Genomic DNA, 57,671 nt, shown 5'->3' with positions numbered 1-57,671 from the left:
GCTGATCTGCACTATTGTAATTGCGTTCACCAATTACAGTGGCACCAACCAGCTGGCATTTGAAAGAGCGGTCAGCGTGCTGTCGCAGCAACGCTATTTCTCCGGTGAAAAATACGACTTCAAACTGTTTGCGCAAGCGGATAACCAGTGGCAAATAGAAGTGACGTCGGCACAGGGCGAGAGCTACCTTTCCGATGATTTTCGCTTTGGCAGTGAAACGATCGCGCTACAGCTCGAAAGTGCGGTCAGCGCACAGCCTGCGGTGCCGCTAAAAACCGTGATTGAAAATCGCAATCTGTTGCAGCAAAGCCGCTTGATTCTGCCAAACGGCGCTGAACTGAGTATGAGTTCATTGCGCCAATTTGCGCAGCAAAGCCCACGTTATCAATATCATAGTGAAAATGAAGAGCTGGTTAATTTGGAAAACGGCAAACGCTATAAGGCCAATAACCAAATCGGTTTTTTCCAATTGATCGATAATCAAGGCAATTGGCAAGCAGAAACATTGGAGCCGGGTTATACAGTGCTGACTGGTTGGAGCAACTTCATTAAAATCTTCAGCGATGAGGGTATTCAAAAACCGTTTATCCAGATTTTTATCTGGACGGTAATTTTTTCAGTGCTGACAGTATTGTTCACCGTGATGATCGGCATGATTTTAGCCTGTGTGGTGCAGTGGGAGCCGTTGCGAGGCAAAGGGGTTTACCGCTTGTTGCTGATTCTGCCTTATGCTGTACCGGCGTTTATCTCAATTCTGATTTTTAAAGGCTTGTTCAACCAAAGTTTCGGTGAAATCAACCTGATTTTAAACCAGGTGTTTGGCATTCGTCCGGAATGGTTCAATAGCCCGACGTTAGCCAAAGTGATGTTAGTGATTGTCAACACCTGGCTGGGGTATCCGTATATGATGATTTTATGCATGGGCTTACTGAAAGCGATTCCACAAGATTTGTACGAAGCTTCCGCAATGGATGGTGCCAGCACCTGGCAGAATTTCAGCAAAATCACAGTGCCGTTGCTGATCAAACCACTCACGCCACTAATGATTGCTTCGTTTGCGTTTAATTTCAATAATTTCGTGTTGATTCAATTGTTGACCAACGGACGTCCGGATATGATCGGCACCTCAACCCCGGCAGGTCACACCGACTTATTGGTCAGCTACACTTACCGAATTGCATTTGAAGGCAGTGGTGCGCAAGACTTCGGCTTGGCGGCGGCAATCGCGACGATTATCTTCCTGTTGGTCGGCGGCTTGGCGCTACTCAATCTGAAAGCCACCAAGTTAAAACTGGATTAGGAGAAACAATATGGCAATGGTACAACCTAAATCAATGCGTTACCGCTTATGGGCAACCCACTTATTATTAATCGGCTTTTTGGCGCTGATCCTGTTTCCGCTGCTGATGGTGATTGGGATTTCATTGCGGCCGGGCAATTTGGCGATCGGTGATCTGATTCCGCAACAAATTTCGTGGGAACATTGGCAGCTGGCGTTGGGCATCGAAGTGGTGAACGCCGACGGTTCAATCAGCAAGCCACCGTTTCCGGTGCTGCTGTGGCTATGGAATTCGGTCAAAATCGCCAGCATCAGTGCGGTCGGGATTGTCGCACTGTCCACCACCTGTGCTTATGCCTTTGCCCGCATGAAATTCAAAGGCAAAAAAACCATTTTGCAAGGCATGCTGATCTTTCAAATGTTCCCGGCAGTGCTGTCGCTGGTGGCGTTGTATGCCTTATTTGACCGCTTGGGCATCTATGTGCCGTTTTTGGGCTTGAACACCCACGGTGGGGTGATCTTCGCCTATCTGGGCGGCATTGCGTTGCATGTCTGGACGATTAAAGGTTATTTTGAAACCATTGACGGTTCACTGGAAGAAGCCGCCGCATTGGACGGTGCGACGCCGTGGCAGGCATTCCGGTTAGTATTATTGCCGTTGTCGGTGCCGATTTTGGCGGTGGTGTTTATCTTGTCATTTATCGCTGCGATCACCGAATTTCCGGTGGCCTCACTGCTGTTGCGCGATGTCAACAGCTACACGTTGGCGGTCGGCATGCAGCAATATCTCTATCCACAAAACTACCTTTGGGGCGATTTTGCCGCCGCCGCAGTACTATCCGCCATTCCCATCACGTTAGTTTTCTTGCTGGCGCAACGCTGGCTGGTCGGCGGTTTAACTGCCGGCGGGGTCAAAGGCTAGGTATAATCCATAACTTATTGTTAAACCGCACTTTTTATTGATAACTAAAGTGCGGTTTTTTTAGATAAAAATAATAAACTTGTGATCTCTATCCGTTTTTTCAACGGCTTTTTTGTTATAACTATTGGTCAATAAAAATAAAAAAGAGGCTTTAAATGAAAGCGGTAAAACACATTCCAGCACAAGATATTAATCCCAACAGTATCGATACCTTGATCGATTTACAGGACAATTTTTGTATTATCGATGTACAGCAGCCGGCTCAGTTGCACAATTTAATTGTGCGCAGCTTAAATAATAAAAAAATCAGCTATAAATTGACGACCGACAATGTTGATCCGCTAATCAATGAGCCATTTAACCTCGGACACACCCAAGGTAGCAGCGGCTTCTTTTCCGGACTGTTTTATTATGTTTGGCTGAAAATTCATAATCTCAGCGTCGGCAAAAAGCCACATATTGCCCTCAATTTTGAAACCGCTAAAAATCAAATTTCCCTGACGTTTGTGGTGTGATGGCTTAAATTTACGCTAAACCGCACTTTCACTTATTTTTTGCAAAGTGCGGTAGCAATCAGTTGGAATAGCCCATTAAGGTTAATAAATGCCGGGTGTATTCAATCGATTCGGTGCGGTTGTTGACGCCGATTTTTTGATACAGGTTGCGGATATGGGTTTTGATGGTAGTGGGTGCCACTTGCAGCTCGGTGGCGATTTGCTCGTTGCTGTAGCCGGAGTAGATTAAGCCTAGCACCTGCCATTCCCGTTGGGTCAGCGGACTGATACGCAACAATTCCGGCACTTGCGGATTTTGTAGCAGTTTTTCAACAAAGGTTTCATCGAAATGGGCGAATTTATGCCGATAGTACTGGTTGATGCTGCGCAAAATAAACTGTGCTTTATGGGTCAATAATTCGTCTAAAATATTCAATTGCAATAGTTGGCGTAACTGTTGTGCCATGATTTCGCCTTCAATCACAAAAATACTGATAAAATTAGTCTGCTTGCTGAGTTCCAGCGCTTCAAGCAGGCTTTTTTGTGCGGCGACTGCATTGCCTTGTAGGAAACAAATGCGGTTGTACAGCACCAAATCTTTATTCAACTCGCTGATAAAATTATAAGTTCTGGCGGTGCTGATCAATTTTTCGCTGAGTAGTAACGCATCTTCATATTGTTGCAGAATAATGTTGGCACGCATGATATTGCGCCATTGGCGGTGTGAAAAATGGTTGGTGTCTTGCGCCGGTCGGTCACTTTGCAACAGCCAAGAGCGGGTTTGCTGCTGGTCGTCTTTCATCTGCCAACACAGCAGTTCGGCTTCATTATGGTGCGACAGCCAATCATTGTGATAATGGTGGGTTTGCAGCAGGCTGCGTTGGTGGCGCAGGATTCGTTCGGCATTGTCCAGATTGCCACGGGTAATTGAAATTTTCGCCAATAATGATAGGCACTGTAATTTATCCGCTTCGTTCGCCAACACCTCTAATCCAGCTTCCGCCATTGCCTCGGCTTTGTCCAGTGAATACCACTCCCATAAGATATGCCCTTTCAGACGCAATAAAAACTCATACATCGGCAGTTTTTGCAGATGTTGTTTTTTCACCAGCAGTGTGGCTTTGTCGAGAATATCGTAGGCGGTTTGCAGAAACCCCTGCGCTAGCAGAATTTCTGCTTGTTGCAATAGCGACCATAAAATATGGTGATAGGCTTGGTTTTGTTGCGCCAGTTTTTCCGCCTCGCGCATCATCTTCAGCGCTTGGTTCAGCTGGCCGCGACAATGCTGTGCTTCGCCGATCACTGCGGTGGCGACAATATGAGCGTACTGTTTTTCTTGCGGCAGATATTGCAAGGCGGTGGTTGCCAGTTGCAGTGCGGTTTGATCATCACCAGCATTGATCGCCACTTGCGCCCGCAGCGCATCGAATTCTGCTTGTAGTTGCCGATCAATATCGATATTTTGTTGTTGGGTTGCTATGGTGAATTTTTGCAACAATCCGCCGACTTCATGGTGTTTGTGCTGGCTTTGCAGCAACCAGGCTTGCAACAGCACTAAACGGGGATAGGTTGCCAATTGCTGAAATTGCACCGCACTTAGGCTCTCTTCCAATAGTTTCAGCTCACCTTGGTGATACAGCTGCCAACCGATTTGTTGCAGCAGTGCCAACAGGATTTTCGGTTGTTGCAGTTGCATGGCGTGATACAGCGCTTCGGTAGCATAGCCGATTTCCAACCACGCATCGGCGGCTTGTTGATGTAAACGTTGCAGTTCCGGCTGTGTCAATTCACGCGAATGGGCTAAAAATGAGGCGAACAGCGGGTGAAAACGCCACCACTGCTCTTGTTGATCGATATTGATCGGATAGACAAACAAGCCCTGTTTCACCAGATTATCTAAGCGTAGTCGGCTGTCAGATAAACCGGTAATTTTTTCAACTAAAAACTCATTCATCGAACGCAACAGTGAACAACGCAGCAAAAACAGGCGGGTATCCGCATCGAGATTGTGAAACACTTCGTCGTTCAAATATTCGCTGATGTGATTGCTGTTGATTTTGGTGATCGACTTTGCCGCTTCGTGTAACGAGGTTTGATGTTGTCGGGCATACAAATTGACCAGTTGCAGTGCGGTCGGCCAGCCTTCGACCTGATCGCAAAGCCGGTGTATTTCAGGTTCCGACAGCATTTCTTGATTATGCTCCAGATCATTACGTCCCTGAAAAAACTGGCGACTTTCGTCATGCGTAAATGGCAATTGAGTGATGTCGAGTTCCAACAGCAGTTCTTGCACCCGCAGGGTGGCGAGATTCAACGGCGGCATACTGCGCGAGATCAAAATCAGGGTCATATTTTGCGGCTGGTTTTTAATCCAAAATTTAAGTCCTTCGTGGATTTCATTGTTATCAATCAAGTGATAATCGTCGATCACCACAAAAAAGTGCGGTTTGAAGCGATTGCTTTCCACTAACAATTGGCTCAACGCCGCCAGGAAATTGGTTTGTGCTGGATTGGCGGTTGTGCCGTTGTCCTGATGGGTGGCGCGTGCCAAAGCAGCACGAAAATAGGTGATAAAGCGCTCACTTTCATTGTCGCTTTCGTCAAGCGAATACCAGCCGAGATTTTGTTGATTCTCTGCCCACTGTGACAGCAGCGTGGTTTTACCGTAACCGGCAGGTGCATTGATCAATACTAACGGATACTGTGCTGTATTTTCCAATAATGCCAGCAAACGAGAACGGACAACAACATGCTGTAAACGTGACGAATGGCTGAGTTTGGATGGAATAAGCATTATTTTTCCTGAAGAGTATGATCAACGAGCGCTAATGATAAAAGCTATTTTCGGTACCGACAAGCGCTAATCCGCTTACGCCTCAATTATCCTCCTACAAAGATTGTAACAAGGAGGAGTAAAAATCATCAGGTTGTTGCATAATAGTGTTAAATCATTTATTGACGTTTTATTACTATTCAGGAGACAGGGGTTATGTCAGTGACACAAGCAATTGCATTCAATCATCAACAGTTTGATTTGGCAATTAAAAAACAGTGCCGTTATTTAGGTTTCGACAATCCGCAGCAATTAACATTAACCCAGTGGTATCACGCATTGTCGCAAGCAGTGTTGGATCTCTCCTATTGTGAAAGCAAACCGTTAGTGTCCGAACAGCGCCATGTTAATTATCTCTCGATGGAGTTTTTAATCGGGCGTTTGACCGGCAACAATTTGCTGAATTTGGGCTGGTATCAGCCAGTGCAGTCATACCTGCAACAATATCAAATCGAATTGACGGATTTACTGGAACAGGAGCGCGATCCGGCGCTCGGCAACGGCGGCTTGGGACGTTTGGCGGCGTGTTATTTGGATTCGATGGCAGCGATTGAACAGCCAGCGACCGGTTATGGCTTGCATTACCAGTACGGCTTGTTCAAACAGTCGTTTGCCGAGGGGCGCCAAGTGGAAACAGGCGACAGTTGGTCACGCAACCAATATCCGTGGCAGGCTTACAACAGCGGCAGAAGCCGCCAAATCGGTTTCGGCGGCAAAAGCAAACAACTGGACGGTGATAAATACCAATGGCAGCCGGCACTGTTGATCAAAGGTGAAGCCTATGACTTACCCGTGTTTGGTTATCAAAACGGCGTAGTTCAGCCGCTGCGTTTGTGGCAGGCGGATAACGAACAGTCGTTTGATTTGGCATTGTTCAACGACGGCAAATACCTGAAAGCGGAAAAACAGGTGGTCGATGCCGCTAGTTTAACCAAAGTGTTATACCCGAACGATAACCATCAAAACGGACAGAAATTGCGCTTGATGCAGCAATATTTCCATTGCGCCTGTTCGGTGGCGGATATTTTGGATCGCCATTTCAGTCAGGGCTACAGCTTGCAACAACTGCCGCAACAGCAAGTGATTCAGCTTAACGACACCCACCCGACCTTGGCGATTGTCGAGTTGCTGCGTTTGTTATTGGATAAATACAATTTGTCGTGGCACGAGGCGTGGGATATTTGCAACCGCACTTTTGCTTACACCAACCACACCTTGCTGCCGGAAGCTTTGGAACAGTGGGATCAACGCTTGTTCAAGCGCCTGTTGCCACGCCATTTCCAAATTGTGGATAAAATCAACAGTCTGTTTCAACAGCAAGTAGCGGAACGTTTCGGCGATGACAACGAAGTTTGGCAAAAAGTCGCCATTTTGTACGATTATCGTGTCAGAATGGCGAATTTGTGTGTGGTGGCATGCTATGCGGTCAACGGGGTGGCGCAAATTCATTCGGATTTAATCGTCAGTGATTTGTTCCCGGAATATCACCAACTGTTCCCGAACAAATTTTGCAATGTCACCAACGGCATCACACCACGCCGCTGGATTCGTTTGGCGAATCCGAGTTTGAGCAACTTGTTAGACCGCACTTTAGACGGCGATTGGACACGCGATCTGTCGTTGATTAGCGGCGTTGAAAAACACGTGAATGACAGCGGTTTTCGTGAAGAATACCGTCGGGTTAAGCAGGGCAACAAGCAGATTCTGGCGGAGGAGATCGAACGCAGTTTAGGTTTGCAGGTCAATTGTGAGGCGATTTTTGATATTCAAATCAAACGTTTCCACGAATACAAACGCCAGCATTTGAACCTGCTGAATATTATCCACAGCTATCAGCAGCTGAAAGATAACCCAAATATGGACTACACCCCACGCCTGTTTGTGTTTGCCGGCAAAGCGGCGCCGGGCTATTATTTGGCGAAAAACATTATTCACGCCATCAACAATGTGGCGCAGCTGATCAATAACGATAAAAGTGTGAAAGACAAACTACAAGTGGCATTTTTGCCGGATTATCGGGTCAGTTTGGCGGAGAAAATCATTCCGGCAGCGGATATTTCCGAGCAAATTTCGATGGCGGGCAAAGAGGCGTCCGGCACCGGCAATATGAAATTGTCGCTCAACGGCGCACTCACATTGGGCACGCTGGACGGCGCTAATGTTGAGATTGCGGAAATGGTCGGTGCCGACAACATCTTTATTTTCGGGCATACAGTGGAGAGCGTGCGTGCCTTGCTGCAAGCAGGCTATAATCCGAAAAGTTATTATAAACAGAATAAAGCCTTGAAAAGTGCGGTCGATTTCTTAACCAAAAGCAAAGTCTGTGGCGGCGACAAAAGCATGTTCCGTATGTTGTTGGACAGCCTGTTGCAACGCGATCCGTTCTTGGTGTTTGCCGATTTCGACAGCTATGTGGCGGCGCAGCAGCAAGTCGGCTTGCGCTATCGGGATCAGCAAAGCTGGTTGAGCAGTGCGATTTTGAACACTGCACGTTTGGGGGCGTTCAGCTCTGATCGCTCGATTCGTGATTATCAACAGCGGATTTGGCTGCCAAAATAGGATGGGTATCATGACAAAACTTCAAGCAAAACGGCAATTGGAACGACAGTTTGTTAACGCCGGGATTCATCGCTATTTTTTTGATGAACGTGGTTTACGCAACTATGCGCCAAGTGCGGTCAAACAGCAGATCTTAGCCAGTTTTGGCGGCAATATTCCGCAAAATTTTGCATCAGGCTTGCTACCGCCTGTGAAGGTGTTTTACCACAACAGCCCGGCGTATTTGCGCTTAAATCAGCATAACGGACAGCGTTATCACGGCGAATGGCAACTGCAATTGGAAAACGGTAACACATTGGTTGGCAAAGTGAAAAACAATGTGCTGAACTTTCCACGCGATTTACCGCTCGGCTACCATCAACTTAGTCTAAAGTGCGGTCAAACTCAGGCGAGCTGCTCGATTATTGTGGCGCCTCGTCAGTGTTATCAATTGCCACAAATTCAAAATAAGCAAAAACTGTGGGGTAGCTGTGTTCAGCTTTATACCCTAAAATCGGAAACGAACTGGGGCGTTGGCGACTTCGGGGATTTACAGCAATTTTTAGTCAAATTTCAGCAAAACGGCGGCGATTTTGTCGGTTTAAATCCAATTCATTCACTGTTTCCTGCCAATCCGGAAGGTGCCAGTCCGTATAGCCCTTCTTCACGCAAATGGTTGAATATCATCTATATCGACGTGGCGAGTCTGCCGGAATTTCAGCAAAGTGCGGTAGCGCAGCACTGGTTTCAATCGGCGGAAGTGCAACAGCAGTTGGCTGATTTACGCCAGCGGGATTGGATTGATTATAGTGCTGTGATGGCGTTGAAATTACAGGGGTTGCAACTGGCGTTTGCAGAATTTGAAGAGGATAGTGCAAGCGAACGGCAGCAGCAGTTCCAGCGGTTTGTGCAGCGGGGCGGCGAAAGCTTGCAAGTGCAGGCGACTTTTGATGCGCTGCATGCGGATCTCAGTTGCCGCTTGAAGAATCAATGGGGTTGGGATTGTTGGGCGCCAGAATATCAGGATTATCATTCAACAGCAGTCAGCGAATTTCAACACAGCCATGCGGAGCAAGTGCGGTTTTATGCTTGGCTGCAATGGTGTGCCGCAGAGCAGATCGAGGCGTGTTACCAATTTTGCCGTCAGCAACAGATGCCGATTGGTTTGTATCGTGATTTGGCGGTGGGCGTGACCCCGAACGGCGCAGAAACCTGGTGGGATAAATCACTGTTTTGTTTGACTGCTTCGGTTGGCGCACCACCGGATATTTTGGGACCACAGGGGCAGAACTGGGGCTTGGCGCCGATGAATCCCCATGTGTTGCAGCAGCAAGCTTACCGCCCGTTTATTGAGATGATCCGTGCCAATATGCAAAGTTGTGGGGCGTTGCGTATCGACCATATTATGTGTTTGTTGCGGCTGTGGTGGGTGAAGTGCGGTGACAGTGCGAAAAACGGCGCTTATGTCGGCTATCCGGTCGACGATTTGATTGCGATTCTGGCGCTGGAAAGCCAACGTCAGCAGTGCATGATTATCGGTGAGGATTTGGGTACCGTGCCGAAGGCGATTGTCAGCAAACTGAAAAATGCCGGTATTTTTTCGTATAAAATTTTCTATTTTGAGTTTGATCAGCAAGGGCAAAGCCGAGCCTTGGCGGAGTATCCGTATCAGGCGATGACGACGTTAAGTACCCACGATCTACCGACGGTCAACGGCTACTGGCGTGGACACGATTTTGAGTTGGGGCAGCAATATCAGGTTTATCCCGACCCGAAAATTTTGGCAAGGCTGCAACAAGATCGGGTCAACGCCAAGCAGAAAATTTTGCAACGCTTGCAACAGGCGCAGCTTGAGATTCCGCCCGGGGTTGATGCCAGTCTGAGTTCGGATTGTCCGCTGGAATTCAACCACGCTCTGCAACGCTATGTGGCGGCGGTCAACAGCGCATTATTTGGTTTGCAGCCGGAAGATTGGCTCGGCATGACCGAACCGGTCAACATTCCCGGCACCAGCACCCAATACCCAAACTGGCGCCGTCGTTTAAGCCGCACGATTAATCAGATTTTTGCCGATCCAACGATAGTGGCGTTGTTACAAACCGTTAGTCAAGCCCGTAAAACGGCTTAAAAATGGCTTGGTAGTGGGTATCTTAATCACGATTGTTCCCTCGATGGCGCAAGTTTGCAACTTGTGCCTTTTTTACATTTGATTTATAAACAAAGATCAACAGACCCTAAAATCTAAGCAGCAATTTCCGTACACGGTTAGGCATAGTTGAAGGGTTTTGCCTGTGTGATTAATCTTGCAATTGGTTGTTGAATCGAACGTTTGTTATCAGCCTAACAAGTTACAAACTTGCGCTATCAGTAGTATTATATTACTGAACAGACGATTGGACATTGAGCCAACACGTAATTTACTCTCAACTTCACAAAGGAGATAGCATGTTATTACACCCACTACAGCAATTCGCACGTCTGTGCGCTACATTCATGACCGCACTTACCCTGTTCTTTTCTGCCCTGCCTGCAGCCGCCGCAACGCCAGAGGAAATCACAGAGCAAGGTCTTTCTGCCCAAAGAAATGGCGACTACGACCTCGCCAAATTCTATTATGAGCAAGCCGCTGAACAAGGATATGACGAGGCACAAAACAAACTCGGGTACATGTACCAACAAGGACTAGGGGTCAAAACAGACTATGCGCGCGCCAAATTCTATTACGAGCAGGCTGCTGCACAAGGAAATGCCGACGCACACAACTATCTCGGGTTCATCTATGAAAATGGACTAGGAATCAAAAAAGACTACGCCCGTGCCAAATCTTATTATGAACAGGCCGCTGCACAAGGAGATCCCAATGCGATACACAATCTCGGGGTCCTGTATGTCCAAGGACTCGGTGTCAAACTAGACTACGCCCGCGCTAAATCCTATTTCGAGCAAGCCGCCGCGCAAGGAGTTGCAGAGGCACAATACAGTCTCGGGGCTATATATTACCAAGGACTCGGTGTCAAACCAGATTACGCCCGTACCAAATCCTATTTAGAGCAGGCCGCTGCGCAAGGATTTGCCAAAGCACAATACAGTCTTGGAGCTATGTATTACAAGGGAGAAGGGGTCAAAAAAGACTACGCCCGCGCCAAATCTTATTATGAACAGGCTGCCGCCCAGGGCGATAAGGACGCTGCCGAAGCATTACGCGAGTATTTCTAAGAGCTTTAACCCGATGGATAATTGGGGTATCGGTGGCAAAACTGTCACCGAGTTGTGGAAAATAACTTAAACCAAGGAAATCAGGATGAGCAATATCACAAAACAACAGGTGTTAGATGGCTTTTATTTTCGGGCGGCAACTCGCCGTTATGATCCGCTGAAGAGAGTCAGCCGTGAGGACTTTGAGTATATTTTAGAGCTGGCACGCTTGTCGCCCAGTTCGGTCGGCTCAGAACCCTGGAAGTTTCTGGTGCTGCAAAATCCCGAACTGCGACAACAATTGAAGCCGGTCAGCTGGGGCATGGCAACACAGTTGGAGGATGCCAGTTATCTGGTGGTGATTTTGGCGAAGAAAAATGCCCGTTACGATTCGGACTTTTTCCGCCAAGGGCTGCTGAGACGTGGTTTAAATGCAGAGCAGATCAGCAAAACCTTAGCAAGATATCAACAATTTCAGGCTACGGATATTGACGTGCTCGACAGCGAACGTGCGTTGTTCGATTGGACCAGCAAGCAAACTTATATTGCGTTGGCCAATATGATGAGCGGTGCGGCATTAATCGGGATTGACAGTTGCCCGATTGAGGGCTTCAACTACGCCGAAGTCAACCGCATTTTAGCAGAGAATGGTGCTTTTGATGCCCAAGAGTGGGGTGTTTCGGTGATGGTAACCTTTGGTTATCGTGCCAAAGCACCGAACGCCAAATATCGCAAACCGATTGAGGATGTGGTGACTTGGATTGAGTGAGTCAGTATATTTATTTTAATTCAATATAGTACGATGGACAGCTGATTTTGCATTCGCCGCAGCCGTTGCAGCGCTCTGAATCCAAAATGGTTTTTTGGCTGGTGCGATCAAACGAAATGGCATTTGTTGCACAGCTGGTTTCACACAGCGTGCAGCTGCGTCCTTTTTGGCGTAAGCACAGATAACTAAAGTGCGGTCGCAGCTCGGTGTCTGACCGCACTTCGTGATGTAATGCACCGGTTTGGCAGGTTTCAGTACATTTCCCGCACAAATCACAACTACAAAAATCAATTTCAAGTACTGCTTTTTGATTTTGCAAACGGATTAAACCATACGGACAAGCTGACACACAGTCACCGCAGCCGTTGCAGAATTTTAAAAACAGCGGCTCGGCAACCGCTTGTGGCGGACGAGTGGCTTGTCGCTGATAGATCTCACTACTGATTTGCTGCTGTGCTTTTTGACCAGCATTAAACACCCCACGCAGCAAGCCACGACGCGAGATATGGTTGTGCTGTAGAAAGGCTTGGTAGTAGCGCTCGTTTTTACCGCTCATATGTTACCTGTTTAGCGATACAACCGCACTTTCGGTACTTCAAGTTGCAACTGTTGCTGCCAGTTGTCTAACAATGCTTGGCTCAACAGTCCTAAACCGCGGTAGAAAGTGTGGTGCTGTTCGGCGATCAGCAGTTCGAGAAAGCGCCCTGACCATGTCAGCAAATGTTGCTGTAAAAATTCATTGAGTTGCTCTGGTTGGTTTTCCGCCAGCCATGCTGCCATCATCAACATCAAGCCAAAATGGTCTTCCGGCTCATTTTGTGCCAGCTCCAACTTGATGTTGTAGGTCTGCATAAAATCACGCAGTTCCAGCAATGAACTACCAAAAATGACCGCTTCTTTGTCCAGATAAACCGATCCCCAAGGTGGCGCCGGTAGCGAATTCGGACCAATAAACAACGCTTGAAAATCCTCATTCAACTGCGCCTGCCCTTGAGCAATCCCCTGGGTCAAGCAGTGCTGAATCTGCTCCCGTTTTGCTTGGCTTAAAAAATCGCAACTTACCTGCCATTCGCCATGCTGAAATAGCGCCAATAGTGACTGGTTTTGCGCCTGCTCCGGCGCATGATAAAACAGCGAACCTAAAATTCGCCCAAATTGAGAAATGGAGGTTAAAACTGTGTTCATACTATTTTATTTAATGATGTTAATAATGGAATCAGATTAGCATAAATCGATAAAAAACGGTTGTGTTGCGTCAAATTCAAGCAATAATGAGATTAATACTTTATTTTTAGAGATTATACGATGTACTACCTTAAACGCGTCTATACCTTTGATGATAATGATTTTCCGGCGCTGTTGGCGGACAGGCTTTGGCCGCGTGGGATTGCCAAAGTGTGGTTGGATGGGGTGTTGTGGCTGAAAGCGGTGACACCGTCCAGTGAGCTGCGTCAATGGCTGCACCAAGATCCGCTTGCGCACTATGACGAATTTTGCCGCCGTTATCGGCAAGAGCTGAGCGCGGAGGCGGTGCAAGCCGATTTACAACAACTGCGCCAACTGCACGTGCAGCATGATCGTTTGACGTTGCTGACAGCGGCAAAAGTGATTGAACACAGCCATTTGCCGGTGTTGCAGAGCGTGTTGCAAGATGAAATTGAATAGGGTCTGTTGATGTTTGTTTATAATTTGAGCTATAGACACTTTTTCGCCACTCTTTTTGCAAATGAATAAGGCAAAAGTCGTGAAGTTTAGTGGTTCTAAACGAACGGCTTTTAACGCCGTAGTTAATTTGAGGATAAAAAATATTTTTGCGATCCGCCATCCGATTTTTCCGCTGATTAATCGCAGTGAAAATATTGAAAGTCGCAACATTAAAGCATTTTTGGCAGAATTATCCCACTGCCGAGCAACCGTTGAAACTGTGGGTTGAAGAGGTTAAAAAAGCAAATTGGCGGAGTCCGAATGATGTAAAAGCCACATATGGCAATGCCAGTATTCTAAAAAATAATAGGGTGGTATTTAACATTAAAGGGAATGATTTTAGGTTAGTGACCTCAATTTTTTATCCTGTTGGCTGGATATATAAAATTTATTGGGACACATCAGCAGTACGATAAAATTGATGCCAATATTGTCGAAATCAAGGATTAAGAAGCATGGATATTAAACCACTTAGAACTGAACAAGATTACCAAGAAGCATTGGCGATTATTTCACCGATGTTTGATCATCAACCCGAAATAGGCTCTACTGAATTTGATAAAATGGAAATTCTGGTGTTATTGATTGAAGCTTATGAAGCCAAGCACTATCCGATTGAGCCGCCGGATCCGATTGAAGCGATTAAATTTCGTATGGAGCAGGAGGGATTGACAGCGAAAGATTTGGTGCCAGCAATTGGGCAGTTGAATCGGGTGTATGAAGTGTTGAATAAAAAACGCAAGTTAACCTTGGGAATGATCCGCAAGCTGCACCAACAATTTGGTTTTCCGCTGGAGCATTTGATCCGTGCTTATGAGTTGTAAAACCGCACTTTTAAGCCAGAAGAGAGTAAAAGTGCGGTAACGGAATATTAATGCAGCTTCATTGATGGGCGGATAAAACGGTTGATTCGTCCGACCAGCATGATTAATCCGGTTTTGAAGCAGCCGTGTAGCGCAACTTGGTGCATGCGGTACAGCGAAACATAGACAAAACGGGCAATTCGACCTTCAACGGTCATCGAGCCTTTCATTAAATTGCCCATCAAACTGCCGACGGTACTGAATTTTGACAGTGAAACCAGCGAGCCGTGATCGTAATAAGTGAAAATTCTCATCGGTTTGTTTTCCAACAATGCCAGGATATTTTTGCCGCAAGTGGTTGCCATTTGGTGTGCCGCTTGCGCTCGTGGTGGCACGGGCTTACCGTCTTTTTGCAACAGTGAAGCACAATCGCCGATGGCAAAAATATGTTCGTCCAGCGTGGTTTGCAAGGTCTCTTTAACCGCTAATTGGTTGAGCCGATTGACTTCCAAACCGTCGAATTGTTGCGTCACATCTGAAGCGCGAATGCCTGCTGCCCACACCATCAAATCTGCCGGAATGGTTTCCCCGCTTTTGGTTTGCAGCCCTGCTGCATTGGCTTCGGTAATCATGGTGTTGGTGCGCACGTCAACGCCTAATTTTTGCAATTCATAATGGGCGGCGGCTGAAATGTGATCCGGCAGTGCCGGCAGAATTTTATTGCCAGCTTCGACCAAGGTGACTTTGAGACAGCTATTGTCGATTTTGCCGTAGCCATAGGAAGAGAGGTGTTTAGCGGTGTTATACAATTCCGCAGACAGCTCAACTCCGGTTGCCCCGGCACCGACAATCGCGATGTTGACATTGTTAGGGTCGACCAACGGTAGTTTCTGTTCTAACTGAACCATATCCGGCGAAGTGCGGTTTTCGGAGAATTTTAAAAATAAGCCGAGCATTTTGTGTTGAAAGCGGTGTGCCTGTTCCGGACTATCGAGGAAAATACAGTGTTCGGCAACACCTTTGGTGTTGAAATCATTGGATTTGCTGCCGATCGCCAACACTAAAATATCGTAGGGAATTTTACGCTCCGAAACCAGTAAATCCCCATTGTCGTCGCAAATTGGCGCTAATGTAACATTGCGCTTTTCGCGTGAAAGTGCGGTAATACTCCCTTGTTGAAAGGAGAAACCATGATTTTTGGCGTGGGCACGATAGCTTAAGGCATCGACACCATCATCCAGTGAGCCGGTCGCTACTTCATGCAGTAATGGTTTCCATAAATGGGTTTGGTTGCGGTCGACTAGGGTGACGCTGGCTTTTTTCTTGCGCCCCAGTTTGTGGCCGAGAAATGTTGCCAGCTCCAGCCCGCCGGCACCACCGCCGACAATGACAATTTTTTGCATAATAAATACTCTCAGAAGTTAAAAAATCATAAATCGGATTTTGCGCTTTTGTTATATTTTTTTCAATTAATTTAATCGCAAGTCAAGCATTTATTCTAAGAACACAGCGTTTAAGCCAGAAAGGTTATTTAAGTGCGGTTTTTAAACGGTGGGTTTATGGGCGGATCTGAAATCCACCCATGGTATGCGAACAAAAGGATTATTTTCTAACCGCTATTGCTTCGATTTCTACTCCAACATCTTTTGGCAAACGGGCTACCTCAACACAAGAACGAGCCGGAAAATTGGGGTGGTTGTTCTCTTTGAAGAAGGCTTCGTATTCTGCATTTAGCGTAGTGAATTGATTTAGATCTTTTACAAAAACCGTAGTTTTAACAATATCTTTCACCTGTAACCCAGCTTGTTCGATAATCGCTTTGACGTTTTCCAGTGACTGGCGAGTTTGCGCTTGGATATCTTGCGGCACTTCGCCGTTGCTCGGATTGACCGGAATTTGACCAGAAGTCAGCACTAGGTTGCCTAAGTCCACGGCTTGAACATAAGGACCGATGGCGGCTGGGGCTTTTTCGGTGTGGATAATTTTTGTCATTTCTGTTTTCCTATTTTCATTTTTAAGGGGTTAATAAACACTTAAAGTGCGGTTTTGCAGTCTGATTAATCACCTAATGTCGCCACCATCACCGCTTTAATGGTGTGCATGCGGTTTTCTGCCTGATCGAACACGATAGAAGCCTCTGATTCAAATACCTCGTCACTGACTTCCAGTCCATTCATACCGTATTTCTGTAACATCTCTTTGCCGACAACGGTTTGCTCGTCGTGAAAAGCCGGCAGGCAATGTAGGAATTTCACTTCTGGATTGGCGGTCAGCTCCAGCAATTGACGATTAACTTGATAAGGTTTCATTAGCTCAATCCGCTGTTGCCATGCTTGTGCCGGCTCTCCCATTGAGACCCAAACGTCGGTATACAGGAAATCCACGCCTTTCACGCCGTCGTTAATATTTTCAGTGCAGTGAATTTTTGCACCGGTTTTTGCTGAAATGTCAGCTACTTGGTCTAATAATGCCTGCTCAGGCCAGAACTGTTTTGGTGCGACTAAGCGTAGATCCAACCCCATCAATGCCGCGCCTTCGACAAACGAGTTACCCATATTGTTGCGTGCATCGCCGAGATAGGCCAGTTTCATTTGGTTTAAGCGCTTGCCGTTGCCGTGTTCCAACATAGTCAGAAAGTCGGCGAGGATTTGAGTTGGGTGGAATTCATCCGTTAAGCCGTTCCAAACCGGCACACCGGAATAATCCGCCAAAGTTTCCACCAATTCTTGTCCATAACCGCGATATTGAATGCCGTCATACATTCTGCCTAGCACGCGGGCGGTGTCTTTCATCGATTCTTTATGCCCGATTTGCGAACCGCTTGGTCCGATATATGACACATTAGCGCCCTGATCAAACGCCGCTACTTCAAAAGCACAGCGAGTGCGGGTTGAGGTTTTTTCGAAAATCAGTGCAATATTTTTGCCGCGCAAACGCGGTTGCTCGGTGCCGCTGTACTTGGCTTTTTTCAGCTCGGCGGATAAGGTGAGCAGAAATTGAATTTCTGTTGGCGTGAAATCGATTAAGCGCAGAAAGTGGCGGTTGCGTAAGTTAAACGGCATGATTGACCTCTTGTTTTGAATGGGAAAAGAAGATTGGCTTGATTTTACCCGAATTACAACGTGAGTGCAGTTAGAAAAATGATAGCAGGGCAAAAATACCTTGTTGAATAGGGGGAATTGTGTAGAGAAACTGTGATCAAGATCATTTTTTTAAAAAGATGATAATTATTCGCTTTTTCATCGATGGTGATTGGTTTATACTGGCGTGGAATTTTTAAACCGATAAATAAATATGGAGAAAAATAATGAAAAAAAGTCATGTTGCAATTGCATTGGGGTTTTCGGCGGTAATGGCGGCTTCGGCAGTTGCGTCAGAGGTTAATGTTTATTCTTATCGTCAACCCTATTTAATTGAACCGATCCTGAAAAATTTTGAAAAAGAGAGTGGAATTAAAGTAAATTTGATTTTTGATGACAAAGGATTGGTCGAACGTATTAAACGCGAAGGCGAATTAAGCCCTGCTGATGTGGTGTTGACAGTCGATATCAAACGCGTAATGGATGTGGTGAATGCTGGCTTGGCACAGCCAATTCACAGCCATGCGTTGGAAGAAAATATTCCGGCACAATATCGTGATTCTAAAGAGCAGTGGTTTGCCTTGACCACACGTGCGCGCGTAATTTACAGCTCCAAAGATCGTGTGGGCAAACTGCCGGCGGATTTCACTTACTACGATTTAGCCAAACCGGAATATAAAGGTAAAGTGTGTGTGCGTTCTGGTAAAAATGCCTACAATGTTTCGCTGGTTGCTTCAATGATCGCCCATGACGGCGAAGCCAAAGCCAAATCTTGGTTGGAAGGCTTAAAAGCGAATTTGGCACAAAAACCACAAGGTGGTGACCGTGATCAAGTGAAAGCCATCAAAGAAGGCGTATGTGATTATGCGATTGGCAACAGCTATTACTACGGTAAAATGCTGGATGACGACAAGCAACGCAGCTGGGCAGAAGCGGCTTATCTCAACTTCCCGAATCAAGATTCTTATGGTACCCATGTCAATATCAGCGGTGTGGTTATAGCTAAACATGCCCCAAATAAAGATAATGCAGTCAAGCTGGTTGAGTATTTAAGCGGCAACAGTGCACAGCAAGCCTATGCAGAATTGAACCACGAATATCCAGTGAAACCGGGTGTACCTTTCTCTGCTCAAGTGCAGTCTTGGGGAACGTTCAACGCGGATAAATTACCGTTGGAAACCATTGCTGAGAATTATGACAAGGCACTAAAATTAGTGGACGAAGTGAAATTTGATCTATAATAACTAATTTTATAGGCATTATAAAAAAGAGCGGTGTTGGCCGCTCTTTTGTGCTTGTAGTCACTGTAGTTGCTCGTAACAATGATGAATAAATTTTGGCGGCTTAGCTGGTTTTTCACAGCGGTGGTGATCATCGCTTTTTTTCTATTGCCGATTGCGGCAATTTTATATCAATCCACTTTTTCGCAAGGGGAAAGTGTTTCGCACCTGTGGAATACGGTGCTGTTCGATTACCTCAAAAATTCGCTGTTGCTGGTGGGCGGCACGGTGATCCTCAGCTTGATTTTTGCGTTGCCTTGTAGTTGGATTGTTTCTACCTTTCAGTTTAAAGGACAGGGCGTGTTGCAGTGGGTAATGTGCTTGCCACTGGCGATGCCGCCTTATTTGGTGGGTTATCTTTACACTGATTTATTGGATTTTGCCGGCCCAGTGCAAGGGGCTTTGCGCCAACTGTTTGGTTGGAGCAGTGGACAGGACTACTGGTTCCCGCCGATCCGTACTTTGGGCGGCGCGTGTCTGGTTTTGGCGCTGGTGTTGTATCCTTATATTTTTCTGCTGACTCGTATTGCATTATTGGAACAGTCGGAAAACCTGAATCACAGCGCCAAAATTTTGGGTGTGAGCGGTTGGCAATTGATTAAAAAAGTAACGTTTCCACTGGCGCGTCCAGCTATGGCCATCGGCACGGCATTGGTGGCGATGGAGACCTTGGGCGATTTTGGTACGGTGTCTTACTTTGCGGTGCCAACGCTGACCACTGCGGTTTATGATACGTGGTTCGGTTTGGGCGATTTGGGCACTGCATCGCAAATTTCGCTATTGATGCTGTTTTTGATTTTCCTGTTGCTGAGCCTCGAACGCTATAGCCGCCGCAAACAAAAATTGTACCAAAGGGGCTATGAGCGCCATCAGTCGTTACGTCCGCTTAAGGGCTGGAAACTCTGGTTAGCGCAGAGTTACTGCTGGGGCTTGGTCAGTTTTGCCTTTTTTATTCCGCTGGCAAAGCTGTTGTATTGGTCATACCACTATTTTGAGCAATCGTGGGACGATCGCTTTTGGTACTATGCGTACAATAGTCTGTCGGTGTCGATCACCGCTGCGCTGATTAGTGTGTTGCTGGCGCTGTTATTATTGTTTTTTAAACGCCTAAACCAGCAGCGCCTGACTCAGCGACAAAATCGCAGCGGACAATATTTGGCACGTTACGGTCTGCCGCTCTCTTCGTTGGGCTATGCCGTGCCGGGTACGGTGCTAGCAATCGGCTTAATGATTCCGTTTACTACCGCAGACCATTGGTTGAATGATCTGATGCGCTGGCTAGATCGACCACTGGTCGGATTAGTGTTCAGCGGTTCGATGTTTGCCTTGGTGTCGGCATACATTATTCGTTTTTCAGCGATGAGTATCGGCAGTGTTGAAACCTCATTGAACAAGATTGCACCGTCGCTTGATATGGCATCGCGTACTTTAGGCTATAACGGCTTGAAAATGTTGCTGCGAGTCCATTTTCCGCTGCTGAGCAAAGGCTTGCTGACCGCACTTATGCTGGTTTTTCTGGAAAGTATGAAAGAATTGAACGCTTCATTACTGCTGCGACCCTTTAATTTTGATACTTTAGCAACGCATGTTTTTACCTTAACCTCGGATGAACAGTTAGAGCAAGCTTCGCTGTCAGCGGTGTTTTTGGTATTGGTCGGATTGGTACCGGTGATTATTTTGACCCGCTCACTGCTAGCGGATAAGTCTGCCAAATAAAAGAGAAAATAAGTTGAATGAAATCGTTACAGATTAACCATCTTCAAGTGTGTTACGCACAGCAAACCATTTTGCAGGATCTGAATTTGCAGATTCAAGATGATGATATTCTTTGTTTGCTGGGTGCCAGCGGTTGTGGCAAAACCACCTTGTTGAAAGCCATTGCCGGCTTGGTGCCGCTGACACAGGGCAAGATTGTGCTCAATCAACGGGATTTGTCGCAAGTTCCGGTAGAACAGCGTAAAATTGGTATGATTTTTCAAGATTATGCATTATTTCCCCATTTAACGGTAGCACAAAATATTGCGTTTGGCCTGGGTAAAACGCCTAAAACAGCGCAAGCTGAGATTGTGGCGGAAATGGCGGCGTTGGTACAACTTTCTGCATTTTTACAACGTTATCCGCACGAACTTTCCGGTGGGCAGCAGCAGCGCGTGGCAATCGCGCGTTCGTTGGCGTGCAAACCGGATCTATTGTTGTTAGACGAACCGTTTTCCAATATCGACAGCCAAGTGCGCTATCAATTGATTGAAGAGATGAAAGGGATTTTAAAACAACAAAAAGTCTCAGCGGTGTTTGTGACCCATAGCAAAGAAGAGGCGTTTGTATTTGCGGATAAACTGGCGCTGATGGAGCAGGGAAAAATAGTGCAGTTTGGTGAGCCGGTTGAGCTGTATCAGCGCCCACATAGTCGCTTCGTTGCGGATTTTCTCGGCAGTGGTAGCTATTTGCCTTGCCGCTTGTCTGATCCACAAACGCTGGAGTCTGAGTTGGGGCAATTGCGTGGGCAAAGTGCACTAACCTTGGCAAACGGGCAACCGATTGATCGGCTTAAACCGCTCTTTTGTCTGTTGCGCCCACAAATGCTACAACTCACCACTGCGGGCAAGCCGAATGCAACCATTATTGGACGGCACTTTTTGGGGCATACGTTTGAATATCAACTGAAAGTCGGCGAACAGCAATTGTCTGTCTATGCACAGGATAATTTAGCGATTGGAAGACAAGTGCGGTTAGTAGCACAATCGGATTTGATCAATCTATTTCACTAGCATGAACCGAGTCTGAAAACGCTTAGTCTCAATGACAACTGACATGACAATTAATTAGTTTATTAAAAAATTTGACTTAGCTTTACCTGATCAGGTTTAAGTGATAGGCTTAACACCGGATTAACATAATGTGACGTAAGTCACATTTACTAAATGTTTTGATTGTTGTGAGATGGTTTTTTGAGTAGTTATCTTAAATCTGCTAAACAGTTAGTGGCGGCATTGGACAAGACGCGTTATCAGAAATCCTTGGTAGGCACCTCGGATGAGTTTCAGCATGTCTTTCAATTACTCACCTTGTTGCTAAATACCAACCATTCGTTATTACCTGGGTTTGTCAATGAGGCGCCGGCTGGCATTGCAGATTTCAAACCGACACGTTATCAGCTTAAATACCTGAAACAAATTTTTGTCGCTGACGATTTTACGCAATTTTCAGCGTCAATCATACAATCGACGGAAACCCCACTCATTCGTGGCGTGTATGCGATGGGTAGTACTGGCTCGATCACACAAAACAGTCAGTCTGATCTGGATATTTGGGTCTGCCACCAACCGCACTTGACGCTTGTTCAGCGTAATAAACTGCTACAAAAAACCTTGCTGATTCAAAAATGGGCAAATTCGCTAAATATTGAAGTCAATTTTTATCTGCTGGATGAAAATCATTTCCGTAATATCACCTATTCCGAAACACTGAGCACCGAACATTGCGGCAGCAGTCAGTATATGTTGTTGTTAGACGAATTCTACCGCTCGGCAATCCGCTTGGCGGGCAAACCGTTACTGTGGCTGCATATGCCGGTCAACCATGAAGAGCATTATGACACCTTAGTCGAAAAATGGGTACAAGAAGGCAAAATCAAACCGCATGATTGGGTTGATTTTGGCGGCTTAGGAATGTTGTCCGCGAATGAATATTTTGGTGCCACGTTGTGGCATCTGTTCAAAGCGGTGGACTCACCGTATAAATCGGTGATTAAGGTGCTGTTGTTAGAAGCGCTGATGGCGGAATATCCGACGCCGCAACTGATTTCGAAACAGTTTAAACAGCAATTATTATCAGCGACAGCGGTTGACCACCACTTTGATCCTTACCTGGCGATGTTGCAGCAAGTCAGCAGTTATCTTTTGCGCATCAATGATCTGCATCGACTGGATTTAGTGCGCCGCTGTTTCTATATTAAAGCCAATCGTGATTTTGCCGGCGTACAGAATTCGGATAACTGGCGCTATCAGCAGTTGCAGCAGTTGATTGCCAGTTGGGGTTGGTTGCCGCAGGATATTCAATCCTTAAATGAGCATGCGGGTTGGAAAATTAAGCAGGTCAAAGCGTTTTATCAAAGTTTAGTCGGCATTCTGATGCAAGGCTACCGCAACCTGATTATCTTTGCTCGCAAACAAAAAATTTCAGCGGATTTGATGCCGGAAGATATCAGCATTCTGACACGCAAACTGTACACCGCATTTGAAGTGCTGCCGGAGAAAGTTACGCTATTTAATCGCGAAATTGCCGACAACATCACCGAGAAAGAGCTGATGTTTGTCGAAGTTCGTCATTCAAGTGCGGTTAAAGAAGGCTGGTATCTGATCAATTGCTGTTTGCAGCGAGTCTCCAGTTCAAATGAGCGTTATGTGGAATATGCCGAAAATCTTAGCCAATTGGTAGCTTGGGCCTATTTTAACGGCTTGCTCGGAGCTAAAACCCATCTGTATATTCGCAGCCAAACCATCGGGTTGGGTAAGATTCAGCAATTTGTCACCGATTTGCGCTTGTCACTCGCACAGCAAACCGCTCCCCCAAGTAATGAGGATCTCAGCCATCCGTGTGAATTGCGTGACTTGTTTGTTGCCGTCAATCTTAGTCATGATCCAACCGAAGCCATTGACGGCAACCAACGACGCAGTGTGTCGTCTAACGATTTGTTCAACTTCGGGCCAAAGCAACAGAGCTTGGTTGGCAGTATCGATTTGATCTATCGCAATCGTTGGAATGAGATCCGCACGTTACATTTTGCCGGCGAACATGCTATTTTAAATTGTTTGAAAGTGCTGGCACATAAAATCCATCGTGGAGCTAATCCGTTGGAGTCGGTACAGGTCTTCTGTTACAGCAAACGCTATCGTGCTGAAATGCTGACCGTAACCGAGAAGTTGATCAAAAAATGTATTAATACTCAAGTCGGTGTGATTTTAAATAAACGTTCGGTCAACCGATTGCAGGTGGGTGGCAAGGTTTGGAATTTCTCCTATGAAAGCCGTGATTTGAAAATTGAAGAAGGTGGTAGTGTGCGCTGCGAAACAGCGAATAACCATGATCTTGAATCCGTTCGCAATACAGATACGCAAGTGAAACATCATAAATACCATTTTCCACTGGAAATCGGCGAATTCGCCAGTGAAGGGTTTTTGCAATTTTTCTTTGAAGACAATAGTAACGGTAGCTTTAATGTTTATATTTTGGACGAATATAACAATCCGGAAGTGTACTACCATTGCCACGATGAGAAGCAGAATAAGATCAAAGAAATTAATAAAATGTATACCATGAGCCGTTTTGGCGGTGAAGATGGTTTTGAAGGCTACAGTTTTAACTATCCGCAATTCTACCAATTGATCACGACCAACAATGGTGAAAACAAAGTTGTGCCGTTCCACAGCCAGCAACATTTGCAATATTATGATCCAAGATAGCGTTAATTTGCTGAAAAAACGCTATAATAAAAGCCATTTTATTGGCTAGTGGGGAATTTATGTCGCAATCATACCGTATTCTTATCATCGATGATCATCCGTTAATGCGACGTGGGATCAGACAGCTGCTTGAATTAGAACCTGATTTTCAAGTGATTGGCGAAGCCAGTAATGGGCAGGAAGGTATTCGTTTGGCGCAACAACAAGAGCCGGATGTGATCATTTTGGATCTCAACATGAAAGGCTTGACCGGTTTGGAAACTTTGCAGCAGCTACGGCAAAAAGGGGTAACAGCCCATATCGGGATTTTGACGGTATCCGATGCTAAGGCTGATATTTTTGCGTTGGTTGATGCCGGTGCAGACGCTTATTTATTGAAAGACAGTGAACCCGATCTGCTGTTGCAACAGATTAAACAATTGGCGCATGGCGAAATTGTTTATAGTCCTGAGATTCAATACCAATTACAGCAACGCAAAATCTCTCCTGAACCACTGCTTTCGCTAACCGAACGTGAAAGTGCGGTGTTGGAGCGGGTTGCCAAAGGCATGTCGAATAAGCAGATCGCCGAGATGCTGTTTATTTCGGAAGAGACTGTCAAAGTGCATATCCGTAATATGCTGCGCAAATTGAATGTCAACTCGCGCGTGGCGGCAACGGTGCTGTATTTGCAATATAAAGGTGTGTGACTACGCCCTGAGTTAAGCTTGAATAGAGATTGGATTTATGACGGATTTGATATTAAGCCCAACGGTTATCAGCGGCTACCAAGGGCTGATTTTCGATATGGACGGCACGCTGATCGATACCATGCCGGCGCATGAACAGGCTTGGGTCGAAACCGGTGAATATTTTGGCTATCCATTAAATGGCGAGCTGATGTACCAACTGAGCGGGGCAACCACTTACATTATTGCCGAAGCGATTATGCGCGATGGCGGCATGCCGCTGCACCTGCTGGAACAGGTGGTGCAGAAAAAACGTGAGTTGGGGGTGCAGCGAGTGTTGCAAAGTGCGGTATTGCTGCCGGCTTTTGAAATTGTGCGCTATTTTAACGGAAAAATTCCAATGGCGTTGGGCACGGGTGCGCACCGCTCAATGACTGAGATTTTAATCGAAAAATTTGAGTTGGCAGGTTATTTCTCCGCAGTAGTCACCTCTGATGATGTGACCAATCATAAACCCGCAGCAGATACTTTTTTGCGTTGTGCCGAGTTGCTTGGGGTGGCGCCATGCGATTGTCTGGTGTTTGAAGACGGCGATTTTGGGATTACGGCAAGTCATGTTGGCGGTATGGACGTGTTTGATGTGCGCGACAACCGCTTATTAAAAGCTGAGCGATGAGCGACGCTTTGTCTGGTGAATGGCTGAATTGGTTGCCGGATTGGGTGGTGCAAAGCCAGTTGCTGCTGATGTTTGTCAGCGCTTTTTTAAGTGCGACCTTGCTGCCCGGCAATTCGGAAGTAATTTTTAGCGGTTTGCTGTTATTAAACCGTTTTTCTTTTGAAAACAATGCATTCACGATCTTTAATTTATGGTGGGTTGCCACCGTCGGCAATAGCCTCGGTAGTATGACCAGTTATGCAATCGGGCGCATGGTCAGCATGCCGGAATGGCAGCATTTAAATCGGCGACAGCAGCAAGGGCTGCAACTGCTTGCTCGCTACGGCAGCGTTGCATTATTGTTCAGTTGGCTGCCGATTATTGGCGATTTGTTGTGTGTGGCAAGTGGTTGGCTACGTTTACACTGGCTGCCTAGTTTGATTTTTATTACATTAGGAAAAGGGCTGCGTTATTTTTTACTGATCGCACTGAGCCAGTTTTAATCTTACTGAGACGAGGAAAGCACCGTGTTACCAAAACTGGATACCGCACTTTTATGGTTAAAACAGCACCCACAGGCTGTACAGCACTTCAAACGTGGTTTGGAACGGGAAACATTACGTTTTCTGCCGGATAAACATTTGGCATTGACACCGCATCCTACACAGTTAGGTTCGGCATTATGCCATCCGTGGATCACCACCGATTTTGCCGAAAGCCTGATGGAATTTGTTACGCCAGTACGTGAAAAAGCCGGTGAGCTGACCGATTTTTTATGGGATCTGCACCGTTTCAGCCTGCAACACATGGGCAAAGAGCGGTTTTGGCCGATGAGCATGCCGTGTTTTATCAATGATGAAAGCGACATTGTGTTGGCGCAGTACGGCAGCTCGAATTTGGCGCAATATAAAACCTTGTATCGCGAAGGCTTGAGAAATCGCTATGGCGCATTGATGCAGACTATTGCGGGGATTCATTATAATTTTTCGTTTGACCAACAGTATTGGCAGCGCCGCTTCCCCGAACTGACCGAAGCGGAGCAACAAGATCAGTTGTCAGCACGCTATTTCAACCTGATCCGCAACTACCTACGCTATGGTTGGGTGATTCCGTACCTGTTCGGAGCCTCACCGGCGATTTGCAGCTGTTTTTTGCAAGGACGCCAAACCAAGATTCCGTTTGAACGGTCTACGCATGGCTTTTTGTATCTGCCGTATGCAACCTCATTGCGTTTGAGTGATTTGGGTTACACCACCGATACACAATCGAATCTGGGTATTAATTATAACCAATTGAGCCAATATACCACCTCGTTGCGTGCCGCCACTCGCCGCCCGGAACCGCAATTTCAAGCCATTGACCAAGCGATCGACCAAGCGGCTTGGCAATCAGGTAAACAGCAGGCTAAAACATATCGCCAACTGAACGCTAATGTGTTGCAAAGCGAAGCTGAGTTTTATGCTCAAATCCGTCCGAAGCGGGTCACCTTGCCGGGAGAAAGAGCGGTCGCTGCGTTGGAGCGCGCCGGAATTCAATATGTCGAAGTGCGGTCACTGGACGTCAATCCGTATTCTGCCGTCGGTATCAGCGAACAGCAAATCTATTTTCTGGATCTATTCATGTTGTGGTGTGAATTGGCTGAGGCGCCACCGTTGGGCGACAGTGAACAGCAGTGTTGCCGCAAAAACTGGAATAAAGTTATTTTGGCAGGGCGTAAACCGCAGCAGACGATCGGTGTCGGCTGTGATGAGAATGAATATTCACTGCAAGCGATGGGCGAAGCGATTTTTGACGATCTGCTGCAATTGGCAGCGGTGGTCGATTGTGTCGGGCAGGAACAGGGATATGTCCAAATTTGTCGCGAGTTGCGCCAAGCGTTTGCCGACCCAGATTTAACCTTATCGGCAAAAGTATTAGCTGATTGCCAGCAGCTGGGCATCGGTGCTTTCGCTGAGCAGCAAGCCGAAAAATTCAAACAGGCGTTTTTATCACAGCCTTACCGCACGCTCAGTGAAGCACAACTTCAACAAGCCGCGCAAGATTCAGTATTGCAGCAACAGGCGATTGAACAAGCCGATGAAGTCAGTTTTGAGCAGTATTTAGCGTTACAAAATCAGGCGTAGCGTACTTATAAACAAAGATCAACAGACCCTAGAATTTTGCCATAAAAAAAGCGCTCTACGAGAGAGCGCGAAATAACCTAAGGAACCAACTTAATTATTAGAAAACAACTGCAAGTTGCTTGTATAATAAGACCAAACAGCCGATAGAAAGTTCAAATTATTTTTTAGATTTTTAGCATTGAGGAGAAATTATGCCGTTGCTCGATAGTTTTACCGTTGATCACACCAAAATGAAGGCGCCGGCGGTGCGTGTCGCCAAAAATATGCGCACCCCGAAAGGCGATGATATCACGGTGTTTGATCTGCGTTTTTGCCGCCCGAACCTTGAAAGTATGCCGATGACCGGGGTGCATACGTTGGAGCATCTGTTTGCCGGATTTATGCGTGACCATTTGAACAGTGAACAGGTGGAAATTATTGACATTTCGCCGATGGGTTGCCGCACCGGTTTTTACATGAGTTTGATCGGTACACCAAGTGAGCAGCAAGTTGCCGAAGCATGGAAAAAATCGATGCAAGATGTGTTGAAGGTGGCTGATCAAAAGGATATTCCTGAACTCAATGAATATCAATGTGGCACTTATACCGATCACTCATTGCCGCAAGCGCAGGAGATCGCCCGCCGTGTGTTGGCAGCCACTATTGGCGTTAATCACAATGCCGATTTGGCACTTGATCCGAAGTTACTGCAACCTTAATCGTCTATAAACCGAGTCGCAGCACTCGGTTTTTTTCTATATCAGCTAACAAGGAAAAAACTATGACTACAATCGGAACAGCGTTAACGCCTGTAGCCACCAAAGTGATGATGTTAGGCGCCGGCGAATTGGGTAAGGAAGTCGTGATTGAATTGCAACGCCTAGGGGTGGAGGTGATTGCGGTCGATCGTTATCAAAATGCACCGGCACAACAGGTCGCGCACCGTGCTTACACGATCTCGATGTTGGACGGTGCTGCGCTGAAGGCCTTGGTAGAAAAAGAACAACCGGATTATATCGTACCGGAAGTGGAGGCGATTGCCACAGACATGCTGCTGGCGCTGGAACAGCAAGGCTTTAATGTGATTCCGACCGCACAAGCGACCCGTTTGACCATGAACCGTGAAGGCATTCGCCGCCTTGCGGCAGAAGAACTCGGCATCCCGACCTCGAATTACCGTTTTGTAGACAATTTTGCCGCATTGCAAAGTGCGGTGGCAGAAATTGGCTTGCCTTGCGTGATTAAGCCGATTATGAGCTCCTCCGGGCATGGACAAAGTGTGATCAAATCCGAGCAGCAGCTTGAAGCCGCGTGGCAATATGCACAGCAAGGCGGACGAGCCGGCGGCGGCCGGGTGATTGTGGAAGGTTTTGTCAAATTCGATTATGAAATCACCTTGCTGACGGTGCGGCATATCGGCGGCACAACTTTCCTGCCGCCGATAGGACACACACAAATTGACGGTGATTACCGTGAATCGTGGCAGCCGCAGGCGATGTCAGCGACCGCACTTGAAAAAGCACAACACATAGCCGGCAAAATCACGGCGGGCTTGGGTGGCCGGGGTATTTTTGGGGTGGAGTTGTTTGTGTGTGGCGATAATGTGATCTTCAATGAAGTCTCGCCACGCCCACATGATACCGGCATGGTCACCTTGATTTCACAAGAACTCTCTGAATTCGCCCTGCATGCTCGTGCGATTCTCGGCTTACCGATTCCACCGATCAATCTGATCAGCCCGTCAGCTTCAAAGGCAATCGTGGTCGAAGGACAATCCAAGCAAGTGCGGTTTGGCAATTTAGAACAAGTGCTGGCGCAACCTAACACTAATTTACGTCTGTTCGGCAAAGGCGAAGTTAATGGTCACCGCCGTTTGGGCGTGATTTTAGCTCGCGATGAAAGCGTGGAAACGGCACTGGCAAAAGTCAGAACGGCATATAATAAGTTGGTGGTTCAGTTGTAAGGTGGTTGGTGTTACACAGAAAGTGCGGCTTGGCTGAGGCTGATACCGCACTTTTGTGTTTTCTGGTAGTGAGTTGTAGCTAATTAGTGGGTGGCTTTGCGCTTAAACACAGAACTGACGCTAGCCACGACAAGCAGTACCACCGCACCGCAAACCACACCGATAATCAAGCTGGCGAGGTTAAACGCCCAGCCCTCGAGCCAATTCATCTGCTCTAGCCAGTAGTGCAGAATGCCGAGATTGTGGGCGATGATGCCGCCGCCGACCAAGAACATGGCGAGCGTGCCGACCACGCTGAGCAAGCGCATAAAGTGCGGCATCACAAAAATAATGCCTCTGCCGAGGGCTTGGCTGACCGCACTTTGCTTGCGCATTAACCAAAATCCTAAGTCGTCCAGTTTGACGATGCCGCCGACCAAGCCATAAACCAGCACGGTCATGCCCAATGCGATTGCTGACAAGACCAATGTTTGCGTCAGAAGATTGTAGTCACTGACCATACCCAGCGCAATGGTGACGATTTCTGCCGACAGGATAAAATCGGTGCGAATTGCACCTTTGATTTTGGCTTGCTCCTCTTGCGGCGACAGTTCTGCCGTGACCGCACTTTCTGCTGCGTTGTCTGGTTTATGCAGCAGTTTGTGGAAAATCTTTTCTACGCCTTCAAAACAGAGATAGGCGCCGCCAATCATCAATAAATACGGAATCGCCACTGGAAAAAAGGATGAAATCAGTAAGGCAAGCGGCACCAAAATCACTTTATTCCAAAACGAGCCTTTCGCCACCGCCCACACCACCGGCAGCTCGCGCTCGGCACGCACACCAGCGACTTGGTTGGCATTCAGCGCCAGATCATCACCGACCACACCGGCGGTTTTCTTGGCAGCAACTTTGGTCATCAGCGCCACATCGTCTAATACGGCGGTGATATCATCTAATAGGGTAAACAGTGAAGCAAATGCCATGATCGTCTCTTTTGGTTGTAAACAGGTGTAAAAATCGAATGCACTATAGCAAACCATATTGAGAAAGCAATAAAGAAATTTTTAGGCTGTGCTACGATTTATAGCGGTGAGGAAGAAGATGAATTTTACACTACTTGATGGCGGCATGGGGGGAGTTGTTGCGCATCGGCGCACCGTTTCAGCAGACTCTAGGCTTACACACGCGATTGGTAATAAAAAACCCCAGCCGTTAGCTGAGGTTTTGTGGTGGTTTGAAAAATATTATACCAATTTATCTTCATTCGGTTTAATTGCGGCATACAGGAAGCCGGTGAGGGCGGTACCTGCGATAATCGCCACTAAATATAACAATACCGGTTGAATAGCACCCGGGATTGCCAGCACAAAGATACCGCCGTGTGGTGCCATCAATTTTGCGCCGAACAACATCGAAAGTGCGCCGGCTAAGGCACCGCCAGCCATGCAGCTTGGGATCACACGCATTGGGTCACGAGCGGCGAATGGGATTGCCCCTTCGGAGATAAAGCACAGTCCCAACACGAATGACGCTTTTCCGCCTTCACGTTCGCTGGCATTGAATTTTTTGCGTGCCAGGAAAGTGGCTAAGCCCATACCCAGTGCCGGCACCATGCCTGCCGCCATCACCGCTGCCATTGGCAAATAGGAGGAGGATGCTAACAGGCCAACGCCAAAGGTATAAGCCGCTTTGTTGACCGGACCGCCCATGTCAAAGCACATCATAGCGCCTAGGATAATTCCCAACAGAATCGCACTGCCGGATTGCATGCCGGTTAAAAATTCGGTCATGCTACGCATGATCCAAGCGACTGGTTCGCCGACGATATAAATCATCACCAAGCCGACAACCAAAGTGGCGATAAACGGAATGATTAAAATCGGTTTTAACGCATTCATGGTGGGTGGCAACTTAACATGATCAGCAATCGCTTTGGCGACATAACCGGCAAGGAAACCGGAGATAATCCCGCCGAGGAAACCGGCACCAATCGAACTGGCGAGCATTCCGCCGACCAAACCCGGTGTTAAGCCTGGACGGTCAGCTATCGAGTAGGCGATATACCCAGATAGCACCGGAATCATCAAACCGAAAGCACTGCCGCCACCAATTTTCATCAGCGCAGCCGCTAATGTACCCTCTTCTTTAAAGGCTTCTATTCCGAACACAAATGACAGGGCAATGATTAATCCGCCAGCAACTACCACTGGCAGCATATGCGATACCCCGGTCATTAAGTGGCTGTACACGCCTTTTTTCTCGGCTTTAGCTTCTTGTTTAACCGCACTTGCGGCAGTTGCCGTGAAGATTTTGGCTTCATTAAAGGCTTTGTCGAACTCTTGTGCGGTTTTTTTCAGGGCTAAACCTGTGGACGTGCGGTACATCAATTTGCCGTCGAATTTGCTTAAATCCACGTCGATGTCTGCTGCCACGAACACCAAATCAGCCGCAGCAACTTCTTCGGCACTGATTGGATTGCCGGCGCCGACTTGACCACGGGTTTCCACTTTCACATTCCAACCTTGTTGCTTAGCGTAGGCTTCGATCGCTTCTGCCGACATAAACGTGTGGGCAACGCCGGTTGGGCAAGCGGTGACAGCAACGATATTTTTGACAGTATTGGTGGATACGTTGATCGCACTGGTGCTTGGTGCAACATAATCGCTTGCCTTGGTGAGTGCAGCGGCAACGGTGCTTTCCGGTGCGGCAAAGGCGCTGTTCAAGTTTGCCAAATACACTTTTTTACCGACCAGTTGTGGATCGTTCGGTAAATTATCGCCCAATACCAGCGCAATATCGGCATCGGCGGCACGTTCAACCACCTTGTGTCCGGCATTTGTGGCGGCGGTAGCGAATACTTGGCGCACCAAAAAGGTTTTCGCTTTGCCTAAAGCGGCATCTTCTACCAGTAGAATGTTCATGTGATTATCCTTCTATTACGTTAATTTGAACTTGTTGCAAAATGTCATCAACTAAAGTGCGGTCGCTGATGCCGACGTTACTTTGTGAAACGGCAAAGGCGGAAACGGCACTGGCAAAAGCCAATGTTTGTGCTTGCTGCCAGCCTTGGCTGATGCCATAAATCAAACCGGCGACCATTGAATCACCTGCGCCGACGGTGCTGACCACGTTTTCGCATTTTGGCGGGCGTGCCTGCACCACTGCTTGATCGCTGAGCCACACTGAACCTTCAGCGCCCATCGAAATAATCACATTGGCGATGCCTTGTGCTTTCAATTGTTTGGCGGCGGCGATAATTTGTTCCAAGCTGTGCAGCGGTTTGCCGATCCAGGCTTCTAATTCGCGATGATTCGGCTTCACCAACCACGGGTTGGCTTTTAGTCCGGCGGTTAAGGCGGCGTGGCTGCTGTCCAACACCACTTTCACACCTTGTTGTCCCAATTGGCTTAACCATGCGGTAAACTGTTCCGGGTTGACGCCACGTGGCAGGCTGCCGCAAACGGCAATAACATCAAAATCTTGGCTCCAATTTAACGAGTCTGCGACGAATTTTTCCCAGCTGGCATCATCAATTTGGTAGCCCAAAAAATTCAGGTCGGTGACATCAGCCTCTGTTTCAGTGATTTTTACGTTGATACGCGTCTTACCGGGAACACGCTGGAATTTATCGTCCAGTTTCAACGCCTGAAACATACGGCTGAAGTCACCTTGATTCTCTTCCCCAAGAAAACCGCTGACGGCTACCGCAACATCCAAGTCGTGCAACACTTTTGCTACGTTGATGCCCTTGCCTGCCGGAAAAAGCCCCAGAGTTTCCACAGTGTTGACTTCGCCCAGTTCGATGCGTTTTAAACGCCCGACCAAATCGTAAGCGGTATTTAGGGTAATCGTTGCAATCTTTGCCATGACTATTCCCCCAAACCCGACGCAATAGCGGCGCCGATAGCGTCAATTGCTTGTTGCGCATCTTCGCCTTTGGCGACAAAGCGTAGTTGGTGCCCTTTCAACGCGCCGAGCGCCACCACTTTCATCATACTTTTGGCGCTGACCGCTGCAGATTGACGATCCAGATTTTCAACGGTGATCGCTGACTGGAATTTTTTCGCCTCTTGCACCAACAGGGCGCAAGGACGGGCGTGCAAGCCGTGTTCGTTTTTCAGGCTGAAGGTGCCCTCAATTTGTCCGTCACTATTTACTGCGCCTGTGGCAGAGGGGGCGCTTGCTGCTGCAACCGCACTTGTCACCTCTTCAATGCTGTCAGGCTCTTTCGGCGTAATGCCGGCGCCTTCGCCCAAACCGTCGGCAATCGCTTTGCCAATGGCTTCGATCGCGGCTTTGGCATCATCACCTTCAGCGGTGAAACGTAAACGGTGACCGGCGACGACGCCCAGTGCCACCAATTTCATCAAACTTTTGGCATTCACGGCAGTGGTCGGGCGATCCAAATTCTCAACCGTGACTTTTGCGGCAAAAGGTTTCACGGTGCTGACTAACAATGCACCCGGACGAGCGTGTAAACCGTGTTCGTTACGCACGGTGAAAGTGCCGATAACTTGCTGCACCGCACTTGTTGTGGTTTGTGTGTTATCGGCTTTGACCGATTTTCCGCTCAGCAAGGCGATGATTTGCTCGGCGCTGCTTGCTTGTAAAAGTGCGGTTTGCGTTTCGGCAGTTAATAGGCGTGCCAAAACTGAATTTAGTTGATCATCAACTGCGGCAACGGTCATGACGGCTTGCACCGCTTCGCCATTGGCGTTATAGAACGGTTGTTTGGCACGGCTGAACGCCACGGCGTTAAATTGATTGCCTTGCGCATTGTCATTCAACACAATGCCGTTACCGATTGCCAATCCTTGATCGGCAATCACTTGACTGACAAAGCGCGCGTCAACCGCACTTTTGGCTTCTAGTTTGCCGGCATTGATGGCGGTTAAGGTGAGGGCACTGTTGGTCTCGACATCAAGCGTGATAAAATCCGGCTGCAATGCTGGCTCTTTTTTCTCGCCCATTAAAATCGCACGAAACTCAGCTTTGTCTTGCAGCGTCACCAACGAAGCGGCGGTGTCGTCGTCGCCCAACACATGGGTCAATTGGCGCAACAAGGCTAGATGCTCGTCAGAGCGGGCAGCAATCCCGATCACGATATAAGCGATATTACCTTCGCCCCATTCAATTCCATTCGGAAATTGAAAAATCTGTACCCCGGTTTTTTTGACCAGATCACGGGTTTCCAAGGTGCCGTGTGGAATCGCAATGCCGTTGCCTAAAAAGGTTGACGTTTGCTGTTCGCGTGCCAGCATTCCTTGAAGATAGCCTGCTGCGACATAGCCGTCTTGTGCCAAGGCATTGGCTGCCATTTCGATGGCTTGTTGTTTATTATCGGCGGTTGCTGATAAATGAATGTTATGTTCCGGTAAGTTAAACATTCAATGCTCCTGTTGTAGATAGTTTAAGAAAAAGAAAATTTTCTCTTCCAACGGTTACCAATAAAGCAAAAGTATGACACTTATTATTTGATGAAACGTTTCAGCAAAAAGAGAAAAAACTTTGCTGCCCCATTTTTGAACAGTGAAGCAGCAAATATAATCTGTTGGCTATTATTCGCCATTCTGATTTTCAGTTCAAAATAAAAATCACTAAAAAGTGACCTACATCACATTTTGCTGTTATTTTCGGCAGTTTTGTAGAAATTGCTCGGTTCCAGCCGTCAAGTATGGATCGTTTTCTTCACGCACGCGATCACGGCGTAAATCACGCATCGCATCATAAATACCTTGGGTCAGGCTGGGTTTGTTCAGCAATGACCAGCAATTTTGATTTAACCGTGAAAAGTTGTTTTGCAGCTCGCCGGCAAACACAACACCGCTACGAAAGGCATACAAATCACTGTCTTGCAGCTGGTTATACAGCTGATCGCGAATGTTGGCGATGCTGGTTTTGATATCACCACGATACCAAGCCTGCGCGCCGCGAGTGAAATCATCCACTTCATAATTCTCGCCTACAATCCCTTGGAAAGACTGCACCGTGGTTTGATAGGCGATAGCATAGGATTTGGCATCACGCTGCGAATCGGGTAAATCGATTACTGCTTTGTTGCTACAACCGATCAAGAGTAAAATAAAGCTTGTGGATATTAGTTTTTTTAACATTTTCTGCTCCTTGCCGACCGCTCTTGGTCAAAGTGCGGTTATTTTATTATATTTTTAGCGGAAAACCGAATTTCTATGGCTTTCGTCTGCTATTTTCACAGGCATAGCTTGCTATTTAAACCGAAAATAGGTAATTTTCTTCCACTTTTTTAGTTAACATTTTTAGAACATTATGCATATCACAAACGAAAAACAAGATCGCATCAGAAGAACCTCAATTTTCAGTAAAATTATTTTTGCCAGTCGCTGGATTCAGCTGCCGATTTATATCGGGCTGATTGTGGTACAGATGGTGTATGCCTATAAATTTATCAAGTCACTCTGGGAGCTGTTGGTCAATCTTAACCAAATGAATGAAAATATGGTGATGTTGGCGGTATTGAACTTGATTGATGTGGTGATGATCGCCAACTTGTTGATTATGGTGATTGTCGGCGGCTATGAGACCTTTGTTTCACGCCTGAACACCGATGATCACCCCGATCAACCGGAATGGTTGAATCATGTGAATGCTTCGGTGTTGAAAGTGAAGCTGTCGATGGCGATCATCAGCATCTCTTCAATCCATATGTTGCAGACATTTATCAATGTCGGCAATTTGCCGGAAAAACAGATGATGTGGCAATTACTGCTGCATTTGGGCTTTTTGGCATCAGCGTTGGCGATGGCATACACCGATCGTATTTTGTATGGCACAACCCATAAAAACCATTAAGCAAGCTTGAATTAAAGCAAAGTGCGGTTGCGATGACAAATCTGGCTAAAGGCATTATTGCGATGTTGGTTTCAGCACTGGGTTTTACCCTGATGGCGGTGTGCGTCAAATTGGCTGGGGATTTACCGGTGGTGGAGAAGTCGATTTTTCGTAACGCCATTGCCACATTGTTGAGTGGTTATTTGGTGTGGAAAAATCGCACGTTGTTTTTTGGGCAAACGCTTAATCGGCGCAATTTGCTGCTGCGCTCGGTGTTTGGTTTGTTTGGTGTGTTGTTGGGGTTTTATGCTATCGACCACTTGTTGCTGAGCGACGCCGATATGATCAGCAAACTATCTCCATTTTTGCTGATCGGACTGTCGGCGATTTTTTTGCAAGAGCCAATTTCGTTGCGGCAAATAGGATTATGTTTGGTGGCATTTATTGGGGTGCTGCTGATTATCAAACCCGGTTTTAATGCTGAGCAGACCGCACTTTTTCCGGCGCTGATTGCAATTGGCGGTGCAATTTTCGCTGCAGCGGCTTATCTGATGCTGCGGGTATTAGCGCTGAGTCCAAGTCCTGAATCGCCTTATACCATTGTGTTTTTCTTTTCATTTTTTTCAACCATTGTGTTGCTGCCTGCTGTGGTGTGGCAATTTAAGCCGATGTCGCTGGCACAATTGGGCTATTTGTTGCTATCCGGCGTGATGGCAACAGTTGGGCAGTTCGGGATTACTTTGGCGTATCGTTACGCCAGCGCCAAAGAGGTGTCGCTCTATTCGTACGCTTCGGTGATCTTTGCGGCGTTTTTCAGTATGCTGCTGTTTGATCAATATCCGGATCTATTCAGTTGGCTCGGTTATCTGCTGATTTTTCTCAGTGGCTATCTGATGTTTCTGCTGAATAGCAACAAAACTGAGCGTTGAACCGCACTTTTCTTTCTTAAAATTAGCTGTTAACATTCTGTTAAATTTTTTCTTGATAAAGGTATTTTATGACCACCGAAATTGCAACAGTAACTGCACAGCAGGCGTGGCAGCAGGTGCAGGATAATCAGGCGGTATTGCTAGATATTCGCGATCTGAAGAATTTCAGCTACCGTCGTCCGCCGCAAGCGTTTCATCTCACTAATCAAAGTTACGGTGTATTCTTAGATCGCTATGATTATGATTTTCCGATTGTGGTGATGTGTTACCACGGGGTTAGCAGTCTGAATGTCGCCCATTTTTTGATTGAACAAGGCTTCGACCATGTTGCCAGTGTGCAGGGTGGATTTGAAGGTTGGCTGCGTGCCGGCTTGCCTTATGAAAGTGATTTGCAAAGTGAATAAGTGTTAATCTAGTGCCAAACCCGGATAATCAAATAGGCGAGGAAGCCGTAAAAAGCAATAAATGCTGACAAGAGCAGTAACCATGCAGCTTGTGGTGCGGTACGCCGCAATTTTGCCAATAAAAGTGCGGTAGCGAATAACCCTAGCGGATAAACCCAAAGTGCGGTTGAAAACCAATATACCGCACGGCTGCTAAGTGCTGGATTATCGGCGACCGATGGCGAAACCAACAGTGCCAGTGGCCAGAGAATCGCTGGCAGGCAAAAAAGTGCGGTGGCCCAAGCAAAGCTGGAAAAGCCGTTTAATTGTGGTTGGTTATGCACCTGACATTCTCCTAGTATCTCTTTCAATCTGTTACGCAAGGCGCTAGTATAGCGTAACTTTGTGGTTTTTCTAATCCTGTTTTCTAAAACGTTATGACCAAAATAATTTTAAGTACTGACAAGCCGGAATTGGCACTGCGCTTTCGTGACTATATCCGCCGTGAATATCAGCGTGATTTGCCGTTATATCAACAGCAAGGGTACTATTTGTTGGCGCTGGAAGAGAATGATCCGCAGCTGAGCCAGCTGTTAAATGAGGCAGAGCAATATCGGCACACGCCGTTTGCCGAAAAGTATATGCAGGCGAGTTGGCAAGACGGGCAAACCTATTCTTTGAAAGGGCGCTTTCAGTCGCTGTTACCCAATTTTTCGCAATGGCGTAGCGGATGGAATTCAGTTGTCACCGCCCCGGTAACGGCGCTGATCGGTTTGATTTGCGTGCTAGCATATCTGCTAAGTTTGAGCGATTATCAGACCGACCTGTATTTATCGGCGCATTTCCCAGAAAATAGCCGCCAATATAGCGAAATTTGGCGATTCTTCACCCATGCGTTGGTGCATTTGTCACTGAGCCATATTGTTTTTAATTTGACCTATTGGTTGGTCTTTGGTGCGATGATTGAGCGCTCTTGCGGCTCAGGCAAAGTGTTGCAACTGTTTTTGGCTGCCGCGCTGATCAGCGGTATTACCCAAAATGTGTTCAGTGGACCGGCATTTTTCGGGCTGTCTGGCGTGGTTTTTGCGATCTTGGGCTACGTTTATGTGATGAGTCGGGTTGATCCGCTGTGTCGATTCAGCTTGCCGAGTGGATTTATCTATCTGTTGTTGGCGGGGGTTGCGGTTGGTTTTGTGGGGCCATTGCTGAATTTGCAGGTGGGCAATGCGGCACATATTTCCGGTTTGCTGCTTGGCAGTGCAATAGCTTGGCTAGACGGAAAGCGAGTAGCCCGCAAAAAACAAAACTGAAAAACAAAAATTCGTGGGTATGCAGAGTATTTTTACTTATTTTGCGGTAAGATAGCGTCCATATTTGATTGATAGCGATGATAGGCGTAACACAAAACGCCACTCATTATTCGATAACAAACCATTACGAAAATGCCCGAAGTATTAACCCGAAAATTACATGCCTACGCCCGTTTAATGCGCTTGGATCGCCCCATCGGCACGCTGCTGTTGTTATGGCCGACGCTGTGGGCGCTGTTTTTGGCAGCTGGGGCAGTGCCGGATACTAAAATATTGCTGATTTTTGTCGCGGGTGTGGTGCTGATGCGTGCTGCCGGTTGTGTGATCAATGACTATGCCGATCGCCACATTGACGGCAGTGTCAAACGCACCGCAAATCGTCCGTTAGCAACCGGCGAAGTCAGTGAAAAAGAGGCGAAAATCTTGTTCGTAGTGCTGACCGCACTTTCATTCCTATTGGTACTGAACCTGAATGGCTATGCGATTTTTTTGTCGTTTATCGCAGTGGTATTGGCATTTGTCTATCCGTTTATGAAACGCTACACCCATCTGCCGCAATTTGTGTTGGGTGCGGCGTTCGGGTGGTCAATTCCAATGGCGTATGCCGCTGTTAGTGGGGCGTTGCCCCTGTTGTGTTGGCTGCTGTTTTTTGCCAATCTGCTGTGGACGGTGGCGTACGACACCCAATATGCGATGGTCGATCGTGATGATGATTTGCGGATCGGGGTGAAGTCCACCGCGATTTTATTTGCACAATATGACAATAAAATCATTGCATTACTGCAATTTGTCGCCTTAATATTGTTTGCCGCTATCGGCTATTTGGCGCAGCTGCACCCGTTGTATTATGCGGCGGTTGCCGTGACCGCACTTTGCTTTGTGTATCAATGCAAACTCACTCGCGAACGCACCCGTGCCGACTGTTTTAAGGCGTTTCTTAACAACAACTACTTCGGCATGGGGATTTTTATTGCGCTATTATTGGGGATTTTTGTGTAATCTCCCACCAAACACAATCCAATTTACTTCACTTTATTCAACGCGCTGCGGATTTCTCACCTTTTGCAGCAATACAAAACTTGGTAATACTAACATTGCCATCAAATAAAACGCCCATACCGGATTATAACGATACACCACCCCGGCAAACAGCATAAACAGGGCGACACTTAAACAGCTGCAAACGCCGTTATACAGCGCCTGTAGCTTGGCAATATAACTGCTCGGACAGCCAGTGATATAGCGGATCGTCACAAAGTGGCATAATGCGAACGTGATACCGTGCAGGGTTTGCAGCAGCAAGAATGGGATAAAGTGTTCTGCCAATCCCATACCGAGCCAGCGCAACACTGCCACCACCGTAGTGAACAGTAGCAGCGAGTAGAGCGAACAGTTTTTTAACAAACGCCCGGCAAAGAAAAACACCAGTACTTCTGCTGCCACACTGACACCCCATAACCAACCGCTGAGTTCAACCCCGATGCCTAATTCTGCCCAATACAACACGGCATAAGCATAATAAGCGGCATGACTGCCTTGGAGCAGCGCCAGAACCGCCAACAACGCCAGGATCTGTTTATTGGCTAAAATGGTTTTATAACTGACATTGGCTTGCACTTTTTGGCTATTGTCCGGATTTTGCGGATACGGATTGGGCGATAGCATCTGGAGAGCGCCATAACCCAATAAAAGTGCGATCACCAGGCAAATCATACTTTGATCGCCGAAAATGCCCAACACATAGCCACCGAGCAAGTTAGCACCGATAAACGCCAGTGAACCGGTTAAGCGGGCTTTGCCGTAGTCTAAGCTCACTTGGCGTTGCCAGTTGCCTGCCAAAGCATCGGTCAATGGAATACCGGCGCCAAACACCGCATTGAACAACCAAATCAGTGCGATCAGCAACCAAGCGATTTCGGTGCTGGCGGCAATGGCCAACACCAAGCCGAGACTGAACCAAGCGATCAGGCGCAGCATCGAAATTAAAGCCGAAGGCTGTTTGACCCATTGTGAAAACAGCATACTGCCGGCAAAACGAAATAGAAAAGAGAAGGCGACCACGATGCCGATGGTCTCTTCCGAATAGTGGTAGCTTTTCAGCCAGACCGGCAAAAACGGCAAAACCACACCATAAGTGGCGAAATAGCCGATAAAACTACAAATTAACCAAACAAAGGGCGAGGTGCGAAACATATCAGAACAGGCTCTCCATCTCTTCGGCTCTGGCAACGGCTGCCTGCATGGCTTCGGCAACAATCTGCTTCAGCTGACGTTGTTCAAAAACCTGTAATGCAGCGGCGGTGGTGCCGCCTTTGGATGTCACTTGTTGGCGCAGCGCTGCCAGTTCCAATTGCGAATTTTCGATCGCCATTTGTGCTGCGCCCAGCATGGCTTGCTGGCTCAATTGCCGCGCGGTGGCAGGATCTAAGCCCATGTTGATCGCTTGCTGCTGCATTGCTTCCAAAAACAGAAAGAAATATGCCGGGCTGCTGCCGGAAGCGGCAATCACGCTGTTAATTTCACTTTCCTGTTGCAACCAGCAAATTTCTCCGACCGAGCACATTAAATCAGCCGCAAAGATGCGGTCATCAGCACCGCACTTGGCATTGGCAAACAGCCCAGCCATACCGACGGATAGCAGTGACGGCGTATTTGGCATCACTCTGACTATCGCTGTTGCGCTGGGTAATAATGTGTTCAAACGTTTGACCGAAATTCCAGCTGCAATTGAAATTAGTAGTGTTCGGCTGAGATCCAAATCGGCGAAATCGGCACAGGCGGCTGCCATCAGTTGCGGTTTTACCGCCAACACCACCGCTTGCGCCCGCTCAACTGCAAAGCGGTTATCATTCGAGGTTTGCACCCCTAGTTCCGCCAAGGCTACCAGCTTGCCGTCGCTTGGATTGGTGGCAATGATTTTCTGCGCTGGATAGCCGCTGCGCAGCAAGCCCAAAATAATCGCACGGGCCATATTACCCGCGCCGATAAATGCAATTAATTTTTGTTGCATACATTTTTCCTTAACAAGGTCTGTTACAATATTGTGCATTCTAACATAAGCAGGAAAAGAGATTTATGTATTGGTTTAAAAATGTCATGGTTTACCGTTTAAGTAAAAAATTGGACTGGTCGAGCCATGTGTTGGACGCGGCGTTGCCACATCAGGCATTTTTTCCGTGCGGTAGCCATGATCAAAGCAAATTCGGTTGGGCATCGCCGTTGAACGGCAGTGATTTGCTACACTTCAGTGTGAATGGACAGTGTTTGTTGTTGGCACAAAAAGAGGAAAAAATCCTGCCGGCGGCGGTGATCAAACAAGCGCTGGAGCAGCGAGTTGAAAGCGTGGAACAAAAGGAGCAACGCAAACTGAGCAAAGTGGAAAAACAGGCACTGAAAGACGATGTGATCAACGAATTATTGCCACGCGCTTTCAGTAAAAAACAGCAAACCGCACTTTGGATTGATGCCGATAATGATCTGGTTTATGTCAACGCTGCCTCGGCAAAACGGGCGGAGGATGCGCTGGCATTACTGCGTAAATCGTTGGGATCACTGCCGGTGGTGCCGCTGGCATTTGCCAATGATCCGGCAGCGGTGATGACCGACTGGATCGCCAATGACAATCTGCCGCAGTGGTTGACGGCATTGGGCGAAGCCGAATTGACCTCGACCACCGATGATTCGGTGATTCGCTGTAAACAACAGGATTTGGAGAGCAGCGAAATGCAGAACCATTTTGCCGCAGCTAAGCAGATCACCAAGCTGGCGCTGGAATGGGAAGCGCACTTGAGCTTTGTGTTTGCGCAGGATTGCAGTTTGAAACGTCTGAAATTTGCCGATACGGTGCGTGAGAAAAATGATGACATTCTGAAAGAGGATTACGCACAGCGCTTTGATGCGGATTTTATTTTAATGAGCGGAATCTTGGCGCAGCTCAGCGAACGGTTACTCGAAGCGTTTGGCGGAGAAGCAGGATCACTGGCGGATAAAATATAATCAGTTGTTGTCATGGGCAAGAAAAATAAGTGCTGCAAAAAATATAAGAAAAAAGGTAAATACTGCAAGGATTGCCCTTTCCGTTAATACAGACCTAGATAAAATCTAAAAATAATGTGTGATAGGTATATTTTTATCGGATTTTGTAGGTTAAAATTGTCACGTTTTTTACAAATTGGTCAATCTTTAATAACATGATTGACCGAGATGAGGGTGATGATTTGGGCTGTTGGCAATTAATAAGTATTATTCGCGGGTTATTTATTTTACTTTCTTTACTTTTGGGGCTGTCCGCCAGCCCGTTGTTTGTCAGTGCGCAATGGTTGTGGGTCTGTTTATTAATATCGGTCAATATGCTGACCAGCGGGTTGACCGGCTTTTGCTTGCTCTCTCATCTGTTTTGTAAACTTGGCGCCAAAAGAGTTTAAACCGTTTTTAAGTCAGCGGTAACGCTGGCTGTTTACTATGTTTAAAACTTAAAGTAGAGCGGATGACTTGTTAAATAAGAATCTGCTTTAGACCTGATAGCCCAGCAACAACAGTGTTTCTTTATGTTGCTGCATATCGGCAACGTTGGGCAGTTCGCCCCAAATCTGAAAACCGCACTTTTGCAGCACGCCGACACTAGCAGGATTACCTTTAAACACAAAACCTAACAGCGTTGAAAATTGTAGTGGCTGCATTTGCTGCTGCAAAAAACGCACCACTTGGCTACCGATGCCTTTTCCTTGGGCATTTTTGTCCAGATAAAAACTGGCCTCAGCGGTAATGCCATAAGCCGGACGACCGTAAAACGGCGATAGCGTTGCCCAGCCGATAAGGTGGTTGTCATGGGTGCGTACCGACCAAATCGGATAACGCGGGTTATTTTGATGAAACTCGAACCAGGCTTGCCGATCGGCAATACTAATCAGTTCTAAATCGGATGTAATGTGGCGGCAAGCGATCGTCTGGTTATAAATGGCAACAATCTGATTTAAATCCTGTGTTGTGGACGGTTGGATACTGATTTCTGTCATTTTATTTCCTATTTTATTTTTATGGTTATTTGGTGCTGCTATTCAACGCTGTTCGGCAAACGTAAGCTGACTTCAGTGCCACCGGTGGCGCGACGTTGAATATTCAATATGGCCTTTAATTCTTGTGCCCGTTCGTGCATGATATTCAAACCGTAGTGACCGCTCGGTTCATTTAGTGACGGAATACCGATACCATCGTCGCGAATCAGCACTTCATTTTCGCCATCTGGATTGGTTTTGGCAACCACTTCAATCAGTGAGGCGCTGGCGTGCTTAATACTGTTCAGTACCGCTTCGCGCACAATTTGTAACAGATGAATTTGCTGCTGTGCGTTCAATAGTTGTGATGGCAGCGCACAATCGAGCACAATTTTTGCTTCAGAACGAGATTGCAGAGAATCAATCACCTCTTGCAATGCCAAGGTCAGATTAGACTCGCTGACAGTCAACCGGAAAGTTGCTAGCAGCTCTCGCAGTTGGGTGTAGCCGTCGCTAAGTGCGGTCTCAAATTGGTTCAAAATGGTTAAACTTTTGTTGGCTTTTGCTGCATCCACTTCTTGTATAATGCTGCGTTTTAATAAGGTTAATTGAATCTGCAAATAGGCAAGCACCTGTGCCAACGAATCATGTAACTCGCGAGCAATGATCGAACGTTCCTGCATTAAGATCAAATGCTGCCGCTGGCGCAATAGTTGGTAGGAGTGAATTGCCCGTCCTAACATCTGGGCGATATTTTCGATGGTGCGTAAATCGGGGTACGCTTCGCTGCGCTGCCAGTTTAAGTTGCCTAGATGTTGCTCGTTGATCATAATCCGGGTGGTTTGCCAAGGCACGTCGCTCTCTTGCCCCGCCTGTAAATCAAACATCTCATTACCGTTTGCGCTCAGGCGCACCACTTGCAACTTTTCGTTTTGCTGCAATAGCGTCAGCACCGTCAACAAATTTTCACGCGTGATTTCGTGTAATGTGAGTTGCTGGGAGGAGTAGTACAACATTGATAAAGTGCGGTTGATTTGAGTCAAGCTGCGGGTCTTTTGACTCACTTGCTCTTCGAGAGAAAGATAGAGCTTTTGCAGCTGTGCTGCCATTTGGGTAAACCCACGTGATAATTCACCCAGCTCATTGGCGCTGTCGATATCCAGATTGATATGTTGAAATTGGCTGTTTTGTACCTGCCGGCTGGCAGTGACTAAACGTTGTAGTGGCTCAACCACTTTTTTGCGACTGTAACTGAGTAAATAAGCACTGAGCAGAATCATCAGCAATAGACTGAAAATATTAATATAAATCGCGAAACGAATTCGTTGTTCGGAGAAAACTTGCAATACCGAGACAAAATTATCGACCTGCTCGACATAACGCTCTAGATTTTGTCGATACAGCTCCGGCTCATGCTGCAGAATATATTGTTCCATCACCGCCCAACTTTCCAGCAAAGTGCGGTATGCGCTCTGCACCTTACTTGGCACATAAAAACGCTCTAGACTCATCAATGTCGGAGTTTGCAGACTGGCGCGATAAGTTTTCACCCCGTGTTCCAGCAGCTCAGGCTGATATTGCATTTCGTGTAGCAGGCGATAGCTCTGCATCCGCAACGAGCCAGACACATTGATCATCTCCGCATCGGAATGATTGCTGATCATAATCAGCGTGGTGACACAAGTGGACAGCCCCGACAGCAGGATAATCAACACTAAATTATACGCCAACCGCGACGTCACTGATTTTTTGATTTGCACGATTTGCTCCAAGGGTTTTGCAACGATGGGAATATTATAAGTATTCTAGCAAGTGCGGTATAGCTAACTTAGTGGCTAAAACGCAGTATTTTTGCCTATTATAACTTTTAATAATCGGTGTAAGCTTTCAAGGCGACCATTTAAAGATTCCATGCAATTTAAAAACTCCATTCAATATGAAATAAATTTTCCATAATAGCTGGATTCTGATGCAGTGCGGACTAAAATATAGCTAAGCTTACTGCTTATTATATAAATAATCTTCTAAAATTTGATCTCGATAGCAAAATGAAAGATTAGCAATTGCGCAAATCTAATTCGAAACGTATATTTCATAAATGAAATGGTGATTGTTATTAAAACCGATTGTTTATCGAGATACGAGGAGAATTTATGCTAGCGTTTATATCATTCGTCGGCTTCACTGCCATGGTGGCGCTGATTGCCTGGTGGTACACCAGACATGACGATCTCAGCCATTCTGAAGGATATTATCTTGCCGGTCGTTCGTTAACTGCGGTGTTTATTGCCGGTTCGATGATGCTGACCAATTTATCTACTGAGCATTTGGTTGGGTTGAACGGTTTGGCGTATCGTTCGGGCTTTATTGTGATGGCGTGGGAAGTGATGGCGGCGATTACCATTGCAATGTTTGCGTTTTACTTTTTGCCGAAATATTTAAAACTCGGCATTGCTACGATTCCAGAATTTTTAGAAAAACGCTTCGATAAAGGCACGTTGCTGATCACGTCATTGCTGTTTCTGGGCTGTTATGTGATTTCGTTGTTGCCCATTGTGTTATATACCGGTGCTTTAGCGCTTGAAAGCTTGTTTCGGGTGTCTGAAGTCTTTGGCGTGGATAAGACGACCGCACTTTGGATCATGGTGTGGGGTGTTGGCATTTTGGGTTCGATTTATGCGATTTTCGGCGGGCTGAAAGCGGTGGCGGTTTCAGATACCATCAATGGCGTCGGCTTGTTGGTCGGCGGAATTATGGTCACTGTTTTGGGGTTGATGTACGTTGGTGATGGTAACGCTTGGAATGGGTTAAAAGAGGTATATCACGCCAATCCGGATCATTTTAATTCTATTGGTGCTGCGGATTCTGTGGTGCCATTCTCAACGCTGTTTACTGGCTTGATTGTGTCGAATATGTTTTTCTGGTGCACTAACCAATCGATTATTCAACGTGCTTTAGGCGCTAAAAATCTGAAAGAAGGGCAAAAAGGGGTACTGTTGTGTGCTTTTCTGAAATTGTTAGGACCTTTACTGATTATTCTGCCCGGTATCATTGCGTTTCATATTTTTCAAGGCACATTGGATATTCCTGATCAGGCTTATCCGGATTTGGTGCATTTGGTGTTGCCGGATGCGTTGGTTGGTTTCTTTGCGGCGGTGGTAGTCGGGGCGGTGTTATCCACCTTTAATAGTGCGCTGAACTCTTCGGTGACCTTGTTTTCGCGCAATGTGTATAAAGTGCAGATTAATCCCAATGCCAGTGATACCAAACTGGTGAATGTCGGTAAGGTGGTCGGGATTATTTTGGCTGTGGTGGCGATGGTGGTAGCGCCGTTGGTTGCCAATGCGCCGGATGGATTGTTTTATTTAATTCAGCAGCTGCAAGGGGTATTTAATGCACCGATTTTAAGCGTGGTTGTAGTTGGGTTGCTGACTAAACGCGTGCCGGCGATCGCGGCGAAATTCGGGCTGATTTTCGGGATGGTTTCCTACATTGTGTGTAACTTTATTTTAAAAGTCGATATGCACTTCTTCCATTTGGTGGGGCTGCTGTTTGTGATCAATGTGGTGATTATGCTGCTGATCGGGCACTTTCAGCCAATGGAACAACCGTATCAAGAAGTCTATACTCAACAAGTGGACATTGAACCTTGGGCATATGTTAAACCGGTTGCGTTGGTGATCACGCTGCTGTCTTTAACCATGTATATCTTTATGGCGCATAACGTACCGAGCTTAGTTTGGATTGGTTATTATTGTTTTGCTGCCGGCACTTTGTTGTATTTCCTGTATGTTTTTGTACAACAACGTAATAAACAACTGAACCCAACAGCCTGATACACAAAGACCGTCAAAACTCATAACCCCGTTCTTGTTAGGCTGAACGGGGTTATTGTTTAGCGATACGCCAGCAACCGCACTTTGATGTGGTTTATAACGATCGCTTGTAAATTTCCCCTAACGTTTTATCTTGCGAACCGAATAGACGAATGATTTGTGCTAAAAACAGCTCTCCGGCGGCAATGGCATCAATTAAGGCATTATGATTAATATATTCCGGCAAGCCATAATGTCGGCGCACACAGCCCAATTGATAGTCTCGTTGCTGCTGTGTGGCGACGAAAGTTCGTTCCAGTTTTAAGGTGTCCAGCCAAAGCAACGGAAACGACTGCAATTTATATTTCATTGCCAAATAGTGCTGAATAAAGCGCTTTTCTATATTTGAACCGTGCGCTATCACGATGCGTCCTTGCATCTGTGTAAATAACTGCGCCATCACCTGATCCAAACTGACCGCACTTTGCAGCATTTGCGGTACGATATGGTTAATCACCGCAGTATCTTGTTTAATGTGCTGCTGTGCTACAAAATCATGGCGAGATTCAGACAATTTCAGGCAAGAATCGTCAATCGGTACACTGGCGACGCTGAGAATATGATCGACCATCGGATTCAGCCCAGTGGTTTCAAAATCAATCACCAGATAAGACAACGAGTTGAGATCGGTGTCGGCGTGCGGATAAGCGGCGGCAAACAGCGGTAATAGTGCTGGTGGACATTGGTGTTGAGTACATAATGCTGATCGTTGTTTCTCCAGTTTTGCCAAAGGATCAAATCGCTGCCGCCAGCGCTTGAAAAGTGGTTTCATCGCAGCAGCCCTTTTTGCGAAAAGCGCATTTCTGCCGCTTCCTGCAATTTGGCGATTAAACGGAAAGCATCTTTCAGATTATTACGTTCAAACAAAGTTAAATCATTGGGGACAATATGGTTGGTAAGTGCTTGTTGCTGCTGCAATGCCAGCGCTTGATATTTAAACCGCACTTCGCTCACAAAGTGGTATGCTGCTAAAATATCGTCCAAAGTGGCTTGATTGATAACGTTGGCTTGATAACATGCTTTGAACCGCACTTCGGTCGAAGATGCCTGCACAATGCCGGCAGACAGCGCATAAATGCGCCCTAAATCGACCAATAAGCTGATAGCGCGTTTTTTTAGATTCAGCTTGTTTTTATGCTCCCCGTCTTTGATCAGCACAAAATTCCTGAAAATATTCAGTGGTGGTTTAACTCGGATCGCATTAGCCGTCAAAAAGGCTAAAAAACGTCTGTTTTGTCCAATTAATTGGATAAAAAATTGCTGTAACTCGGTGCCCAAATCTGACGCACCATAAATGACACGCAAATCGAGCAAAACCGACGCATTGAGTAATCCTTCTTGCTCCGGATTCTGAATCCAGTGGCGGAAATCTTGTTGCCACTCTGCCAAAGATTGACACCATTTCGGATTCGATGCCATATAGCCACCGGAACATTTTTCATAACCGCACTTGTCTAGCCCGTCATTGACAAATTCAGCCAGCCGCAAAAAATAACGCTGCTCTTCAAAACTTAATTTCCGTTCAGTAATGATTGCATTGTCTTGATCTGACAGCGGATGAATCTCATAACGGGCTTGGGAGCCGGAAGCCAGCCACGCATAGCGACACGGCGCCACGCCGCAGTAGTGTTCTGCCATCATAAGCAATTTTTGGTTGAAGGCGTCGGCAATCAACGTCATCACTTGCATAATATGCTGATAGTGAGTACCGCTATTAACCAAGGCTGCAAACAGCGCCTGCCGTTTTTGCGCCAGATTAACCAATAACGGCAGTGAATCTGCCTGAAAAATATGGTTAATCAAAAAAATAGATTGAGTACTGTTTTTCTGGACTAAATCGGTGGCGGTTAAAATACCTAAAACTTGATTGTCTGCCATCACCGGCAAACTGCGGATATTGTGTTGCATCATCAGCGAGACCGCATTCAGCACCGAATCATCGGCAGCAATTGTGGGAGGATTCGAGGTCATGATATAGGTGATCGGCAATTGCACATCCAACGCTTGTGCCACCACTTTTTTGGTCATGTCGCGATCATTGACAATGCCGATAAGCTGCTTGTCCTGCATGATTAATGCTGATGAACGGCGCTGTTGGCACATTTTTTCTGCGGTGTACTGAATGGTGGCATGGGCATCAACCTGCGCGATTTTGCGATTTGCCACCTCCGCCACAGATTGCATAAAAAGATTGCTTTGGTCTTGCGCTAAATGGGCTTGTGCAGCTTTATGCAGGCGAATATTCGCATCACTGGCAAAATATTCTGCATATTCAGGATGTTGCTGTAAAATTTGGTGTAGGATAGCGTAGGGAACTTGATAAATCAGGCTGTTTTCAATCGCAAGTGCGGTGTAATGTTCTTCTTCCTGAGGATTAAAGATGCTGAAACCAAATACGCTGCCGCTTTCTAATCTTGCCCGCAGCTCGCCATTCGCTTTTTTCTGCTCGACCGCACCGGTGCGGATCAGATATAAGCAGCGTTTGTCACGTTGTTCTTCAAATGCAATCACTGCACCTTCGGCAATGTAACGGATTTCAATATTGGCAGCGATTTGACTGATGACATTTTTTGGTAGGTGATTAAACGGATCAATTTGGGCAATAAACCATTCAATGTTCGGAATCAAAGAGCTGTCCATCGTATTTTTCCTCATAGCGTATTTGCATAGTGTAGCCTGTATCAAAATCAAAGACACCTTAAATTGGGTAACTTAAGGTGTCTTTTCATGTTAATCAACAGACCTTATTACAATCAAGTGCGGTATTTTTTCCACAATTGGATCAAACGTTGATAGCGCTCGGAAACCGCAGTAACTAATTGTTGATCGTCGAGTTTTCCAGCTAGCCATTCGGCGGAGGGTTCGGCGAAAATCGTTCTGCCGACCGCAAAGCCTTTCACCAATTTTGCGTTGGCAGCAGCTTTAAAGGTTGCGTCAAACACGGATTCCGGTGCATCTAAGCCCAGAATCAGAATGCCGCGACAGTAACTGTCGTTGCTTTCGATAATTTGGCTTAAATCTGCCCAGCCATCAGCACTGATACCCGGCAGTTTCCACCAATCCGGCTTGATGCCTAAGCTATAGAGATGTTGCACAATTTCATGGTAATGGTGCTCTTGCTGCTCCATATCCAACGGCAGAATAATTTCCAGCAGCAGTTCGTGCCCGGTGCGACAACAGGCTTGATAAACATCCAGCAGTTTTTGGTCTTGCTGCGTTTTCAAATCAGCCGTATCGTGTGGATGATAAAACGCTAAACATTTGACCACATGTTCTTGCGGCCAAGTGATCAACTGACTGCCTAAATCACCGTATTCCAGTGCCAGTGGACGGGAAGCTGGTTTCTCAATCGGACGCCCAATCCACCAGTTTTTGCCGGTGATCGCATTTAATGCGTCTTGACCATAAGTGGTGTCGGCTAAAATACCCGACTGTCCGTTGTCGACCCCTTCTATTTTGGCGGTTTGTTGTGCCGCTTGCAACAACAGCGTTTTCAAGTATGGTATCCGTTTTGGATCGGCACCGCACTTTTGTGCCATTTCGTCCAGTTGTTTGCGGTGATCAAAGGCGAAAATACACAGATTATTCCATTCGGTTTTGCGGGTAGTGACACGGTGTAGATGGTTTAAGGTTGCATCTAAATCCGGACGTGGCACCGATTCGGCACGGGATAAATAGTTATCCAGCTCTTTTTTGCTCGGCATTGCCGGCGCACAGCCATGACGGGATACCACCAACGCCCCGCAGGCATTGGCATAGCGACAGGCTTGTTCCCAACCTTCGCCGTTGATATAACCACGCAATAAACCGGACATAAAGGCATCGCCGGCGCCCAGCACGTTTAACACTGCCACGCGCACGCCGTATACGTTCAAGCCACCATCTAAATCATCGGGAATTTCGCCCTCGAACACCGAGCAGCCTTGCGCGCCACGTTTGCAGACTAAGGTTGCTTGACTGCATTTACGCACATTCTTAAGTGCGGTCAGAGTATCGGTCGAGCCGCCAGCAATGTGGAACTCTTCTTCGGTGCCGACCAGCACATCAAAATGGTGCAACACCTCTTGCAAGGAATCAGTTACCGCTTGTGAATCCACATAGCGGGTTTCACCATCGCCAAGAGAAGTTAAACCCCACAACACCGGACGATAATCAATATCCAGCAACCGTTTGACGCCATTGCGTCCGGCATATTCAAGTGCGGTCAGCACCGCATGGCGGGTTTTAGGATGAGAAAGATGGGTGCCGGTGATCGCCAACGCTTTCGCCGAAGCAATGTAGTCTTCGCTGAAGTCATCGGCACTGATCGCCATATCGGCGCAGTTGTCACGGTAGAAAATCAGTGGAAAGGTTTCGTTATCTTTGATGCCGAGAATCACAAGTGCGGTCAACCGCTCTTTGTCGGTAATTAAGTGGCTGGTATCTGCGCCGACGCTTTGCAACTCTTGACGTAGAAAACGCCCCATATGTTCGTCGCCCACTCGGGCAAGCATTGACGATTTCAAGCCTTGAATCGCGGTGCCGTATGCCACATTGCCGGAGGAACCGCCAAGATATTTGGCAAAGGTGGTTTCGTCTTCCAAGCGGGAACCGATCTGTTGCCCGTATAAATCGACGGCAATCCGTCCGAGACAAATGAGGTCTAAGGGTTTTGATGCGGGCTTTTGTGACATAATGATCCTCTCCTGTATTTACTGCGTACTGTTTTGCAATTGCGATAACACCAATCAAAACAAACTATTTAGTTTTTCTTTATTTTAGAATAAATATTTCATTTTGCTATTGTTAACTCGTTTTTTTGGGATCTTGATCTCAAAAAATCTTTTTATAAGCGATTTCTAACTGGATTTCAGTCACAACGTATGTGGCTCGTTTTCGCCAAAAAAACCGCACTTTTCACTTTTTTTGATCAAGAAATTGATCCAGCTCGCAAAAATGAAATTTACATTTCATTTTGTATTTTATTGGAATTAATTTTGAGTAGAATAGCGACTGTAAACATTCACTGTAGCATTCATTCACTGTAGCATTGATAGCTCGCATTATTTTGGCAGGAGAATCTATGAAGACACAAAAACTCACCGTTGCCCAAGCACTCGTCAAATTTTTAGATAACCAATATGTGGAAGTAGACGGCAAAGTCAGCAAATTTGTGAAGGGTATTTTTGGCATTTTTGGACACGGCAACGTGCTCGGTTTGGGGCAAGCGTTGGAACAAGACAGCGGACAGCTGATTGTACACCAAGGGCGCAACGAACAAGGCATGGCGCATGCGGCGATGGGATTTGCCAAACAAAAGGCGCGCAAGCAGATTTACGCCTGCACCTCCTCAGTCGGCCCTGGCGCTGCCAATATGATCACCGCCGCCGCCACGGCGACCGCCAACCGTATTCCGCTGCTGCTGTTGCCCGGCGATGTGTTTGCCACCCGGCAACCGGATCCGGTGCTGCAACAGATCGAGCAAAGCTACAATTTGAGTATCAGCACCAATGATGCGTTTAAAGCGGTGAGTAAATATTGGGATCGGGTCAATCGTCCGGAACAGTTGATGACCGCCTGTATCAATGCGATGCGGGTGCTGACTGATCCGGCGGAAACAGGGGCGGTAACGATTGCGTTGCCACAAGATGTGCAAGCGGAAGCGTATGATTTCCCAGAGTATTTTCTGCAAAAACGCATTCACCGTATTGAACGCTCTTTGCCGACCGAACCGATGCTGCAACAAGCGCTGGAACTGATCAAACGTAAGCAAAAACCGTTGATTATTTGTGGCGGCGGTGTACGTTATTCCGAAGCGGCTGCGGAGCTGAAAGCCTTTGCCGAAGCCTATCAAATTCCGTTTGCCGAAACCCAAGCAGGCAAAAGTGCGGTGGTGTCTGCTCATCCGCTTAATGTTGGCGGCGTGGGTGAAACCGGTTGTTTGTCCGCAAATTTGTTGGCAAAAGAAGCCGATTTGGTGATCGGTATCGGCACCCGCTACACCGATTTCACCACCTCGTCCAAATGGATTTTTCAAAACCCTGAAGTGGAATTTTTAAATATCAATATCGCCCGTTTCGATGCCTATAAATTGGATGGGGTGCAAGTCACCGCTGATGCCAAGGCCAGTTTGCAACAGTTGCAGCCGCTGCTGCAAGCAGTCGGTTATCAAGCCCAATGGCATGCTCAGATTGCGCAAGCCAAACAACAGTTCGAACAAGAGTTAAACCGGGTGTATAACGTCACTTATAGTGGCAAAACCTTTGTGCCGGAAGTCAATGACCGACTGGATACCGCTGCGGTTTATCAGGAATTCCAACAAATTACCGGTTCATCACTGACCCAAAGCCGAGTGTTAGGTATTTTGAATCAGGCGTTGGGCGAAAACGATATTATTGTTGCCGCCGCTGGCAGCTTGCCGGGCGATCTGCAACGCACTTGGCAAAGCAAAGGCGAAAATACCTATCATCTGGAATACGGCTATTCCTGTATGGGCTATGAAGTCAATGCGGCGTTAGGCGCAAAACTGGCGGAGCCGGAAAAAGAGGTGTATGCCTTCTTGGGCGATGGCTCGTATTTAATGCTGCATTCGGAGTTGATCACCTCGATTCAGGAACATAAAAAAATCAATATTATCCTGCTGGACAATATGACCAACGGTTGCATCAACAACTTGCAAATCGGCAACGGCATGGATAGCTTCTGCACCGAATTCCGTTTCAGAAATCCGCAAACCAACCAGCTGGATGCCGGCTTTATTCCGGTGGATTTTGCTATGAACGCCGCCTCTTACGGTTGCAAAACCTATAAAGTCAGAACCGAAGAAGAACTGAAAACCGCACTTGAAGAGGCAAAAAAACAGAAAGTCTCTACGTTGATCGACATTAAAGTATTGCCGAAAACCATGGTGCATGGTTATGGCAGTTGGTGGCACGTTGGCGTGGCAGAAGTGTCGCAAAAAGAGCGGGTGCGTGAGGCTTTCCAAAAAGCGGAAATTCAGATTAACCGTGCCCGTCGTTATTAAATTATCGAGTTAAATAAAGTATTTAAAATCACCTTTGAAGGAGAAACAAACAGATGAAAGCAGAAAATGTGAAATTGGGTATCGCCCCAATCGGCTGGACCAATGATGACTTGCCGGAATTGGGCGCAGAAAACACCTTTGAACAATGTGTCAGTGAAATGGCGTTGGCTGGCTACGAAGGTTGCGAAGTCGGCAATAAATATCCGCGTGATGTAAAAGTGCTGAAACACAAATTAGACGTGCGCGGCATTCAGATCTGTAATGCGTGGTTCAGTACTTTCTTTGTGGACGGCAAAAAAGAGCAAACCATCAAAGATTTTATTGAACACATGAATTTCTTACACGCCATGGGCGCCAAAGTGATCGGTTGTTCAGAACAGAGCCGCAGTATTCAAGGTCAGAAAAAAGCGATTTTCAAAGAAAAAACCGTGTTCAACGATGCAGAATGGCAACTGCTGGCGGAGGGCTACAACGAGCTGGCTAAAATTGCTGCTGAAAAAGGTATGAAAGTCTGTCTGCATCACCATATGGGTACTGGGATCCAAACGCCACAAGAGGTTGACCGCTATATGGAAGTGACTAATGATGATGTCTATTTGCTGTTCGATTCTGGTCATCTTTACTACTCTGAAGGGTCGCAGCAAGCGATGTTGGATGTATTAGAGAAATACATTGACCGTATCGTCCATGTGCACTTGAAAGATGTGCGTGATGACGTGGTTGCCGAGGTTAAAGCCAACGATCTCAGCTTCTTAGAAGGAGTAAAAAAAGGGACGTTCACCGTGCCGGGCGATGGCGTGATTGACTTCAAACCGATTTTTGCGATTTTAGAAAAACATGATTACAAAGGTTGGATGGTGGTGGAAGCCGAACAAGATCCGGCACTTGCCAATCCATTTGAATACGCCTTAAAAGGCCGTAAATACATCAAAGACGTAGCAGGAGTTTAATTATGATTAAAGTAGGTATTATCGGCGCAGGCCGTATCGGACGTGTGCATTCGGAAAGTATCAGCAAATACGTTAAAGGCGCAGAAATCAAAGCGATTTCCGACATTAAAGTCACAGAAGAGCTGCAAGCTTGGGCGAAATCGATGGGCATTGCGCATGTCTATGACGACTACAAACAAATTCTGCAAGACCCTGAAATTGATGCGGTGTTGGTCTGCTCCTCCACTAATACCCACGCTCCGATTTCAATCGAAGCTGCGCAAGCCGGCAAACATATTTTCTGTGAAAAACCGATTGATGCCGATGTGGGCAGAATCAAGCAAGTGTTGGCAGCGGTAGAAAAAGCCGGGGTGAAATTCCAAGTGGGCTTCAACCGCCGTTTTGATCACAACTTTAAAGCGATTAAAGATCGTGTTGTCGCCGGTGACATCGGCGAACCACATATTATCAAAGTGACCTCACGCGATCCGGATGCGCCGCCAATCGAATACGTTAAAGTATCCGGCGGCATGTTCTTCGACATGACGATTCACGATTTTGACATGATCCGCTACCTCTCAGGCAGCAATGTGACCGAAGTGTTTGCGGTCGGCAGCGTGTTGGTCAATCCGGAAATCGGCAAAGCCGGCGATATCGACACAGCCGTAATCACCTTGAAATTAGCAAACGGCGCGATCGGCGTAATCGACAACAGCCGCAAAGCGGTTTACGGCTACGATCAACGTGCCGAAGTGTTCGGCTCGAAAGGCGCAATCCAAATCAGCAACGACACCGGCTCAAGTGCGGTTTTCTCCGGCGAAAACGGCGTGGTAGCGGAAAAACCGAAATACTTCTTCCTTGAGCGCTATATGCAATCCTTCGCCGACGAGATCTCCTGCTTCGTCGATTCGGTGGTCAACGACAAACCGACCGTTGTCAACGGCGACGACGGCTTGCAACCGGTGTTGATAGCACTGGCTGCGAAAAAATCGATGGAAGAGGGCAGACCGGTTAAGATTAGTGAGGTTGGTCAATAGATTAGAAATTTAAACTACATTGATTCGCTTTCTTGAGAAACGCAGCATTCGACGCTCAAGAAGGCGAAATTCGTATAAACCTCCCGCTTTTAATGCTATAAAACTCCAAATTCATCAAAAAAATTAATTTTAAATCAAATAGATAAATTTATTCTTCCTTTATTGTTGCAAACAATGCAAAAACTTCTTGTCATATACAACAGGAAGATTATAATTTAGTAAATTATTTTTATATTTACTAAATAAATAAGGAAGGTATATGAACAATGATTTAATTACATTAGCATTAGATTTACTCTCCTGCACTCAAAAAGAGCTTGCAGTTAAATTAGCTGTGTCGCCTACTCAGATCAGTAAATGGAAAAAAGGCGAATATATGTCATTTGAATCAAGAGAAAAGCTAAAAAAAATACTAGAAATAGATAATCTTGATCCAAGTTTTATTTTACTTGTTGGTTCAATAGAGAATGCTCGAAATTGGGATAGACTTATCCACTTTATTGCCGAGTTAGCAGAGGAGCAAGCTGAGACGGGGTATAATACGATACCATTGCAAGATGAATTAGAAATATTAAGTTCAGATATGTTTCGAATTTTAAAAGAGATTGGTATAGAGATTCCTAAATCTTTTCCTCACCAATTTCTACTTGATTATAATAATATTATGTCTGGAGA

51 protein-coding genes (1 of these 51 running past the window's edge) are annotated in these 57,671 nt (G+C 46.7%); 32 read left to right on the top strand and 19 right to left on the bottom strand.

Translation table 11 applies throughout. From position 1 onward, the window contains the following. The 3 genes from malF to FHQ23_RS01015 form a co-directional block, all read left to right on the top strand. Positions 1-1,300 carry the 3' portion of a maltose ABC transporter permease MalF gene (malF, locus tag FHQ23_RS01025; protein WP_139612653.1) on the top strand. It extends 275 nt beyond the left edge of the window, so the window shows 1,300 of its 1,575 coding nt (coding positions 276-1,575); the start codon falls outside the window, past its left edge; its stop codon occupies positions 1,298-1,300. Between the two features lie 10 nt (positions 1,301-1,310). After that, positions 1,311-2,201 carry a maltose ABC transporter permease MalG gene (gene malG, locus FHQ23_RS01020; RefSeq protein WP_139612652.1) on the top strand — a complete coding sequence of 297 codons (891 nt, stop codon included), beginning with the start codon at positions 1,311-1,313 and terminating at the stop codon, positions 2,199-2,201. Between the two features lie 155 nt (positions 2,202-2,356). Next, a complete protein-coding gene (locus FHQ23_RS01015; RefSeq protein WP_139612651.1) occupies positions 2,357-2,716 on the top strand; it encodes a hypothetical protein in 360 nt (119 codons plus the stop codon). 58 nt (positions 2,717-2,774) lie between these two features. On the opposite strand, the gene malT is transcribed toward FHQ23_RS01015, so the two are convergent. After that, positions 2,775-5,489, bottom strand: coding sequence for an HTH-type transcriptional regulator MalT (gene malT / locus FHQ23_RS01010; RefSeq protein WP_139612650.1), 2,715 nt, complete (start codon positions 5,487-5,489; stop codon positions 2,775-2,777). Positions 5,490-5,684: 195 nt separating this feature from the next. On the opposite strand from malT, the gene malP reads away from it, so the two are divergent. From malP to FHQ23_RS00990, 4 genes are all read left to right on the top strand, one after another. After that, on the top strand, positions 5,685-8,087 hold the full coding sequence (gene malP / locus FHQ23_RS01005) for a maltodextrin phosphorylase (protein ID WP_139612649.1): 2,403 nt from the start codon (positions 5,685-5,687) through the stop codon (positions 8,085-8,087). 10 nt (positions 8,088-8,097) lie between these two features. Beyond that, the gene (gene malQ / locus FHQ23_RS01000) at positions 8,098-10,194 is read left to right on the top strand and encodes a 4-alpha-glucanotransferase (RefSeq protein WP_139612648.1); all 2,097 of its coding nucleotides are present in this window, start codon (positions 8,098-8,100) and stop codon (positions 10,192-10,194) included. A gap of 317 nt (positions 10,195-10,511) precedes the next feature. Continuing rightward, positions 10,512-11,282 carry a tetratricopeptide repeat protein gene (locus FHQ23_RS00995; RefSeq protein WP_139612647.1) on the top strand — a complete coding sequence of 257 codons (771 nt, stop codon included), beginning with the start codon at positions 10,512-10,514 and terminating at the stop codon, positions 11,280-11,282. A gap of 85 nt (positions 11,283-11,367) precedes the next feature. Then, positions 11,368-12,030 carry an NAD(P)H-dependent oxidoreductase gene (locus FHQ23_RS00990; protein ID WP_139612646.1) on the top strand — a complete coding sequence of 221 codons (663 nt, stop codon included), beginning with the start codon at positions 11,368-11,370 and terminating at the stop codon, positions 12,028-12,030. 10 nt (positions 12,031-12,040) lie between these two features. On the opposite strand, the gene napF is transcribed toward FHQ23_RS00990, so the two are convergent. Then, positions 12,041-12,586, bottom strand: a complete 546-nt coding sequence (napF, locus tag FHQ23_RS00985) for a ferredoxin-type protein NapF (RefSeq protein ID WP_139612645.1) — start codon at positions 12,584-12,586, stop codon at positions 12,041-12,043. An 11-nt stretch (positions 12,587-12,597) separates the two neighbouring features. Next, positions 12,598-13,215 carry a Tat proofreading chaperone DmsD gene (gene dmsD / locus FHQ23_RS00980; RefSeq protein ID WP_139612644.1) on the bottom strand — a complete coding sequence of 206 codons (618 nt, stop codon included), beginning with the start codon at positions 13,213-13,215 and terminating at the stop codon, positions 12,598-12,600. Between the two features lie 120 nt (positions 13,216-13,335). Here dmsD and FHQ23_RS00975 point away from each other — a divergent pair, with 120 nt between their 5' ends. The 3 genes from FHQ23_RS00975 to FHQ23_RS00965 all read left to right on the top strand — a co-directional run bounded on the left by FHQ23_RS00975 (position 13,336) and on the right by FHQ23_RS00965 (position 14,558). Beyond that, positions 13,336-13,695 (top strand): DUF488 domain-containing protein, encoded by a 360-nt coding sequence (locus FHQ23_RS00975; protein ID WP_139612643.1) that lies wholly within the window; start codon positions 13,336-13,338, stop codon positions 13,693-13,695. 185 nt (positions 13,696-13,880) lie between these two features. Next, complete coding sequence (locus FHQ23_RS00970) at positions 13,881-14,150, top strand: type II toxin-antitoxin system HigB family toxin (RefSeq protein ID WP_267963580.1); 270 nt, start codon at positions 13,881-13,883, stop codon at positions 14,148-14,150. A gap of 39 nt (positions 14,151-14,189) precedes the next feature. Continuing rightward, the gene (locus FHQ23_RS00965) at positions 14,190-14,558 is read left to right on the top strand and encodes a helix-turn-helix domain-containing protein (RefSeq protein ID WP_139612642.1); all 369 of its coding nucleotides are present in this window, start codon (positions 14,190-14,192) and stop codon (positions 14,556-14,558) included. A 47-nt stretch (positions 14,559-14,605) separates the two neighbouring features. Here FHQ23_RS00965 and FHQ23_RS00960 read toward each other — a convergent pair whose 3' ends face one another. The 3 genes from FHQ23_RS00960 to argF all read right to left on the bottom strand — a co-directional run bounded on the left by FHQ23_RS00960 (position 14,606) and on the right by argF (position 17,599). Beyond that, the gene (locus FHQ23_RS00960) at positions 14,606-15,940 is read right to left on the bottom strand and encodes an NAD(P)/FAD-dependent oxidoreductase (protein ID WP_139612641.1); all 1,335 of its coding nucleotides are present in this window, start codon (positions 15,938-15,940) and stop codon (positions 14,606-14,608) included. Between the two features lie 199 nt (positions 15,941-16,139). Continuing rightward, complete coding sequence (locus FHQ23_RS00955; protein ID WP_139608130.1) at positions 16,140-16,529, bottom strand: RidA family protein; 390 nt, start codon at positions 16,527-16,529, stop codon at positions 16,140-16,142. A 65-nt stretch (positions 16,530-16,594) separates the two neighbouring features. Then, on the bottom strand, positions 16,595-17,599 hold the full coding sequence (gene argF, locus FHQ23_RS00950) for an ornithine carbamoyltransferase (RefSeq protein WP_139612640.1): 1,005 nt from the start codon (positions 17,597-17,599) through the stop codon (positions 16,595-16,597). Between the two features lie 245 nt (positions 17,600-17,844). On the opposite strand from argF, the gene FHQ23_RS00945 reads away from it, so the two are divergent. The 10 genes from FHQ23_RS00945 (at position 17,845) to purT (ending at position 29,747) form a co-directional block, all read left to right on the top strand. Beyond that, positions 17,845-18,858, top strand: coding sequence for a Fe(3+) ABC transporter substrate-binding protein (locus FHQ23_RS00945; protein WP_139612639.1), 1,014 nt, complete (start codon positions 17,845-17,847; stop codon positions 18,856-18,858). A gap of 81 nt (positions 18,859-18,939) precedes the next feature. Next, on the top strand, positions 18,940-20,613 hold the full coding sequence (locus FHQ23_RS00940) for an ABC transporter permease (RefSeq protein WP_139612638.1): 1,674 nt from the start codon (positions 18,940-18,942) through the stop codon (positions 20,611-20,613). A 17-nt stretch (positions 20,614-20,630) separates the two neighbouring features. Beyond that, positions 20,631-21,665, top strand: coding sequence for an ABC transporter ATP-binding protein (locus FHQ23_RS00935; RefSeq protein ID WP_139612637.1), 1,035 nt, complete (start codon positions 20,631-20,633; stop codon positions 21,663-21,665). Positions 21,666-21,845: 180 nt separating this feature from the next. Continuing rightward, on the top strand, positions 21,846-24,359 hold the full coding sequence (locus FHQ23_RS00930; RefSeq protein WP_139612636.1) for a class I adenylate cyclase: 2,514 nt from the start codon (positions 21,846-21,848) through the stop codon (positions 24,357-24,359). Positions 24,360-24,418: 59 nt separating this feature from the next. After that, a complete protein-coding gene (locus tag FHQ23_RS00925) occupies positions 24,419-25,048 on the top strand; it encodes a response regulator (RefSeq protein ID WP_139612635.1) in 630 nt (209 codons plus the stop codon). Between the two features lie 49 nt (positions 25,049-25,097). Then, on the top strand, positions 25,098-25,703 hold the full coding sequence (locus FHQ23_RS00920; RefSeq protein WP_139612658.1) for a beta-phosphoglucomutase family hydrolase: 606 nt from the start codon (positions 25,098-25,100) through the stop codon (positions 25,701-25,703). Beyond that, a complete protein-coding gene (locus tag FHQ23_RS00915) occupies positions 25,700-26,185 on the top strand; it encodes a YqaA family protein (RefSeq protein ID WP_139612634.1) in 486 nt (161 codons plus the stop codon). The genes FHQ23_RS00920 and FHQ23_RS00915 overlap by 4 nt, the downstream gene beginning before the upstream one ends. Before the next feature lie 24 nt (positions 26,186-26,209). Beyond that, positions 26,210-27,805 (top strand): glutamate--cysteine ligase, encoded by a 1,596-nt coding sequence (gene gshA, locus FHQ23_RS00910; RefSeq protein WP_139612633.1) that lies wholly within the window; start codon positions 26,210-26,212, stop codon positions 27,803-27,805. 191 nt (positions 27,806-27,996) lie between these two features. After that, on the top strand, positions 27,997-28,503 hold the full coding sequence (luxS, locus tag FHQ23_RS00905) for an S-ribosylhomocysteine lyase (protein WP_139612632.1): 507 nt from the start codon (positions 27,997-27,999) through the stop codon (positions 28,501-28,503). Between the two features lie 62 nt (positions 28,504-28,565). Continuing rightward, positions 28,566-29,747 (top strand): formate-dependent phosphoribosylglycinamide formyltransferase, encoded by a 1,182-nt coding sequence (gene purT / locus FHQ23_RS00900; protein ID WP_139612631.1) that lies wholly within the window; start codon positions 28,566-28,568, stop codon positions 29,745-29,747. 83 nt (positions 29,748-29,830) lie between these two features. Here the strand turns inward: purT and FHQ23_RS00895 are convergent, their stop codons facing one another. The 5 genes from FHQ23_RS00895 to FHQ23_RS00875 all read right to left on the bottom strand — a co-directional run bounded on the left by FHQ23_RS00895 (position 29,831) and on the right by FHQ23_RS00875 (position 35,842). After that, positions 29,831-30,712, bottom strand: a complete 882-nt coding sequence (locus FHQ23_RS00895; RefSeq protein ID WP_139612630.1) for a DUF808 domain-containing protein — start codon at positions 30,710-30,712, stop codon at positions 29,831-29,833. A 261-nt stretch (positions 30,713-30,973) separates the two neighbouring features. Then, positions 30,974-32,650 carry a PTS fructose transporter subunit IIBC gene (gene fruA, locus FHQ23_RS00890; RefSeq protein WP_139612629.1) on the bottom strand — a complete coding sequence of 559 codons (1,677 nt, stop codon included), beginning with the start codon at positions 32,648-32,650 and terminating at the stop codon, positions 30,974-30,976. Between the two features lie 4 nt (positions 32,651-32,654). Beyond that, positions 32,655-33,596, bottom strand: coding sequence for a 1-phosphofructokinase (fruK, locus tag FHQ23_RS00885; protein WP_139612628.1), 942 nt, complete (start codon positions 33,594-33,596; stop codon positions 32,655-32,657). 2 nt (positions 33,597-33,598) lie between these two features. After that, positions 33,599-35,116, bottom strand: a complete 1,518-nt coding sequence (gene fruB, locus FHQ23_RS00880) for a fused PTS fructose transporter subunit IIA/HPr protein (RefSeq protein WP_139612627.1) — start codon at positions 35,114-35,116, stop codon at positions 33,599-33,601. A gap of 240 nt (positions 35,117-35,356) precedes the next feature. Beyond that, positions 35,357-35,842: an HI_0449 family lipoprotein gene (locus FHQ23_RS00875; RefSeq protein WP_139612626.1), complete on the bottom strand. Its 486-nt coding sequence runs from the start codon at positions 35,840-35,842 to the stop codon at positions 35,357-35,359. A gap of 172 nt (positions 35,843-36,014) precedes the next feature. Between FHQ23_RS00875 and FHQ23_RS00870 the strand changes: the two genes are divergently transcribed. The 3 genes from FHQ23_RS00870 to glpE all read left to right on the top strand — a co-directional run bounded on the left by FHQ23_RS00870 (position 36,015) and on the right by glpE (position 37,869). Further along, a complete protein-coding gene (locus FHQ23_RS00870; RefSeq protein WP_132968064.1) occupies positions 36,015-36,557 on the top strand; it encodes a TIGR00645 family protein in 543 nt (180 codons plus the stop codon). Positions 36,558-36,589: 32 nt separating this feature from the next. After that, positions 36,590-37,465 carry a DMT family transporter gene (locus tag FHQ23_RS00865; protein WP_139612625.1) on the top strand — a complete coding sequence of 292 codons (876 nt, stop codon included), beginning with the start codon at positions 36,590-36,592 and terminating at the stop codon, positions 37,463-37,465. A 68-nt stretch (positions 37,466-37,533) separates the two neighbouring features. Beyond that, complete coding sequence (glpE, locus tag FHQ23_RS00860) at positions 37,534-37,869, top strand: thiosulfate sulfurtransferase GlpE (protein ID WP_139612624.1); 336 nt, start codon at positions 37,534-37,536, stop codon at positions 37,867-37,869. 8 nt (positions 37,870-37,877) lie between these two features. Here the strand turns inward: glpE and FHQ23_RS00855 are convergent, their stop codons facing one another. After that, the gene (locus FHQ23_RS00855) at positions 37,878-38,192 is read right to left on the bottom strand and encodes a DUF5389 family protein (RefSeq protein WP_139612623.1); all 315 of its coding nucleotides are present in this window, start codon (positions 38,190-38,192) and stop codon (positions 37,878-37,880) included. Between the two features lie 93 nt (positions 38,193-38,285). Between FHQ23_RS00855 and FHQ23_RS00850 the strand changes: the two genes are divergently transcribed. Then, positions 38,286-39,158 (top strand): rhomboid family intramembrane serine protease, encoded by an 873-nt coding sequence (locus FHQ23_RS00850; protein ID WP_139612622.1) that lies wholly within the window; start codon positions 38,286-38,288, stop codon positions 39,156-39,158. A 132-nt stretch (positions 39,159-39,290) separates the two neighbouring features. Beyond that, on the top strand, positions 39,291-40,157 hold the full coding sequence (ubiA, locus tag FHQ23_RS00845) for a 4-hydroxybenzoate octaprenyltransferase (protein WP_139612621.1): 867 nt from the start codon (positions 39,291-39,293) through the stop codon (positions 40,155-40,157). Between the two features lie 33 nt (positions 40,158-40,190). On the opposite strand, the gene FHQ23_RS00840 is transcribed toward ubiA, so the two are convergent. Both FHQ23_RS00840 and proC read right to left on the bottom strand, forming a co-directional pair. Further along, complete coding sequence (locus tag FHQ23_RS00840) at positions 40,191-41,351, bottom strand: 3-phenylpropionate MFS transporter (protein ID WP_139612620.1); 1,161 nt, start codon at positions 41,349-41,351, stop codon at positions 40,191-40,193. A 1-nt stretch (position 41,352) separates the two neighbouring features. Beyond that, the gene (proC, locus tag FHQ23_RS00835) at positions 41,353-42,168 is read right to left on the bottom strand and encodes a pyrroline-5-carboxylate reductase (RefSeq protein ID WP_139612619.1); all 816 of its coding nucleotides are present in this window, start codon (positions 42,166-42,168) and stop codon (positions 41,353-41,355) included. A gap of 65 nt (positions 42,169-42,233) precedes the next feature. Between proC and rdgC the strand changes: the two genes are divergently transcribed. Beyond that, positions 42,234-43,154 (top strand): recombination-associated protein RdgC, encoded by a 921-nt coding sequence (gene rdgC, locus FHQ23_RS00830; RefSeq protein ID WP_139612618.1) that lies wholly within the window; start codon positions 42,234-42,236, stop codon positions 43,152-43,154. A gap of 194 nt (positions 43,155-43,348) precedes the next feature. Continuing rightward, entirely contained in the window at positions 43,349-43,582 is a 234-nt protein-coding gene (locus FHQ23_RS12690; protein WP_442805443.1) for a YgaP-like transmembrane domain, read from the top strand. Positions 43,583-43,669: 87 nt separating this feature from the next. Here FHQ23_RS12690 and FHQ23_RS00820 read toward each other — a convergent pair whose 3' ends face one another. After that, on the bottom strand, positions 43,670-44,173 hold the full coding sequence (locus FHQ23_RS00820) for a GNAT family N-acetyltransferase (protein ID WP_139612617.1): 504 nt from the start codon (positions 44,171-44,173) through the stop codon (positions 43,670-43,672). Positions 44,174-44,211: 38 nt separating this feature from the next. Continuing rightward, complete coding sequence (gene narQ, locus FHQ23_RS00815) at positions 44,212-45,912, bottom strand: nitrate/nitrite two-component system sensor histidine kinase NarQ (RefSeq protein WP_139612616.1); 1,701 nt, start codon at positions 45,910-45,912, stop codon at positions 44,212-44,214. A 393-nt stretch (positions 45,913-46,305) separates the two neighbouring features. On the opposite strand from narQ, the gene FHQ23_RS00810 reads away from it, so the two are divergent. Next, on the top strand, positions 46,306-47,988 hold the full coding sequence (locus tag FHQ23_RS00810; protein ID WP_139612615.1) for a solute:sodium symporter family transporter: 1,683 nt from the start codon (positions 46,306-46,308) through the stop codon (positions 47,986-47,988). A gap of 94 nt (positions 47,989-48,082) precedes the next feature. Here FHQ23_RS00810 and FHQ23_RS00805 read toward each other — a convergent pair whose 3' ends face one another. The 3 genes from FHQ23_RS00805 to FHQ23_RS00795 all read right to left on the bottom strand — a co-directional run bounded on the left by FHQ23_RS00805 (position 48,083) and on the right by FHQ23_RS00795 (position 52,700). Next, positions 48,083-48,799, bottom strand: a complete 717-nt coding sequence (locus FHQ23_RS00805; RefSeq protein WP_139612614.1) for a 3'-5' exonuclease — start codon at positions 48,797-48,799, stop codon at positions 48,083-48,085. After that, the gene (locus FHQ23_RS00800) at positions 48,796-50,667 is read right to left on the bottom strand and encodes a DUF294 nucleotidyltransferase-like domain-containing protein (RefSeq protein ID WP_139612613.1); all 1,872 of its coding nucleotides are present in this window, start codon (positions 50,665-50,667) and stop codon (positions 48,796-48,798) included. The genes FHQ23_RS00805 and FHQ23_RS00800 overlap by 4 nt, the downstream gene beginning before the upstream one ends. Before the next feature lie 113 nt (positions 50,668-50,780). After that, positions 50,781-52,700 (bottom strand): bifunctional 5-dehydro-2-deoxygluconokinase/5-dehydro-2-deoxyphosphogluconate aldolase, encoded by a 1,920-nt coding sequence (locus FHQ23_RS00795; RefSeq protein WP_139612612.1) that lies wholly within the window; start codon positions 52,698-52,700, stop codon positions 50,781-50,783. 389 nt (positions 52,701-53,089) lie between these two features. Between FHQ23_RS00795 and iolD the strand changes: the two genes are divergently transcribed. The 4 genes from iolD to FHQ23_RS00775 form a co-directional block, all read left to right on the top strand. After that, positions 53,090-55,030, top strand: coding sequence for a 3D-(3,5/4)-trihydroxycyclohexane-1,2-dione acylhydrolase (decyclizing) (gene iolD, locus FHQ23_RS00790; RefSeq protein WP_139612611.1), 1,941 nt, complete (start codon positions 53,090-53,092; stop codon positions 55,028-55,030). A gap of 53 nt (positions 55,031-55,083) precedes the next feature. Further along, on the top strand, positions 55,084-55,980 hold the full coding sequence (gene iolE / locus FHQ23_RS00785) for a myo-inosose-2 dehydratase (protein WP_139612610.1): 897 nt from the start codon (positions 55,084-55,086) through the stop codon (positions 55,978-55,980). Between the two features lie 2 nt (positions 55,981-55,982). Continuing rightward, entirely contained in the window at positions 55,983-56,996 is a 1,014-nt protein-coding gene (iolG, locus tag FHQ23_RS00780) for an inositol 2-dehydrogenase (protein WP_139612609.1), read from the top strand. 259 nt (positions 56,997-57,255) lie between these two features. Continuing rightward, positions 57,256-57,671: helix-turn-helix domain-containing protein (locus FHQ23_RS00775; RefSeq protein ID WP_139612608.1), on the top strand; the 416-nt coding region annotated here is incomplete at its 3' end.

Source organism: Testudinibacter crocodili (assembly GCF_006228025.1).
Lineage (GTDB): Bacteria > Pseudomonadota > Gammaproteobacteria > Enterobacterales > Pasteurellaceae > Chelonobacter.
The sequence above is the reverse complement of the archived record's forward strand: the minus strand, read 5'-3'. Positions and strand labels throughout refer to the sequence as shown.

Excerpts from the sequence above, each read along its gene's own strand:
- malG (WP_139612652.1), top strand. The coding sequence starts at position 1,311 with ATGGCAATGGTACAACCTAAATCAATGCGTTACCGCTTATGGGCAACC.
- FHQ23_RS01015 (WP_139612651.1), top strand. The coding sequence starts at position 2,357 with ATGAAAGCGGTAAAACACATTCCAGCACAAGATATTAATCCCAACAGT.
- malT (WP_139612650.1), bottom strand. The coding sequence starts at position 5,489 with ATGCTTATTCCATCCAAACTCAGCCATTCGTCACGTTTACAGCATGTT.
- malP (WP_139612649.1), top strand. The coding sequence starts at position 5,685 with ATGTCAGTGACACAAGCAATTGCATTCAATCATCAACAGTTTGATTTG.
- malQ (WP_139612648.1), top strand. The coding sequence starts at position 8,098 with ATGACAAAACTTCAAGCAAAACGGCAATTGGAACGACAGTTTGTTAAC.
- FHQ23_RS00995 (WP_139612647.1), top strand. The coding sequence starts at position 10,512 with ATGTTATTACACCCACTACAGCAATTCGCACGTCTGTGCGCTACATTC.
- FHQ23_RS00990 (WP_139612646.1), top strand. The coding sequence starts at position 11,368 with ATGAGCAATATCACAAAACAACAGGTGTTAGATGGCTTTTATTTTCGG.
- napF (WP_139612645.1), bottom strand. The coding sequence starts at position 12,586 with ATGAGCGGTAAAAACGAGCGCTACTACCAAGCCTTTCTACAGCACAAC.
- dmsD (WP_139612644.1), bottom strand. The coding sequence starts at position 13,215 with ATGAACACAGTTTTAACCTCCATTTCTCAATTTGGGCGAATTTTAGGT.
- FHQ23_RS00975 (WP_139612643.1), top strand. The coding sequence starts at position 13,336 with ATGTACTACCTTAAACGCGTCTATACCTTTGATGATAATGATTTTCCG.
- FHQ23_RS00965 (WP_139612642.1), top strand. The coding sequence starts at position 14,190 with ATGGATATTAAACCACTTAGAACTGAACAAGATTACCAAGAAGCATTG.
- FHQ23_RS00960 (WP_139612641.1), bottom strand. The coding sequence starts at position 15,940 with ATGCAAAAAATTGTCATTGTCGGCGGTGGTGCCGGCGGGCTGGAGCTG.
- FHQ23_RS00955 (WP_139608130.1), bottom strand. The coding sequence starts at position 16,529 with ATGACAAAAATTATCCACACCGAAAAAGCCCCAGCCGCCATCGGTCCT.
- argF (WP_139612640.1), bottom strand. The coding sequence starts at position 17,599 with ATGCCGTTTAACTTACGCAACCGCCACTTTCTGCGCTTAATCGATTTC.
- FHQ23_RS00945 (WP_139612639.1), top strand. The coding sequence starts at position 17,845 with ATGAAAAAAAGTCATGTTGCAATTGCATTGGGGTTTTCGGCGGTAATG.
- FHQ23_RS00940 (WP_139612638.1), top strand. The coding sequence starts at position 18,940 with ATGATGAATAAATTTTGGCGGCTTAGCTGGTTTTTCACAGCGGTGGTG.
- FHQ23_RS00935 (WP_139612637.1), top strand. The coding sequence starts at position 20,631 with ATGAAATCGTTACAGATTAACCATCTTCAAGTGTGTTACGCACAGCAA.
- FHQ23_RS00925 (WP_139612635.1), top strand. The coding sequence starts at position 24,419 with ATGTCGCAATCATACCGTATTCTTATCATCGATGATCATCCGTTAATG.
- FHQ23_RS00915 (WP_139612634.1), top strand. The coding sequence starts at position 25,700 with ATGAGCGACGCTTTGTCTGGTGAATGGCTGAATTGGTTGCCGGATTGG.
- luxS (WP_139612632.1), top strand. The coding sequence starts at position 27,997 with ATGCCGTTGCTCGATAGTTTTACCGTTGATCACACCAAAATGAAGGCG.
- purT (WP_139612631.1), top strand. The coding sequence starts at position 28,566 with ATGACTACAATCGGAACAGCGTTAACGCCTGTAGCCACCAAAGTGATG.
- FHQ23_RS00895 (WP_139612630.1), bottom strand. The coding sequence starts at position 30,712 with ATGGCATTTGCTTCACTGTTTACCCTATTAGATGATATCACCGCCGTA.
- fruA (WP_139612629.1), bottom strand. The coding sequence starts at position 32,650 with ATGAACATTCTACTGGTAGAAGATGCCGCTTTAGGCAAAGCGAAAACC.
- fruK (WP_139612628.1), bottom strand. The coding sequence starts at position 33,596 with ATGGCAAAGATTGCAACGATTACCCTAAATACCGCTTACGATTTGGTC.
- fruB (WP_139612627.1), bottom strand. The coding sequence starts at position 35,116 with ATGTTTAACTTACCGGAACATAACATTCATTTATCAGCAACCGCCGAT.
- FHQ23_RS00875 (WP_139612626.1), bottom strand. The coding sequence starts at position 35,842 with ATGTTAAAAAAACTAATATCCACAAGCTTTATTTTACTCTTGATCGGT.
- FHQ23_RS00870 (WP_132968064.1), top strand. The coding sequence starts at position 36,015 with ATGCATATCACAAACGAAAAACAAGATCGCATCAGAAGAACCTCAATT.
- FHQ23_RS00865 (WP_139612625.1), top strand. The coding sequence starts at position 36,590 with ATGACAAATCTGGCTAAAGGCATTATTGCGATGTTGGTTTCAGCACTG.
- glpE (WP_139612624.1), top strand. The coding sequence starts at position 37,534 with ATGACCACCGAAATTGCAACAGTAACTGCACAGCAGGCGTGGCAGCAG.
- FHQ23_RS00850 (WP_139612622.1), top strand. The coding sequence starts at position 38,286 with ATGACCAAAATAATTTTAAGTACTGACAAGCCGGAATTGGCACTGCGC.
- ubiA (WP_139612621.1), top strand. The coding sequence starts at position 39,291 with ATGCCCGAAGTATTAACCCGAAAATTACATGCCTACGCCCGTTTAATG.
- FHQ23_RS00840 (WP_139612620.1), bottom strand. The coding sequence starts at position 41,351 with ATGTTTCGCACCTCGCCCTTTGTTTGGTTAATTTGTAGTTTTATCGGC.
- proC (WP_139612619.1), bottom strand. The coding sequence starts at position 42,168 with ATGCAACAAAAATTAATTGCATTTATCGGCGCGGGTAATATGGCCCGT.
- rdgC (WP_139612618.1), top strand. The coding sequence starts at position 42,234 with ATGTATTGGTTTAAAAATGTCATGGTTTACCGTTTAAGTAAAAAATTG.
- FHQ23_RS12690 (WP_442805443.1), top strand. The coding sequence starts at position 43,349 with ATGATTGACCGAGATGAGGGTGATGATTTGGGCTGTTGGCAATTAATA.
- FHQ23_RS00820 (WP_139612617.1), bottom strand. The coding sequence starts at position 44,173 with ATGACAGAAATCAGTATCCAACCGTCCACAACACAGGATTTAAATCAG.
- FHQ23_RS00810 (WP_139612615.1), top strand. The coding sequence starts at position 46,306 with ATGCTAGCGTTTATATCATTCGTCGGCTTCACTGCCATGGTGGCGCTG.
- FHQ23_RS00805 (WP_139612614.1), bottom strand. The coding sequence starts at position 48,799 with ATGAAACCACTTTTCAAGCGCTGGCGGCAGCGATTTGATCCTTTGGCA.
- FHQ23_RS00800 (WP_139612613.1), bottom strand. The coding sequence starts at position 50,667 with ATGGACAGCTCTTTGATTCCGAACATTGAATGGTTTATTGCCCAAATT.
- FHQ23_RS00795 (WP_139612612.1), bottom strand. The coding sequence starts at position 52,700 with ATGTCACAAAAGCCCGCATCAAAACCCTTAGACCTCATTTGTCTCGGA.
- iolD (WP_139612611.1), top strand. The coding sequence starts at position 53,090 with ATGAAGACACAAAAACTCACCGTTGCCCAAGCACTCGTCAAATTTTTA.
- iolE (WP_139612610.1), top strand. The coding sequence starts at position 55,084 with ATGAAAGCAGAAAATGTGAAATTGGGTATCGCCCCAATCGGCTGGACC.
- iolG (WP_139612609.1), top strand. The coding sequence starts at position 55,983 with ATGATTAAAGTAGGTATTATCGGCGCAGGCCGTATCGGACGTGTGCAT.